Source organism: Paracoccus haematequi, assembly GCF_900631945.1.
Classification (GTDB): Bacteria; Pseudomonadota; Alphaproteobacteria; order Rhodobacterales; family Rhodobacteraceae; genus Paracoccus; species Paracoccus haematequi_A.
This window is the reverse complement of the sequence record NZ_UZWE01000040.1, coordinates 1-56,086: the sequence shown is the minus strand read 5'-3', so window position 1 is coordinate 56,086 and position 56,086 is coordinate 1. Positions and strand designations below refer to the sequence as shown.

Genomic DNA, 56,086 nt, shown 5'->3' with positions numbered 1-56,086 from the left:
CCTCGGCGCGCGCGGCGCTTGCGGCCTCGGGCGCCGAGGCGGTGATGATCGGGCGCGGCGCGCAGGGCGCGCCCTGGCGGCTGGCGCGGATCGCCCACGACCTGACCGGCAGCCCTGCGCCGCAGGTGCCGCAGGGCGATGCCCTGGCCGACGCGGTGGCCGAGCATTACCAGGACATGCTGGATTTCTATGGCACCGACCTGGGCCTGCGAGTCGCGCGCAAGCATCTGGGCTGGTATGCCGATGCGACCGGGGCGCCGCTGCGCGACCAGATGCTGCGCGCGGACAGCCCGGCGGCGGCGCTGGCCCTGATCCGCCAGGCCTTTTCCGACGCGCCGGTGGCCGCATGACGCGGGGCAGCCCGACCGGATTTGCGCAGGCGCGCCCCGGTCCGGGCTGGGACGCCCTGCCGTTGCCCGCCCTGGTTCTGGACGACCAGGGCCGGGTCGCCGCCATGAACGACGCGGCCGAGTTCTGGCTGAACATGTCGCGCAATTCCACCATCGGGCGGGTTCTGGACAGCGACGACATGCGGACCCGGCTGCGCATTCAGCCGTCCCTGTCGCCGCTGGTCGCCCGCGTGATGCGCAGCGACGAGGCGCTGTATCAGCCCAATGTCTGCTTCGAGATCGGCGACCGCGCGGGCGGCCACCAGGAACGCCGCGCCGCCGTCCATGCCGGTTCCGCCGCCGATATCGGCGGGGCGGTGTCCCTGCTGCTGGTGCCGCTGGACGAGGCCGGGCTGCAATCGCAAAGCCGCGCCGTGCGCACCGCAGCCCGCAGCGCCATCGGCATGGCCGAAATGCTGGCGCACGAGATCAAGAACCCCCTCGCGGGCATTCGGGGCGCGGCGCAGCTGATCGGCATGAACGCCCCGCCCGAGGACCGCGAGATGGCCGAGATGATCGTCAGCGAATCGAAGCGCATCGTGTCCTTGCTGGAACAGGTGGAACGCTTCGGCGACACCTCGGCCCCGAACCTGCGGGCGATCAATGTCCATGACGTGCTGGAAAAGGTGCGCCGGTCCGCCGCCGTGGGATTCGCCCGCAAGATCGGCATCGTGGCGGAATACGACCCATCCTTGCCCGATGCCCTGGCCGATGCCGACCAGTTGACCCAGGTCTGCCTGAACTTGGTCAAGAACGCGGCCGAGGCGCTGAAGGACACCGACCAGCCCGTGATCCGCCTGCGCAGCTTCTATGACCACAGCCTGCGCCTGCCCCCGGACGAGACCGACCCGACCGGACGCCCGCTGCCCCTTCAGATCGAGATCGAGGATAACGGCCCCGGCCTGCCCCCCGCCATCGCCGATCAGGTGTTCGAGCCCTTCGTGTCGGGCCGGGAAAACGGCACCGGGCTGGGGCTGGCGCTTGTCAGCAAGATCATCACCGACCACGGGGCGCTGATCCGGGTGGATTCGCGCCCCGGCCGCACCGTTTTCCGCATCTCATTGCCCAAGGCATAAGGACCGACGCCATGGACGGAACCGTTCTGATCGCCGACGACGACCGCACCATCCGCATCGTGCTGACCCAGGCGCTGACCCGCGCGGGCTGCCGGGTCCATGCCACGGGCAGCCTGGCGCAGCTGTCGAAATGGGTCGAGGAAGGGCGCGGCGATCTGGTCATCACCGACGTGATGATGCCCGACGGCAACGGCATCGACCGCATCCCGGCGATCCGGGACGCGCGACCCGACCTGCCGGTGATCGTGATCTCGGCCCAGAACACCATCGTCACCGCCATCCGCGCGACCGAGGCCGAGGCCTTCGAATACCTGCCCAAGCCCTTCGACCTGCCCGACCTGATGGCCAAGGCGAACCAGGCGCTGTCGCGCCGCCCGCGCAAGTCGGACCCGCTGCCCGATGCCGCCGCCCCGCGCCCCGCCGCCGATCCGGCAATGCCGCTGATCGGCCATGCCCCGGCGATGCAGTCGCTGTTCCGCATGGTGGCGCGGATCCTCAATGCCGATCTGCCGGTGCTGATCGCGGGCGAACCCGGCGTCGGCAAGACCACGATCGCGCGGTCCTTCCACGACCTGTCCGACCGCCGCGACCAGGGGCTGGCGATCCTGACATCCGCCGATGCGGGCGACGAGGCGATCTCGCGGGCCGCCGACAAGGCGCGGGGCGGCACGATCCTGATCGAAAACCCGGCGGGCTTCGACGCCGCCGCGCAGGCCCGCCTGATCGGGCTGATCGAATCGCTGGAAAGCGGCCCGGACCGCGCCCTGGCGCCGCGCATCGTCGCGACCACCGGGCCGGATCCCCAGGCGGACGTGGCGGCGGGGCGACTGCGGTCGGATCTGTATTACCGGTTGGCCGGGGTGACGGTCACGGTGCCGCCGCTGCGGGCGCGGGTCGATGACATCCTGCCGCTGGCCGCTCATCTGCTGGCCCGTGCGGTGACCCAGGGCCTGCCCGACCGCGCCCTGGGCGACGACGCGGCCGCCCTGCTGCGCGTCCATGCCTTTCCCGGCAACGTGCGCGAGCTGGAAAACATGATGCGCCGCCTGGCCCTGACCGCCAGCGGCCCCACCATCACCGCCGCCGAGATGCGCGAGGCCCTGACCCAGCAGGGCGCCAGCCGCGCGGCGCCCCTGACGGTCGTGCCGGTACCCGCTCCGTCGTCGGCGGCGGCCGAGGGCGCCGGTCCCGCGCCTTATCAACTGGGCGGCGGCAACGGCCCGCTGTCGGATTCGGTCGAGGCGCATCTGCAACGCTATTTCGACCTGCATGGCGACAGCCTGCCGCCGCCCGGCCTCTATGACCGCATCCTGCGAGAGATCGAGCGCCCGCTGTTGCAGGTCGCCCTGGACGCCACCGGCGGCAACCAGCTGAGATGCGCCGATCTGCTGGGCATAAACCGCAATACCCTGCGCAAGAAGCTGACCGAGCTGAATATCGAGGTGACACGGCGCCGCAAACTGATGTAAAACCGCCACAGGGGCAGCGCCATCCGTATCGGCGCTGCAACAGAAAGCCGCGTCAGACGGCAGGCGGGAGCAATGGCAGGTGCCGCATCAGGGCTGAGCTGGGACAGGCTCGCACGGGTTACGTTGCCGCGTCATTGGCGCGGCGCCATGGCGTTCGGCATGCTGGCCCTCGGGCTGCTGCTGGCGGGCGCCACGATGACGGTGCTGGGGCCGCTGGCCCAGGGCGCCGAAAGCCGGATGCTGCGGCTGATCCTGCTGCTGGATCTGGCCTATCTGATCGTTCTTATCGGGATCATCGTGCTGCGCATGGCGCGGCTGATCACCGCGCGGCGCAAGACCGCCGCCGGATCGCGGCTGCACGCGCGGCTGGTGCTGATCTTTGCGGGGCTGGCCCTGGTTCCCACGGTGCTGGTCGCGCTGTTCGCGGGGTTTCTGGTCAATATCGGGCTTGAAGGCTGGTTCTCGGGCCGGGTGCAGCAGGTGGTCACCACATCCCAGGCCGCCGCCGAAGCCTATCAAGAGGAACACCGCCGCGATCTGATCCAGGACGCCACCGCCCTGGCCGGCGTGCTGACCCAGGCGGGCCGCGCCAATCCGATGATCGAGGACGCCGAGATGCGGCAGCTTCTGGTCCAGGGTCAGGCGCTGATCCAGCGGGGCCTGCGCGAGGCCTATATCATCAACGGCGCAGGCGAAATCCGCGCGCGGGGCGAACGGTCCTATCTGTTCTGGTACGAGGCCCCCGACAGCGGCGACCTGGACCGTGCCCAATCCGACGGCGTGGTCCTGATCGAGGATTGGGAGAACAACGAATTCCGCGCCCTGGTGGCCCTGCCGCCGCTGGCCGACCGTTACCTGTATGTGACACGCGACGTGGACGGCGCGCTGCTGGGGCTGGTGGATGACACCCGCGCGACGGTCGGCAGCTATCGCCAGCTTGAACAGACCCGCAGCCAGGTGCTGTTCGAATTTTCGCTGGTCTACCTGGCCTTCGCGCTGCTGCTGGTCGCGGCCGCGGTGCTGCTGGGCCTGTGGTTCGCGTCTCGCCTGTCGCGGCCCATCGGCCTGCTGGCCCAGGCCAGCGAACGGGTGGGGCATGGCGACCTGGACGTGCAGGTGCCCGAACCCGATACGGGGGACGAGATCCAGACCCTGGGCCAGTCCTTCAACCGCATGACCCGGCAGCTGAAGGCGCAGCGGGCCGAACTGGTGGACAGCTATCGCGTCAGCGACGAACAGCGGCGGCTGTTCGACAACGTGCTGTCCTCGGTCACATCGGGGGTGATCGGGCTGGACGCGGCCGGGGAAATCGATTTCGTGAACCGATCCGCCAGCCGGTTGCTGGGGCTGGACCCGAAACGCGACATCGACGCGCTGCTGTCCGAGGCCGTGCCGGAATTCGCGCCGCTGTTCGACCGCCTGTCGGCCTCGGTCGCGGAAACCGTGCAGGACGAGGTGCGCCTGATGCGCGAAGGCCGCGTCGAAAGCCTGCTGGTGCGCATGGCGGTCCGTCGCGGCACGGACGGCGATCTGGAGGGCTATGTGGTGGCCTTCGACGACGTGACCGAGCTTGTGACCGCGCAGCGCATGGCCGCCTGGGGGGACGTGGCCCGCCGCGTCGCGCACGAGATCAAGAACCCGCTGACGCCGATCCAGCTGTCCGCCGAACGCCTGCGCCGCAAGTTCGGCAGGCTGGCGTCGCCCGAGGACAAGGCGTCGCTGGATCAGTATACCGACGTGATCATCCGCCAGACCGGCGACCTGCGCCGGATCGTGGACGAATTCAGCCGCTTCGCCCGGATGCCCGAACCCGACCGGGCCGAGATCGACCTGGCCGGGCTGCTGCGAGAGGTCGCGCTGCTGCAACAGGACGCGCTGAAAGGCGCGCTTGCAACCGACATTCCCGACCAGCCGGTGATCGTCGATTGCGACGCGGGAATGCTGCGCCAAGCCTTCACGAACCTGGTGAAGAATGCCGGAGAAGCTGTCGAGGAAAAATCGGAGAACCCACCCGAAGGTTGGGCGCCCCGGATAACGGTCGACATGCGGGCCGACCACGACGCGGTGACGATCCGCATCGCCGACAACGGCCCCGGCCTGCCCGCAGATCGTTCGCGGCTGTTCGAACCCTATGTCACCCTGAAGGCGGGGGGGACCGGACTGGGCCTGCCCATCGTCAAGAAGATCGTCGAGGAACATGGCGGCAGCCTGTCGCTCTCCGACCGGCCCGATGGCCAGGGGGCGGTCGCCGAAATCCGCCTGCCGCGGGAACGCCATCCCGTGCGCGGCGCGCAACGCAAGATAAAAGCAAAAGAAGACGAGGCAGCACCGATATGAGCGATATCCTGATCGTTGACGACGAACGCGACATCCGCGAACTGGTGGCGGACATCCTGAAGGACGAGGGGTTCGAGACCCGCGTCGCCGCGAACTCGGACGAGGCGATCGCCGCCCTGAACGATCGCCAGCCCGCGCTGATGGTGCTGGACATCTGGCTGAAGGACAGCCGCATGGACGGCATCGACATCCTGAAGCAGGTCAAGCGCAACAACCCCGACGTGCCGGTCATCATCATCTCGGGGCATGGCAACATTGAAATCGCGGTCGCGGCGATCAAGCAGGGCGCCTATGACTTCATCGAAAAGCCCTTCAACATCGACCAGCTGATGGTGGTGGTGAACCGGGCGATGGAGACCAGCCGCCTGCGGCGCGAGAACAGCAGCCTGCGGCGCGGCGGCGACCGGGCGGCGGAAATGCTGGGTCAGTCCGTCGCCTTCAAGCGGCTGCGCGACGCCCTGGACAAGGTCGCCAAGTCGAACGGCCGGGTGATGCTGGCGGGCGAGCCGGGCACGGGCAAGGAAATGGCCGCCCGCTATATCCACGCCCACAGCCCGCGCGCCTCGGCCCCCTTCGTCACCGTTCCCTGCGCCACCATCGAACCGGAACGGATGGAGGAGGTTCTGTTCGGCCGCGAGACAGCCGAGCGCGGCATTGAACCCGGCCTGCTGGAACAGGCCCATGGCGGTGTCATCTATTTCGACGAAGTGGGCGATATGCCCATGGGAACGCAGCCGAAAATCCTGCGCGTGTTGACCGAACAGCAGTTCGTGCGGGCAGGGGGGGCGGACCGGGTGCGGGTCGATCTGCGGGTGATCTCGTCCACCAATCGCGATCTGCCGGCGGAAATCGCGGCGGGCCGGTTCCGGCAGGAACTGTACGACCGGCTGAACGTGGTGCCGGTGGCCGTGCCCTCGCTGGTGGAACGGCGCGACGACATCGGCCTGCTGGCGCGCCATTTCATCGACCATTTCCACCGCAGCCAGGGTCTGACCCCGCGCGACCTCCCCGAGGAAACCGTGGCTGCCCTGCAATCCATGCGCTGGCCGGGCAATATCCGCCAGTTGCGCAACGTCATCGAACGCGTGCTGATCCTGGCCGAGGAAAGCGGCCCGATCCAGCCCGCCGAACTGGAACCCCAGGGCGCCACGCCCGACAACAGCGACGCCCTGGCCCTGGGTCCGCAGATCACCGCCATGGCCCTGCGCGAGGCGCGAGAGATGTTCGAACGCGAATACCTGGTGGCCCAGATCAACCGCTTCGGCGGCAATATCAGCCGCACCGCGCAATTCGTGGGAATGGAGCGCAGCGCGTTGCATCGCAAGCTGAAATCGCTGGGAGTGGTCGGCGGAATGCGGGCCGAGGACGAATTGCTGATGGGCAAGTAGCACGGTTGCGCCATGCGCGGCGGCGCCGTAGGCAGGGGGCGGCTCGGGCGGCAGGGGGACGGCCATGAAGATCATCATCTGCGGCGCGGGGCAGGTCGGCTGGCAGATCGCCCGCCATCTGTCGGGCGAACGCAACGACGTGACCGTGATCGACAACAATGCCGAACTGATCCGCCGCGCCACCGACGCCCTGGACGTGCAGGGCGTCACCGGCTTTGCCAGCCATCCCGACGTGCTTGACAGCGCGGGCGCCCGCGACGCCGACCTGATCATCGCCGCCACCCATTCGGACGAGGTGAACATGGTCACCTGCCAGGTCGCCCATTCGATCTTCCAGGTGCCGCGCAAGATCGCCCGGTTGCGCAGCAGCGCCTATCTCGATGCGATCTATTCGGATCTCTACAGCACCTCTCACCTGCCCATCGACGTGGTGATCAGCCCCGAACGCGAGGTCGCGAACGCCGCTCTGCAACGGCTGTCCGCGCCGTCCACCTTCGACGTGGAAACCTTCATGGGCGGCAAGGTGCAGCTTCTGGGCATCCTGCTGGAGGAGGACTGCCCCGCGCTGAACACCCCCCTGCGCCAGCTGAGCGACCTGTTTTCCAGCCTGCGCGCCATCGTCGCCGGGGTCCGCCGCCAGGGGCGGCTGTTCGCGCCGGAACCGGGCGACCAGCTGTTCGCCCATGACCAGATCTATGTTTTCAGCCACCGCGAGGATGTGGGCCGCACGTTGGAGATCTTCGGCAAGCCGCCGTTGAAGCAGGAACGCGTGGCGATCATCGGCGCGGGCAATGTGGGCCTTGCCGTGGCCCAGGCGCTTGAGGCGCGGCCCGACCGGATCCGCGCCAAGCTGATCGAACGCGACCGCAGCCGCGCGGAATTCGCCGCCGACCGGCTGGAACGGACCATCGTGCTGAACGGCGACGGGCTGTCCGCCGAACTGCTGGAGGAAGCGGCCGTCCCCACCGCAGACGCGGTGCTGGCGGTGACGGACGACGACAAGACCAACATCCTGGCCTCGGTCCGGGCCAAGCAGGCGGGGGCAAAGCTGGCCATCGCGCTGATCAACGACCCGACCATGGTGCCGCTGATGGAGGTGCTGGACATCGACGCCTATATCAACCCGCGCGCCACCACCGTGTCCACCATCCTGCGCCATATCCGCCATGGCCGGGTCCGCGACATCTATTCCATCGGCGACGCCGAGGCCGAGGTGATCGAGGCGCAGGCCCTGTCGACCTCGCCCATATCGGGCCGCGCGATCCGCGACATCGAATTTCCCGAGGGCGTGCTGATCGGCGCGGTGCAAAAGGGCGACCGCATCGTCAAGCCCGCCCCCGACACCCGGATCGAGGAGGGCGACGTGATCCTGATGTTCGCCCTGACCAAGGACGTGCCAGAGGTCGAGCGCCTGTTGCAGGTCTCGATCGACTTTTTCTGACGCGCCATGGCCGTGCTGCTGCGCCTGCCGCTGTTCGTCCTGCTGGCCGCGATGACCGGGCTGGCGATGATGCTGCCCGCAGCCTATGCCTCGGTCCACAACAACGACGCACTGGCGCGCGACTTCTTCTATTCGGGGCTGCTGGTGCTGGTCGTGGCGGGGCTGATCGGGCTGGCGACCGCCGCCAATCCGCGCCGGACGCGCCCGCGCGACACGCTGCTGACCATGCTGGCCGTCTATGCCGGGATGCCGCTGATCATGGCGCTGCCTTTTTCCGAGGCGATGCCCGATACCGGCCTGTTCAACGCCTGGTGGGAAATGACCTCGGCGCTGACGACCACCGGGGCATCGCTCTATTCGGCCGACCTGCTGCCGATGCCGCTGCATCTGTGGCGGGCGATGGCGGGCTGGATGGGCGGGTTCTTCATCCTGGCCGCCGCCACCGCGATCCTGGCGCCCCTGCATATCGGCGGGTTCGAGATCATGGCCCAGCCCTATGGCCGCCGCGAATATCTGGAACGCCTGCCCCGATCCGCCGATCCGCTGGACCGCAACCCGCATCTGTCTGCGCCCGGCTTCCAGACGGTGCTGACCCATCCCCATTACCGGCTGATGCGGTCCGCAATAGCGGTCTTTCCGGTCTATGCGGGGCTGACGCTGGCCCTGTGGCTGATCCTGCTGGTGCTGGGCGATCCGGGCCTGATCGCATTGTGCCGGGCGATGGGAACGCTGTCGACCAGCGGCATTTCCCCGGTCCTCGGCCCGCCCGGAGTCAGTTCGGGACTGCCGGGCGAGATGGCGGTGTTCCTGTTCCTGATCCCCGCCTTGTCGCGCCGCTTCTGGCCCGGCGGCGGCGCCCTGCGCGCCACCGACCGGCTGGTCGACGATCCCGAACTGAAGATGGCGGCGGGTTTCGTGGCCCTGGTCGCGCTGTCGCTGTTCGCCCGGCATTTCCTGGGGGCCATCGACAGCGCCCGCGCGCCCGACGGATCGCCGGAAATCCTGCACGACCTGCGCAGCGGGCTTGCCGCCTTCTGGGGCGGGCTGTTCAACAGCCTCAGCTATCTGACGACGACCGGCTGGACCTCGATCGACTGGCAGGGCGCGCGGGCCTGGTCAGGACTGACCTCGCCCGGCCTGATCCTGGCGGGGCTGGCGATGATGGGCGGTGGCGTCGCCACCACGGCGGGCGGGGTCAAGCTGCTGCGGGTCTATGCCCTGGCGCGGCACGGGCAGCGGGAAATGGAACGGATCGTGCATCCGAACTCGATTGCCGGCGGTGGCCAGATCGCCCGGCGGCTGCGGCGCGAGGGGGCCTATCTGGCCTTCATCTTCTTCATGCTGTTCGCGACCTCGATCGCGGTCTGCGTGGCCCTGGTGTCGATCCAGCGGATCGAGATCGAGACGGCGACGATCCTGTCCATCGCCGCGCTGACCAATACCGGCCCCCTGGCCGCCGCGATCCCCCTGACCCCCGCTTTCGAGGCCACGGCGGGCATCGCATCCGCCCCCTGGGAGGGCTGGTCGGGCCTGCCGCCCTTCACCAAGGCGGTGCTGGCAGGGGCGATGATCGTCGGGCGCATGGAAACCCTGGCGGTCCTGGCGCTGTTTTCGCCGCAATTCTGGCGCCGTTAGGCCGTAACGGTCCGGCAGCCCGACACGCTTGCAAGGGCCGCATCAACCGCATAGATGTGAAATTCGACCGGGACAGTAAAAAACGGAAACAAGAATGGCTGGCGACAAGCAGAACTTGCAGGACGCATTTCTCAACCATGTCCGCAAGGCGAAGGTGCCCGTCACGATCTTCCTGATCAACGGCGTCAAGTTGCAGGGCGTCATTACATGGTTCGATAATTTCTGCGTTCTGCTGCGCCGCGACGGCCAGTCCCAGCTGGTTTACAAGCACGCCATCAGCACGATCATGCCGGGCCAGCCCATTTCGCTGTACGAAGGCGAGGACTGATTGGCCGAACCCACCCCGACCGAGGCTCGGCCGACCCGCGCCTATGTCATCCATCCCGACCTGGCCGCCCGCACCCAGCGGCGCGAACCCGAACATGCCCTGGCCGAGGCGGTGGCGCTGGCCCATGCCCTGCCGGGCATCGAGATCGTCGGAGACGAGGTCGCGCGCCTGCGCAAGCCCGATCCGGGCCGGTTGTTCGGCAAGGGCAAGCTGGCCGAGATCGGCGAGCGCCTGGACGCGGCCGAGGTCGATCTGGTGTTGATCGACGGCCCGGTCAGCCCCGTGCAGCAGCGCAACCTGGAAAAGGACTGGGGCGTCAAGCTGCTGGACCGGACCGGGCTGATCCTGGAAATCTTCGCAGACCGCGCGCGGACCCGCGAAGGCGTGTTGCAGGTGGAACTGGCCGCGCTCTCCTATCAGCGCACGCGCCTGGTGCGCGCCTGGACCCACCTGGAACGCCAGCGGGGCGGGCTTGGCTTTGTCGGCGGTCCCGGCGAGACGCAGATCGAGGCCGACCGCCGCGCCATCGACGAACAGATGACCCGGCTGCGCCGGCAGCTTGAGCGGGTCGTGAAGACCCGCACCCTGCACCGCGCCGCGCGGGCCAAGGTGCCCTATCCCATCGTGGCGCTTGTGGGCTACACCAACGCCGGAAAATCCACGCTGTTCAACCGCCTGACCGGCGCCGAGGTTCTGGCCAAGGACATGCTGTTCGCCACGCTGGATCCGACCATGCGCGCCATCCGCCTGCCCGGCGCAGGGGGCGGGCAGGGGCGCAAGATCATCCTGTCCGATACCGTGGGCTTCATCAGCGACCTGCCGACCGAACTGGTCGCCGCCTTCCGCGCCACCTTGGAGGAGGTGCTGGAGGCCGATCTGATCCTGCATGTCCGCGACATCAGCCACCCCGAAACCGAGGAACAGGCCGCCGACGTGGCCGAGATTCTGGAGTCCCTGGGTGTCGATGAGGATGTCGCGCTGATCGAGGTCTGGAACAAGATCGACGCCCTGTCCGCCGATACGCGCGCGGCCCTGCGCCGTACGGATGAGCGCACCCAAGGCATCCAGGCAGTCAGCGCGCTGACCGGCGAGGGGTTGGACGACCTGACCTCGGCCATCGACGCGCATCTGTCCGAGGTTCTGGACGAACCGAAGACGACCGACACGGTGACGCTGCCCTTTTCTGACGGCCGCCGCCGCGCTTGGCTTCACGAGGCTGGCGTGGTTCAGCGCGAGGAATCGGCTGAGGACGGCTTGACGCTGCATCTGTTGTGGACCGAACGCCAGAAGGCGGGCTTCGAGGCGCTGTAGCGCGTCATCGCGCCGCCCAGTCCACCGGCTGCCGCCCCTGCTGTTCAAGCCACGTATTGATCCGTGAAAACGGCTTGCTGCCAAAGAACCCCCGCCGCGCGGACAGGGGCGAGGGATGCGCCGTTGCGATCACCAGATCCTGCGGTCGGGGCAGGCCCGCCACGGCCTTCTGCGCATGGGCGCCCCACAGCAGGAAGGCCAGCGGGCCGTGCCTTTGCGCCTCGGCCACGGCGCCGCGGGCCAGCCGGTCCCATCCCCATTTGGCGTGGCGTCCGGCATCGCCCGGCGGCACCGACAGCGAGGTGTTCAGCAGCAGCACTCCCTGCCGCGCCCAACCCGACAGGTCGCCCGTGGCGGGGGCCGCGCCGATGTCGTCGCGCAGTTCGGCGAAGATATTTTTCAGCGACCGGGGCAGGGCAATGTCGGGCGCGACCGAGAAGGCCAGCCCGTTCGCATGACCGGGCGTGGGATAGGGATCCTGGCCCAGGATCACCACGCGCACCCGTTCGGGTGGAGTCGCATCAAGCGCGGCAAAGACCAGGGCGGGGCCGGGCAGCCAGTCGTCCAGCCCTTCCAGCCGGTCGCGGATCCTGGGCCAGTCCTGTTGGAAAAAGGGCAGGTGGTCCCAGGCCTTGGGGGGCCTCATGCCTCGGGCGCCCCGGTGACCTGGGCCAGCCGGTCCAGCCGCGCCTTGGCCGCGCCGCTGTCGATGGCTTCCGCCGCCATCGCGGCCCCCTCGCGCAGGTCGCGGACTTTTTCCGCGATCAGCAGCGCAGCGGCCGCGTTCAGCAGCACCGCATCGCGATAGGCGCCGCGTTCGCCGCCCAGCAGGGCGCGGAAGGCGGCGGCGTTTTCGTGGGGTTCGCCGCCGATGATCGCCTCGAACGGGTGGCGGGGCAGGCCCGCATCCTCGGGCGTGACGGTGAATTCGCTGATCTCGCCGTCCTTCAGCGCCGCGACATGGGTGTCGCCGGCGATGCTGATCTCGTCCGTGCCGTCCGCGCCATGGACCAGCCAAGCGGCGTCGCTGCCCAGATCGCGCAGAACCTCGGCCATGGGGCGGATCCAACGCGCGCTGAACGTCCCCGTCAACTGTCGCCGGACCGAGGCCGGATTTGTCAACGGTCCCAGCAGGTTGAACACGGTTCTTGTGCCCAGTTCCGCGCGCGGCGGGCCGACATGGCGCATCGCCGGATGGTGCATCGGCGCCATCATGAAGCAGATGCCCGCGTCGCGGATCGCCGATTGCGCGACCGCAGGCCCGCCCATCACGTTGATGCCCATCTGCGTCAGGGCGTCCGCCGCGCCCGATTTCGACGACAGGTTGCGGTTGCCGTGCTTGGCGACCGGCACGCCCGCGCCCGCCACCACGAAGGCCGTCGCGGTCGAGATGTTCAGCGTGCCCTTGCCGTCGCCGCCGGTGCCCACGATGTCAATGGCGCCTTCGGGGGCGTGGACGCGGTTCATGCGCTTGCGCATGGCACGGGCGGCGGCGGCGATTTCGTCGACCGTCTCGCCCCGCACGCGCAGGGCCATCAGCAGCCCGCCGATCTGGGCAGGCGTCGCCGCGCCGTCGAACAGGGCGGAAAAGGCGGCCTCGGCCTCGTCGGCGGTCAGGGGGCGGGTGGCGGCGATGCCGATCAGCGGGCGGATGTCGGTGGGGGTCATGCCGCCGCCTTTCGCGGCGCGCAGCGGGCCAGGAAGGTGCGGATCATGTCGTGCCCGTGTTCGGACGCGATGGATTCGGGATGGAACTGCACGCCCTCGATGGGCAGGGCCTCGTGGATCAGGCCCATGATGGTCCCGTCGTCCGAGGTGGCGGTGACGCGCAGGCAGTTGGGCAGGCTGTCTGGCTCGACCGTCAGCGAATGATACCGGGTGGCCGTCACCGGGGACGGCAGGCCCGCGAACACCCCCGTGCCGTCATGGCTGATCGCGTCGGTCTTGCCGTGCATGATGCGGTTCGCGCGCACGACCTTGCCGCCGAACGCCTCTCCGATGGCCTGGTGGCCCAGGCAGACGCCCAGCAGCGGGATCGCGCGGTCGGCGGCCGCCCGGATCAGGTCCAGGCAGATGCCCGCCTGCGCCGGATCGCAGGGACCGGGAGAGATCACGATTCCGTCAGGTTCCATCACCAGGGCATCGTCCACCGTCAGGGCGTCGTTGCGGCGCACCACGACCTCGGCCCCGGCCTCGGCCAGGTAATGCACGAGGTTCCAGGTGAAGCTGTCGTAATTGTCGATCAGAAGGATCATGATGGGCGCCCTGATATGGTGGCGGTTTCCCCGCCTGAACGGGTCCGCTATAGATGGTCCAAAGCGCGCCGGGGGGTCAAGACCGGCGGGACAAGAAGGGGCATATGGCACGCGGTTTCTGGACAGGTTTGTTGCATGGCGGCGCGGTCAGCGTCGCCGCCGTGGCCGCGCTGTCGCTGGCCGCGCCTCTGCCGGTTCCTACGCCTGACGCCGTGCCGCAGGATGAACCCGCCACGGCGGCGGAACCCGCGCCAGCGGCCGGTCCCGAACCGGCCCCCGCCGCCGTGGAACCGCAGCCCGCCGATGCGCCGGTTGCGGAGTCGGTTGGCCTGCCGGTCGGGTCGGAATTCGGGCGGGGCGGCGATCTGGCGCCCAGCCTGCCCGCGCCGCTGGCCCAGGACCGCCCCAGCCAGGCCGAGGCGCCTGCCGTCGTGGCGCCGACCTCGGAACCCGCGCCGGTGGCGGTGACGGTCGCCGATCCGCGCCCGCAGCCTGCCGGCGAACGGGACGGGCCGGTGCAGACCGCGCCCGCTGAGGGCGAGGATGCGCCGCAGGTGGACCGCCCCGCCGTGATGGCCCAGCCCGCCGCGCCAGCCGCCCCGGATCGGGCGGTGGCGGATGCGCCGGACGCCGCGCCCGCGATGCCCGTCGATCTTCCGGCCGCACATCCCGCGCCGGGCCTGCGGGCCCCGGCGCTCGACCTGTCGCTGCCGCCCGACCTGTCCGACCTGCAAGGCCTGTCGCGTGACTGATGCCGCCCCGCTGAACCCGGCTTTGGCCGCGACCTTCGCGCCCCCGGTGATGGAGGCGCGGCGCTGGCTGGCGGGCGCGACCTTTCCGCCCGACCGCCCGCTGATCAATGTCAGCCAGGCCGCCCCCGTCGATCCGCCGCCCTTGGCGCTGCGTCAGGCCATGGCCGATGCCGCGCTGAATCGGCCCGAGGCGCATCTCTATGGTCCGGTCCTGGGCAATCCCGACCTGCGCGCGGCGGTCGCGGCGGATTTTTCCCGCAGCTATGGCGGCGCGGTGGACCCCGCGCAGGTGGCGATCACGCAAGGCTGCAACCAGGCCTTTTGTGCGGCCATCGCCACGCTGGCGCAGGCGGGGGATCAGGTGATCCTGCCGACGCCCTGGTATTTCAACCACAAGATGTGGCTGGACATGCAGGGCATCGCCGCGCTGCCCTTGGCCTGCGGCGGCGACCTGCTGCCCGATCCCGAACGGGCGGCGGAGATGATCGGGCCGCGCTGTCGGGCCATCGTGCTGGTGACGCCGAACAACCCCTCGGGCGCGGAATATCCCGCCGAACTGGTGGCGCGGTTCTTCGATCTGGCCCGGCGGCACGGGCTGGCGCTGATCCTGGACGAGACCTATCGCGATTTCGACAGCCGCGGCGGGCTGCCGCACGACCTGCTGACGCGGCCCGGCTGGGACCGGACAGTGATCCAGCTTTACAGCTTTTCTAAGGCCTATCGCCTGACGGGACATCGGGTCGGCGCGCTGATCACAGCGCCCGGCCGGATGGCGCAGGTCGAGAAATTCCTGGACACGGTGGCGATCTCGACCTCGCAACTGGGCCAGATCGGTGCGCTGTGGGGGATGAAGCATCTGCGCGACTGGCTGGCCGGCGAGCGGGCCGAGATCCTGGCGCGGCGGGATGCGACCGTCGCGGCGATCCGCGCGCTGCCGGGCTGGCGGGTCAAAAGCGCCGGGGCCTATTTCGCCTGGGTGGAACATCCGCTGGCCGAATCCTCGGCCGATCTGGCGCGACGCATGGTGGCCGATATCGGCGTTCTGGCTCTGCCGGGCACGATGTTCGTGCCGCCAGACGATCCCGCCGGGCCACGCCATCTGCGTATCGCCTTTGCCAATATCGGCGCGGACGGCATCGCCACCCTGGCTGAACGGCTGCGGGGCCTGTCCGGCTGACAGGCTTGTCGCGGACCCCCGCGCGCCCTAAAGAAACCCGACACGATCACGAAGGAAGGCCGGGCCATGAAAAACCTGCGGACACACGGGAAGTCCACCATCGTCTGGGTGCTGATGGGCCTGATGGTTCTGGGCCTGGGCGGTTTCGGCGTGACCAGCTTTTCCGGCGGATCGACGGCCATCGGGTCGGTCGGGGACACGACCATCACCGCCGACGACTATGCCCGCGCGCTGCGTCAGCAGATGAACGCCTATCAGCAGCAGACCGGCCAGCCGCTGTCCATGGCCCAGGCCCAGGCCATGGGCCTGCCCCAGGCGGTGCAGTCCCAGTTGATCACCGCCGCTGCGCTTGAGGAACAGGCCCGCAAGATCGGCGTGTCGGTGGGCGACGAAAAGGTCCGCCAGACCATCCTGGAGGCCCCTGCCTTCCGCGGTCCCACCGGCAGCTTCGACCGCGCCGGCTATGCCGAAATCCTGCGCCGCGAGAACCTGTCCGAGGCCGAATTCGAACGCGAGGTCCGCACGGACGAGGCGCGGCTGCTGATCCAGCGGGCCGTGGCGGGCGGCGTCGATGCCCCCCCGGCCGCCGTGGACACCACCGCGAAATGGATCCTGGAACGCCGGGACGTGGCGTGGCGCGAACTGACCGCCGACCTGCTGCCCGCCCCCATCACCGAGCCGGACGAGGCGACGTTGAAAGCCTGGCACAGCGCCAATGCCGACCGCTTCACCGCGCCTGAGATGCGCAAGATCACCTATGTCTGGCTGACGCCCGAGATGCTGGCCCCGACCGTGCAGCTGGACGAGGCCGCGCTGCGCGCCGCCTATGACGCGAATATCGACGAATACCAGAAACCCGAACGCCGCCTGGTCAGCCGCCTGGTGTTCCCCTCGGCCCAGGATGCCGAGGCCGCCAAGGCCCAGATCGACGCCGGCACCGCCCCTTTCGAGGCCTTCGTGCTGCAACGCGGCCTGCAACCCGAGGACGCCGAACTGGGCGAGGTGTCCCAGGCCGACCTGGGCGCGGCGGGCGAGGCGGTCTTTGCCCCCGATCAGCCGGGCGTCGTCGGGCCGATCCAGACCGACCTTGGCCCGGCGCTGTTCGCCGTCCACGCCATTCTCGAGCCGGTGAGCATCCCCTTCGAGGACGCGCAGCAGGATCTGCGCGCCGAGGCTGCGGTGGACCGGGCCGCCCGCACCATCGAGGACCGGACCGCCGAATACGAGGATCTGCTGGCGGGCGGCGCCTCGCTGGAGCAGGTGGCCAAGGAGACCGAGCTTGAGTTGGGCACGATCGACTGGTCGGCCGGCGCCGCGCCCGAGGAAGGCAGCATCGCGGGCTATCAGGCGTTCCGCGACCGTGCGGCCCAGATCTCGGAAGCCGATTTCCCCGAACTGGCCAGCCTGGACGATGGCGGCGTCTTCGCCCTGCGGCTGGACCAGGTGGTTCCGCCCACCCTGCGCCCCTTCGAGGAGGTCCGCGCCGAGGTCGAGGCCGACTGGCGCCAGGCGGAAACCCATCGCCAGCTTCTGGCCCTGGCCGAGGAGCAGCGCCTGTCCCCCGCTGCGCCCGAAGGCCAGCCCGCGCCGGAATGGACCGCTGCCCCCGACATCACCCGCGACGGCTGGATCGAGGGGATCCCGGCCGAGGCCGTGGCGCGCGCCTTCGCCATCGCCGAGCCCGGCGACATCGAGATCGTGGATGCCGAGAACCGCGTGATCCTGCTGCGTCTTGACGCCATCGACGAGGCCGACCTGACGGGCGAGGACGCGCAGCGCATCACCGATGCCGTCAGCAGCCGCCTGAGCCAGTCGCTGCAAGCCGACATCTTCGATTACTATGCCCGCGCGGTGCAGCGCGAGGCGGGGATCAAGCTGGACCAGTCCGCGATCAACGCCATCAACGCGCAGGTCCAGTGATGGAACTGACCCCCGATTTCGCCGCCTTCGAATCGGCGTGGAAGGCCGGGCAGAACCAGCTTGTCACCGTCCGGCTGGCGGCTGATCTGGACACGCCCGTCAGCCTGATGCTGAAGCTGACGGATGCCGCGCCGATGTCCTTCATGCTGGAATCGGTCACCGGAGGCGAAGTCCGGGGCCGCTATCAGATCATCGGCATGAAGCCCGACCTGATCTGGGATTGCCGCGACGGCCGCGCGCGGATCAACCGGCAGGCGCGGTTCTCGGACGACTTCGTGGCCGATGACCGACCGGCCCTGGACAGCCTGCGCGCCCTGATCGCCGAAAGCCGGATCGAGCGGATGCCCGACGGCATCCCTCCGATGGCGGCGGGGCTGTTCGGATACCTGGGCTATGACATGATCCGGCTGGTCGAACGCCTGCCCGACGTGAACCCCGATCCGCTGGACCTGCCCGACGCGATGCTGATGCGGCCCTCGGTCGTGGCGGTCCTGGACGGCGTGAAAGGCGAGGTGACGCTGTGCGCCCCGGCCTGGCACGACGGATCCGACAACGCCCGCGCCGCCTATGCCCAGGCCGCCGAACGGGTCATGGACGCGCTGCGGTCGCTGGACCGCCAGCCGACCGAACCCCGCGCGCTTGGCCACGACGCCCGAATCGGAGAGCCGGTGTCGAACTTTTCCAAGGCGGATTATCTGGCGGCGGTGGAAAAGGCCAAGGATTACATCCGGGCCGGGGATATCTTCCAGGTCGTGCCGTCGCAGCGCTGGCGGATGGAGTTCCCGCTGCCGCCCTTTGCGCTGTATCGCAGTCTGCGCCGCACCAACCCGTCGCCCTTCATGTTCTTCCTGAACCTGGGCGGTTTCCAGATCGTCGGCGCGTCGCCGGAAATCCTGGTGCGGCTGCGCGACGGCGAGGTGACGATCCGCCCCATCGCAGGCACCCGCCCGCGCGGCGCGGACGAGGCGCAGGACCGCGCGCTCGAGGCCGACCTGTTGAGCGACCAGAAGGAACTGGCCGAACACCTGATGCTGCTGGATCTGGGCCGCAACGACGTGGGCCGCGTGGCCCGGCCCGGCACGGTCAGGCCGACCGAGCAGTTCGTGATCGAACGCTACAGCCACGTCATGCACATCGTCAGCAACGTGGTGGGAGAGTTGCGCGAGGGCGAGGATGCGCTGTCCGCGCTGCTGGCGGGACTGCCTGCGGGCACCGTGTCGGGCGCGCCGAAGGTCCGCGCGATGCAGATCATCGACGAACTGGAACCCGAAAAGCGCGGCGTCTATGGCGGCGCGGTCGGCTATTTCGCCGCCAATGGCGAGATGGACATGTGCATCGCGCTGCGCACCGGCGTGCTGAAGGACGGTGCGCTGTATATCCAGGCGGGCGGCGGGGTGGTCTATGACAGCGACCCGGAATCCGAATTCCTGGAAACGGTGAACAAGAGCCGCGCCCTGCAACGCGCGGCCGAGGGCGCTGCGCGCTTCGTTCGCGGAAACTGAAACGGTCCCCGGCATGGCGGGGACCGTGCATATCGTGGTCCAGCGGAAGAGACGCCGGATCAGTTGGCCGGGGCGGGTGCTGTGCCGTCGGCAGCAGGTTCTGCGGGCGGGGTCGCGGGCGTCTCGACCGTATCCGCCGGGGCCGGGGCGCCGGTCGCGGCCGGATCGGACGTCATTGCGGGATCGGTGACGGCGGGATCCGTGGTCATGGTCCTGGCCGAATCAGGGGTTGCGGCGGGATCCGTCGCCATCGTGCCTGCGGGGGGAACCGCAGCGGGATCCGTCGTGGCGCCTGGAGCGGCCATGGCGTCGGGCGCGGCTTCCTGTTCACGGAAGACGTATTCCGGCGCGGCTTCGGCCTCTTCCTTGGTCAGGTCGCTGGTGATCTCTTGCGCGTCATAATTGATCGTCAACTGATCCCACGGCACCGCGATCTGCTTTTCGCCAATGCCCAGGAAGCCCCCGACGCCGATCACGGCGGCTTTCACGGTGCCCGCGTCGCCATCCACGATCACGTCGTTGATGTCGCCGATGGCCGTGCCGTCGGGTGCGTTCACGGTCGCATCGGTGATCCAGTCGATGCGCAATTCGTTGGCGGCCTGCTGCTGTTCGACCTTGCCGCTGGCGGCGACCGCGGCCGCGTCGGCGGCATCAGCGGCGGCTTCGGCATTGTCTGCCGCGGGAACCTCGGCCGCCGGTGCGGTGTCGGCGCCCATGGTCGTGGTGTCCGTGGTCATCGTATCCGTCGTGGCGGCATCGGTCGCGGGATCGGCGGGGGCAGGCGTCGTCGCGGTGTCCTGTGCAAGGGCCTGGCCCATCATGAAAGGCAGGGCGAGGGCAGTGCTGAGCATCAACTTGCGCATGTCTTTTCCTCCTGAATATGGCGCATGACGTGCATGGCGCGATTGAGGAGACAATGCCCGATCACCCTGCTGGTTCCGAAGGCAGTTCCGAAAAACCGCCCTGGGCGGGCTTCAGTCCTCGCCGCGATAGGGCTGGACGTATTGCAGCGCCATGTCCCAGGGAAAGAAGATCCAGGTGTCCTGGCTGACCTCGGTCACATAGGTCTGGACCATCGGCTTGCCCTTCGGCTTGGCATAGACGGTGCCGAAATGCGCCTTGGGATACATGGCCCGGATCAGTTCCAGGGTGCGGCCGGAATCGACCAGATCGTCGATGACCAGGATGCCGTCGCCGTCGCCCATCAGGGCGGGGTCGGGGGTGTTCAGAACCTCAAGCTGGCCCTGGCCCGCCTCGGCCGCGACGCCCTTGTAGGACCGGATGGAAATCGTGTCGATCACCCGGATGTCCAGCTCGCGCGCGACGATCATCGCCGGCACCAGCCCGCCGCGCGTGACGGCCACCACCGCGCGCCAGTCGGTGCCGTCCAGCCTCCAGGCCAGGGCGCGGGCATCGCGGTGCAGTTGGTCCCAGCTGACGTGGAAACCCTTTTCATGGGGCAGGCGGTCGATCATGGCGGCTCCTTTCAATGACGCAGGATCAGCGACAGGCCCAGCAGCCCCAGGGCCAGCCCGGCGATGCGGTCGATCCAGAATTTCGCCGCATAATACCTGCGCCGCAGCCAAGGCAAGGCCATCAGCGACGCAAGCGCGGTATAAAATGCCAGTTCCACCGAAACCGCCGTCGCATAGATCGCCAGCTTGTCGCCCGCCGACAGCAGCGCCGGAAAGATCGACAGCAGCACCGCCGAATAGAACAGCGCGGGCTTGGGGTTCGACAGGTTCAGCATCATTCCGCCCAGAAACCCCATGCCCCGGCTGCTTTCCGCAGGGTCGGGCAAGGGGTCGGGGGCGTGGCGCCACATCTTGAAGGCGATCCAGAGCAGATAGGCCCCGCCCAGGATCTTCAGCGCGACATAGGTCCAGGGCAGGGCGCGAAACACCACCGTCAGGCCCAGCAGCGCGAAGATGCACCAGACCGACGCCCCAAGCGCCAGCCCCCAGCCGTAAGGCAGCGCGCGCCTGCGCCCCAGGGCGAAGGCCGCCTGGCTGACCGCGATGACGCCGGGGCCGGGCGACAGGATCGCCACGCCCAGGGTTCCCACGAACAGGGCAAGCTGGTCGGGGGTGATCGCCATTCCGGTCCGGTCAGTCCTTCTTGACGGTCGAGATGTCGGGCGCGTCCACCGCCTTCATCCCCACCACATGATAGCCCGCGTCGACATGGTGGGTTTCCCCCGTCACGCCCGCGCCTAGAGGGGACAGCAGGTACAGCGCGGAATTGCCCACGTCCTCGGTCGTGACGTTGCGGCGCAGCGGAGAGTTCAGTTCGTTCCACTTCATGATATAGCGGAAATCGCCGATGCCGCTGGCGGCCAAGGTCTTGATCGGCCCGGCGCTGATCGCGTTGACGCGGATGCCGTCCTTGCCCAGATCCTCGGCCAGGTAACGGACGCTGGCTTCCAGCGCGGCCTTGGCGACGCCCATCACGTTGTAATGCGGCATCACCCGTTCCGCGCCGTAATAGGTCAGCGTCAGCAGGCTGCCGCCGTCGGGCATCATGGCCGACGCATGGCGCGCGACCGCCGTGAAGGAATAGACGGAAATGTCCATCGTCATCAGGAAATTGTCGCGGGTCGTGTCGGCATAGCGGCCGCGAAGCTGGTCCTTGTCGGAAAAGCCGATGGCATGGACCACGAAATCCAGGCTGCCCCAGTCCTGACGCAGCGTCGTGAACAGCGCGTCGATGGACGCCTCGTCGCTGACATCGCAGGGCAGGACCAGGGTCGAACCCAGTTGCGCCGCCAGCGGATCGACGCGTTTCTTCAGCGCATCGCCCTGATAGGAAAAGGCAAGCTCGGCCCCCGCATCGGCCACGGCGCGGGCAATCCCCCAGGCGATGGACTTGTCATTCGCCAAACCCATGATCAGGCCGCGCTTTCCAGCCATCAGCCCTTGCTTCTGCTCGCTTGACATGTGCTGCCTCTCGCGCTTTCAACCCTATGTGAAAGGTGCTTAGGCCAAAGGGTTGCAAGCATCAAGCGCAAGGAACCATCATGGCTGACAGGGACGGACTATTCGCGGGCGACGACCCGTTCGACATCGCCAGGCGCTGGCTGGCCGAGGCGCAGGCGACCGAGCCGAACGACCCAAACGCCATCGCGCTGGCGACGGTGGACGCCGAGGGGATGCCCGACGTGCGCATGGTGCTGCTGAAGGACATCGAGGGGCAGGGGACGGATGGCGGCTTCGTCTTCTATACGAATTACGACAGCGCCAAGGGCCGGCAGATCGCGGCCACCGGCAAGGCCGCTTTCGTGATGCACTGGAAATCCCTGCGCCGCCAGATCCGGGTGCGCGGCCATGTGACCCACGTCGAGGGCGAACAGGCCGATGCCTATTACAACAGCCGCGCGCTGCAAAGCCGGATCGGGGCCTGGGCGTCGCGCCAGTCGCAGCCTTTGGAAAGCCGCGCCGCGCTGATGGCCGAAGCCGCCCGGCAGGGCCTGCGTCACGGCACCCGCCCGTCCCGGCCGCCCTTCTGGGGCGGCTTCAGGATCGCCCCCGCGCAGATCGAGTTCTGGGCTGATGGCGCTTTCCGGTTGCATGACCGGTTCCGCTGGGACAAAGAGGATTCGGGGGCCTGGTTTGTCAGGCGGCTTTCACCCTAGGGCTTGACGAAAAGGTCTTGGTGGCTGACCATGGTGGATGGGCGCGATACTTGCGCCTTATCTGCCGTGAACGTCGCCGCTTTGACGTTACAGGAATTGAACGGTATATTGGTTGAATTCGAGGCAGGATAAGACGCGCTGAGCGCATGGTGGAATGATGACGGATGAGAAGGGACTGAAGCTTGTGTCGGGGCTGGTCAAGTGGTTTGACCCGTCCAAGGGCTATGGCTTCATCCTGAACGAGGAAGGCGGCGCGGATATCCTGCTGCACGCCAACGTTCTCAGGAATTTCGGACGCAGTTCGGTCGCCGACCAGTCGCGAGTCACGGTCTGGATGCAGCCCACGCAGCGCGGGCTTCAAGCGACAGAGGTGGTGTCGATCGAACCGCCGATTTCGGACGGGACAGCGCCCATCGCGGATCTGGACAACGGCGTCATCGAGCATCTTGAGGCGCTGCCGCTGCGTCCGGCCCGCGTGAAGTGGTTCGACAAGGCCAAGGGCTTCGGCTTTGCCAATATCTTCGGCCATCCCGACGACGTGTTCCTGCATGTCGAAGTCTTGCGCCATTCCGGTTTCGCCGATCTTGCCATCGGCGAGGCGATCGGGATCCGGGTCGTGGAAGGCCCGCGCGGGCTGATGGCGGCGCAGGTGACCAGCTGGGACAGGGGCACCGAACAGGGCGCAAGCTCTCTGGCCGATGAAAACCTGGGCGACCAGGTGCAGGACATCAAGGATTTCATGGCGCATGTCGCCGAATAGGGCCGCGCTTGCGGCCCTTGTGCTGTCGGCGGCCTTTGCGGCGCCCGTGGCCGCGGAAATTGCTTGCGCCCCGGATCGGGCGGTCTTCCAGACCGACAGCGGCCCTGTCGCCTTTCAGGTGGAACTGGCTGATGACGAGGCAGAGCGCGCCCAGGGTCTGATGTTCCGCAGGGCGCTGCCGCAGGGCACGGGGATGCTGTTCATCTATGACACGCCGCGCCCGGTCAGCTTCTGGATGCGCAACACCTATATCCCGCTGGATCTGCTGTTCCTGGACGAACGGGGCGTGATCCGCCACATCCACCGCAACGCCCGGCCCCTGGACGAGACGCCGATTCCCGGCGCGGCCCCCGGCGATCCCGCCCCCTCTCGGCAGATGATCCTGGAAATCGGCGGGGGCGAGGCCGCGCGCCTGGGCCTGGCGGTCGGACAGGCCATGGCCCATCCCCGGCTGCATCAGGATTTGGCGGAACTGCCCTGCCGCTAGGTCTTTTCCCGGCCGATGCGATAGGCTAAGCGTAAGTCGTCGGGGCGTAGCGCAGCCTGGTAGCGCGACGGTTTTGGGTACCGTAGGCCGGAAGTTCGAATCTTCTCGCCCCGACCACTGCTTACCCGTTACTCAAGACTTCCGTTTTACTCTGCCGCCTTCGCCATCGGGTTGTTCGCATGGGTCGTCCAGTTGGCATAGGGCTGGACCGGGCGGCCGGTGCGCAGGTCGATTTCTCCCAGGGCCAGTTCGCGCATGTCGATGCAGTTTTCGACCGGGCATACGTCGAGGCAGAGGTTGCAGGCGACGCATTCCTCCTCGATCACCTCGAAGACGCGGCCGGGCTTCATGGCAATGGCCTGGTGGCTGGTGTCCTCGCAGGCGGCGAAGCAGCGGCCGCATTTGATGCAGAGATCCTGGTCGATGCGGGCCTTGGTGACATAGTTCAGGTTCAGCTGGTTCCAGTCGGTGACGTTCGGAACCGCCCGGCCGATCAGATCCGACATCGCCATGTCGTGGCTGTCCAGATAGTCGCGCAGTCCCGAGATCATTTCCTGCACGACCTTGAAGCCATAGGTCATCGCCGCCGTGCAGACCTGCACCGTGCCCGCGCCAAGCGCCATGAATTCCGCCGCGTCGCGCCAGGTCGTCACGCCGCCGATGCCGCTGATCGGCAGGCCATGGGTGGCAGGGTTGCGCGCGATTTCCGCCACCATGTTCAGGGCGATGGGCTTGACGGCGGGGCCGCAATAGCCGCCATGCGCCCCCTTGCCGTCGATGGTGGGCTGCGGTGCGAACAGGTCCAGATCGACGCTGGTGATGGAATTGATCGTGTTGATCAGGCTGACCGCATCTGCGCCGCCGCGCCTTGCCGCCTCGGCGGGTTTGCGCACGTCGGTGATGTTGGGCGTCAGCTTCACGATGCAGGGCATCCGGCTGTATTGCTTGACCCACCGCGTCACCATCTCGATGTATTCCGGCACCTGGCCCACGGCGCTGCCCATGCCGCGTTCGGACATGCCGTGCGGGCAGCCGAAGTTCAGCTCCACGCCGTCGGCGCCGGTATCCTCGATCCGGGCCAGGATGTCGCGCCAGCTTTCCTCGTCGCAGGGGACCATCAGCGAAATCACCAGGGCGCGGTCGGGATAGTCGCGCTTGACCTGCTTGATCTCGCGCAGGTTCACCTCCAGCGGGCGGTCGGTGATCAGCTCGATATTGTTGATGCCCAGGACGCGGCGGTCGGGGCCGTGGATCACGCCATAGCGGGGGCCGTTCACGTTGACGACGGGCGGGCCTTCGCTGCCCAGGGTCTTCCAGACGACGCCGCCCCAGCCGGCCTGGAAGGCACGTCGGACGTTGTATTCCTTGTCGGTGGGCGGCGCCGAGGCCAGCCAGAACGGGTTGGGGGACTTGATCCCGATGAAATTCGAACGCAGGTCGGCCATGATGATGCTCCTCAGCCGGGGATCTCGACCGGGCGGCCGGTCAGGTGGGCGTCGATATCCTCGGCCGCGTCGCGGCCTTGGGCGACGGCGGTGACGGTCAGGTCGTCGCCTCCCGCCGCGCAGTCGCCGCCCGCCCAGACGCCGGGGATGCTGGTGCGGCCGGGTCCGGCCACGCCGATCTTGCCGCCGTTCAGCGCCAGTTCCTGGGGCACGCCGTCAAGCCGCTGGCCGATAGCGCGGAACAGCTGGTCGGCCTTCAGGCGGAAGCGGTCGTCAGACAGGTGCAGCCCGCCGTCGGGATCGACGGCGGTATAGGCGAACTCGACCTCGACAACGGCGCCGTTGCCGTGAACCTTGACGGGCGCCGCGTTGCAGATGATGCGGACGCCGGTGCGGGTCGCATGATCCTGTTCGTGGCGGCTGGCGCCCATCTGCGACCGATCGCGGCGATAGACGATGGTGACGTTTTCCGCCCCCAGCAGTTTCGCCTGCACGGCGGCATCCACCGCCGTCATGCCGCCGCCGATCACCACCACGTCGCGGCCCACCGGCAGGGCGGTCAGGTCGGATGCCTGGCGCAGATCGCGGATGAAGGACACCGCGTCCAGCACGTTGCGGCGTTCCTCGCCCTCGGCCCGCAGGGCGTTGACGCCGCCCAGGCCCATGCCCAGGAACACCGCGTCGAAATCCGCCCGCAGCGCCTCCAGCGTGATGTCGCGGCCAAGCTGGCCTTGGCGCAGGGTGATCCCACCGATGCCCAGGATCCAGTCCACCTCGGCCTGGGCGAAGCCGTCCACCGCCTTGTAGCTGGCGATGCCGTATTCGTTCAGCCCGCCGGGCTTGGGCCGCGCCTCGAAGATGGTCACGTCATGGCCCTTGGCGGCCAGCCGATGCGCGCAGGCCAGACCCGCAGGCCCGGCGCCGACCACCGCGACGCGCTTGCCGGTGGGGGCGGCGCGGCGGAAGGGATGGCCCGGCTGCGCCATCAGCCCATCCGTGGCGTATCGTTGCAGGGCGCCGATCTCGACCGGATCGCCTTCGGCCTCCATGCGGACGCAGGCGCCTTCGCACAGATTCTCGGTCGGGCAGACGCGGGCGCACATGCCGCCCAGGATATTGGCGTGAAAGATCGTCATCGCCGCCGCGTCAGGCGTGCCGGTGGCGATCTGGCGGATGAACAGCGGAATGTCGATGCTGGTGGGGCAGGCCGTCACGCAGGGCGCGTCGTGGCAGAAGTAACAGCGGTCGGCGGCGACGCGGGCCTCGTGATCATCCAGCGGAGGGGCGACATCGACGAAATTCGCCGCCAGTTCATGGGGTGTCAGGCGGCCGGGAACGACGCCCGGCGCCAATCTTGCTTGGGACATTTGCGTCTCCTGGCTCACCTGTTGGCAGGAATCAGGCTGGCACAGGTCCGTTTTTTTATCAAATGGTAAAACCTGGGGCGCGGCGGCCTGCGGGTTTTTCAGGCAGGCAGGTCCAGAACCGCCGCCAGCCCGCCCAGGGACGACCGCTCCAGCCGCAGGCTGCCGCCGTGCAGCGCCGCCAGATCCGCGACGATGGCAAGCCCCAGGCCCGATCCCGAGGCGCCGTGTTCGTCCAGCCGCCCGCCCCGGATCAGCGCGCGCGGCGCGTCGGTATCCGCCATGCCTGGGCCGTCGTCCTGGATCCTGACGGTCAGGCGGTCGGCCTGGGTCACGGTGATCGACAGGCGCGTCCGGCCCCATTTGACGGCGTTGTCGCACAGGTTGCCGATCATCTCCTCCAGATCCTGACGTTCTCCGGCGAAGGCGGCCTGGGGGGCGCAGTCGATGTCGGCGGTGATGCCCTTGTCGCGCATGGGCCATCGCAAGACCATCAGGATGTCGTCGATCACCGGGCGCACCGGGGTCCGCTGGCCCAGCACGCGCGGCCCCGCCGACCGGGCGCGGCGCAGGTGCCAGCCGATCAGCCGGTCCATGCGGGCGATCAGCGCCTGGCCCCGGTGATCGCCCGGCAGTTCGTTGGCCAGCGCCGCAAGCGGGGTCTTGAGCGAATGGGCCAGGTTTCCCAGATGCTGCCGCGACCGGGCCAGCAGGTCGGCATTCTGGTCAAGCGCGGCGTTGATTTCCACGGTCAGAGGGCGCAGTTCGCTGACATCCGGCAGGGCCAGCCGGTCCTTGCCGCCCGCGCGCACCTGGGCAAGGTCGCGGCGCAGCCGGTCCAGACTGGCCAGGCCCGCGGTCACCTGCACGACGCTGGCCACCGCCACGACGATGCCCAGGACGGCAAGCGCGATCCCCAGCGGGCGGCTGATCTGGTGCAGGCTGTCGTCGATCTGCGCGCGCGGCGCGGTGACGGTCACGGCCACCGGCGTGTCGCTGTCGGGCAGCGTCACCTGGCGGCGCAGCACCCGCAGGGCCGCGCCATCGGCGCCCATCCCCGCCCCGCCCACGATGTTCCCGGACGGACCGCGCAGCAGGCCGTCCAGCAGCGAACCGGACCGCGCCACGACCGCATCGCCCGATTCGACCTGCCAGTACCAGCCGCTGAAGGGCAGGTCGAAGCGCGGATCGGCGGGGGGGTCGTCCAGCTCGATCCGGCCGTCGTCGCCGATCTCGACCGAGGCGATCAGCCCGTCCGCCGCCGCCGCCAGTTCCGCGTCGAAGCGGTCGGTGACGAAATCTTCGAGCAGCGAGGAGATGAACAGGAACGCCGCCAGCAGCGCCGCGCCCAGCCAGACGGCGGCCAGCAGCAGAAGCCGCCCCCGGATCGACCGCATCATCCGGCGGCCCGCAGCAGATACCCCTCGCCCCGGCGGGTCTCGATCACGCCGTCGCCGACCTTGCGGCGCAGGCGGCCGATCACGACCTCGATCGACTTGAAGTCGCGGTCGGCCTCGGCGTCATAGAGGTGGTCGGACAGTTCGGTGCGGGACACGACGCGGTTCTGGTGGTGGATCAGATAGGCCAGGATCCGCTGTTCGAATGCCGTCAGCTTCAGCGCGATGCCGTCGCGGGTGATGACGCCCAGTTGACTGTCGAGCGCCAGCGGACCGGCATTGATCACCGGGCGGGCATGGCCCGCGGCGCGACGGATCAGGGTCTGGCAGCGCAGCACGACCTCGTCCAGCCGGAAGGGCTTGACGGCATAGTCGTCGGCCCCGGCGCGGAACCCGGCCACCTTGTCGGTCCAGTCGCCGCGCGCGGTCAGGATCAGCACCGGCATGGCGATGCCGTCGTTGCGCCAGCGGGTCAGCACCTCGATCCCCGGCAGTCCGGGCAGGCCCAGATCCAGGATCGCCACGTCATAGGATTCCGTCGCTCCCAGATATTCGCCCTGCGCGCCGTCCGCCGCGCAATCGGTGACGAAGCCCGCATCCGCCATGGCGGCGGCAAGCTGGGCGGACAGAACCGGGTCATCTTCCACGATCAGGGCGCGCATCGCCGGTCCTTCACTGTTGCGCCGCTTGGCGCGCGGCAAGCTGGCCCCGCCCCGACACGGACAGAAATCGTCCGGTGCGCGCGTCGATGCGGATGTCCAGCAGGTTCTGCTGCGGCGTGACCAGCCTGAACTGATAGACCAGTTCCGCGCCCAGGTCGCGTTCGGCGGGATGGGGCGCCCGCGTGTCGGCCGCCAGCAGCCGCCCGGCATAGCGTTCCGAAACCGAGGCCGCGACCTGATGCAGGGGCAGGGGCCGGAACTGGTCGATCACCTGGGGCGCGACATCCTGGGCCTGCGCGGGGGCGCAGGCCAGAAGGATCAGGGCAAGGGTGCGGATCAGCGTCATGCTGCCAGAATAACCCAAGAAACCGAAATGGAAACCAAACGGGCCATTGGCGATTCGTTCGGTGACGGGTTGATAGAAGGTGATTCGTCAGGGGCGGCTTGGCCCCGCAGAAGTTGGAAAGGAAACGATATGGCTCTCCGCACATTCACCACCTCGGCCGCGATGCTGGCGCTGATCGCCGGGATCGGCACGGGCGCTTTGGCGCAGACCGCCCCTGCTGCGGGCGACCTGCCCGCGCCGCTGTCGCAACTGAACCTGCGCAATCTCGACATCGAGACCAAGCGCGACGGCATGCGCGAGGTCGAGGGGCGCACCGCCGATGGCATCGATATCGAAGCCAGGATCGACATGGCCGGGAACCTGGTCGAAGTCGAGGCCGACGACGGCATCCTGCCGCAATCGCTGGTCGACGCCCTGGTGCCCGCCGATCTGCGCGGCCATCAGGTCATGGGCCTGTTCGGATCCGTCACCGAGGTCAAGCAGCGTCCCGATCATGTCGAGATCAAGGGCCGCCAGTCCACCGGGACCGAGATCGAGGCCAAGTTCGACCGCCAGAACACCCTGGTCGGGATCGAGGTCGATGATGCGGCGATCCCCGCCGATCTGGTCGGCACGCTGCTGCCCCAAGCGGTGCGCGACAACGAGGTGATCGGCCAGTTCGACCGGATCGAGGAGATCGTCAACCGCGACGGCCGCGTGATGGTCAAGGGCGAGGATGCGGGCGGCCGGGACATGCGCGCCGAATTCGACGCGGACGGCCGCGTGCTGCGCTTTGGCCGCGAGGATGGCCGGCGCGGCGATCGCGGCGCCGAGCGGCGCCATGCCGATCACGGCCCAGGCCATGACCGTGGTCCCGGCCACGACGACCGCGGCCCGCGCCCCGGCCCCGATCGCATGGGCGACGGCCCGCATGGCGACGGACCGCGAGGGCCTGCCCCGGTCCCGGCCGATTTCGATTCGGTCGCGGTCAACCAGCGGCTGACCCAGGCAGGATACAGCGGCTTCGGTTTCCTGCGCGCCGAAGGTCCGCGCCTGCTGCTGGAGGCGACCAATCCGCAGGGCGAGGCAGTGACGCTGGAACTGGACCGGCAGGGCGAGGTGGTGCGGGAAACCGCGCGCTGATCGCGCCGCGACACGGACGGGGGGGCGGGAAGCCGCCCCCTGCTTCATGCGATATAGCGGTCCTTGCGGTGGTTCACCGCGATGGTCAGGTTCAGGACGACGGCGCCCAGAAAGCTCCACCCCACGGTGACGGGATCGCGCAGGGTCAGGGCCACCAGGAACAGCGCCGCGTCGAAGATCATCTGCACCCAGCCCGCCCGAAAGCCTGTGGCGTCCTGGATATACAGTCCGACGATGCCGATGCCGCCCAGCGACGACCCGTGGCGGAACAGCGCGATCAGGCCCACGCCGGTCAGGCAGCCGACCAGCAGCGCGCCCACGGCGGGGTGAGTGTCGCCGAAATGCAGATAGCGCGGCAGGATCACCGCCAGCACCGACAGGATCGCCACGGCGGCAAAGCTTTTCGCGACGAAGACCGGGCCGAAGCGGCGCCAGCCCAGCCAATAGAAGGGCAGGTTAATGATGAAGAACACCGGCCCGAAGGCCCAGCCGGTCGCGTAGCTGATCAGGATCGCCAGACCCGCCGTCTGCCCGGTGACAAAGCCCAGATGCGTCAGCAGCACCACGCTGACGGCGGCCATGAAGCTGCCGAAGGCGATGCCCTGGGCGTCGTCGATCAGGCTGTGTCCGGGGGGCGGCAGGCTCATGCCAGGTGCTATGCCGTGCCGCCCTGCCGCTGGCAAGAAAGAAGGGGGGCGCCGCCCCCCTTTCGGGTATTTGGACAAAGAAGAAGCCTAGTCGAAGGCGCGGTCGGTGATGATGTGGTTGAACGCGCCCTCGGGGGCTTTCGAGATCACGGGGTCCGAGCCTTCGGCCATCAGCGTGTCCACGGTGCGCTGATAATCGGCCTCGTCCAGAACGCCGGTGCTGCCTGCGGTCAGCTTGCCGATCTCTTGCACCATGCGGACCTGATGATCCAGCGTCTGGGCGCCGGTCTCGTCGTTGTCCAGGACGATCTGGGCGGCTTCTTCCGGGTGTTCCTCGGCGTATTTCCAGCCCTTCATGCTGGCGCGCACGAATTTCACCAGGTCGGTGACCTTGGCCTTGTCTTCCAGCGTGCTTTCCAGGACATAAAGGCCGTCCTCCAACGTGGCGACGCCCTGGTCCTCGTATTTGAAGGTCACCAGATCCTCGGGCGCGATGCCCGCGTCCAGCACCTGCCCGTATTCGTTATAGGTCATGGTGCTGATGCAGGCCGCCTGCTTTTGCAGCAACGGATCGACGTTGAAGCCCTGTTTCAGGACCGTCACCCCGTCCGGCCCGCCTTCGGTGGACAGGCCGAGCTGGCTCATCCAGGACAGGAACGGATATTCGTTGCCCGAAAACCAGACGCCCAGGGTCTTGCCCTTGAAATCGGTCTTGGGATCGGTGATGCCGCTTTCCTTCAGGCAGGTCAGCATCATCCCCGAGGACTTGAAGGGCTGGGCGATATTGACCAGCGGCAGGCCCTTTTCGCGGGCGGCCAGGGCTGCGGGCATCCATTCGACGATCACGTCCGCCCCGCCCCCGGCCAGCACCTGCGTCGGCGCGATGTCAGGGCCGCCCGGCAGGATCGTCACGTCTAGGCCCTCCTCCTCATAGAACCCCTTGTCCTTGGCGACGTAATAGCCCGCGAACTGGCCCTGCGTGACCCATTTCAATTGCAGGGTCAGGTCCTGCGCCTGGGCCGCGCCGCCTGCCGCGATCAGCGCGGCGCCCAGCATCCATGTCTTCATCTTCCCTCTCCTGTCTGGGGCGTCAGCCCCGCTGATGGCGCTGCGACGGGTGCCAGAACGTCACCTTCTTTTCGATCAGCGCGACGATGCCATAGAACAGCGATCCCGCGATCGCCGCCACAAGGATTTCCGCCCAGACCAGCGGCAGATCCAGCCGCCCCACGGCGGTCGAGATGCGAAAGCCCATGCCGCGCGTCGGGCTGCCGAAGAATTCCGCGACGATGGCGCCGATCAGGGCCAGGGTGGTGGTGATCTTCAACCCGTTGAACAGGAAGGGCATGGCGGCGGGCAGGCGCAGCCTCCACAGGCTGGCGGCATAGGGCGCCGCCCAGGTCGCCATCAGGTCGCGCTGCATGGGTTCGGTGGCGGCCAGGCCCGCGACCATGTTCACCAGGATCGGGAAGAACACCATGACCACGACCACGGCGGCCTTGGATTGCCAGTCGAAGCCGAACCACATCACCAGGATCGGCGCGATGCCGACGATGGGCAGGGCCGCCACGAAATTGCCGATGGGCAGCAGTCCGCGTTGCAGAAAGGGACTGCGGTCGATGGCGATGGCCGTGGCGATGGCGGCAAGCGCCCCGATCAGCCAGCCGGTCAGCGCGCCCTTGAGGATGGTCTGAACGAAATCAGTCCAAAGGATTGCTGTATTCTGCATGAAGCTGGCGCCGATCTGGCTGGGCGCGGGCAGGATCACCGGCGGGATCGCATAGATCCGCACTGCCATCTCCCACAGGATCAGCACCGTGGCGCCGAAGATCAGGGCCACGGCCAGCCGGGTCGCGCGGGAGCCGAAGCGGGCCAGCCAGGTGTTCAGCGCCATGGCGCCCAGCCAGACGGCGATGATCGGCAGCGCGGTCATCGCGCCAACCCCATGCGGCGCAGCGTCAGCCGTTCTGCCGCGCCGATCAGCGCGACAAGCGCGGCGGCCAGGATGGCGGCGGCGAACAGCGCCGACCAGATCTGCACCGTCTGCCCGTAATAGCTGCCCGACAGCAGCCGCGCGCCAAGACCGGCGGTGGCGCCCGCCGGCAGTTCGCCCACGATGGTGCCGACCAATGCGGCAGCAATGGCGACCTTGAGGCTGGCGAACAGGTAGGGCAGCGAACTGGGCAGCCGCAGCCGCCAGAACACCTGCGCGCGAGAGGCGCTCCAGCTGCGCATCAGGTCAAGCTGCATCCCGTCGGGGGTGCGCAGGCCTTTGACCATGCCGACCAGCACCGGAAAGAAGGACAGCCAGGCCGCGATGATCGCCTTGGGCAGCAGCCCGGTCACGCCTGCGCTGGCGAAGACCACGATCACCATGGGCGCGATGGCCAGGATCGGCACCGTCTGGCTGGCCACCGCCCAGGGCATCACCGACTGGTCCATGGCGCGGTTGTGGACGATCCCCACGGCGAGAAGGATCCCCGCCGCGGTGCCGATGGCGAAGCCCGCCAGCGTCGCCGACAGCGTGATCCAGCCATGCCAGACCAGGCTGCGCTTCGAGGTGATCTTCTGGCCCGCGATCCCGTCCCACAGCCCCGCCGCGACCTGATGCGGCGCGGGCAGGACCGGGCGGTCCAGGGTCAGCGTCTGGCGGACCAGATCGCCGGTGGTCAGGACGGTTTCGGCGCGGGCCGCCTGGTCGCGGACCCAGGGGGCGTTCATCCAGACGGCGGCCCCATACCAGATCGCGACGATGGCCAAAAGCACGGTCAGGATGGGCAGCAAGCGGTTCATCGCCGGGCCAACCTCCACACCCATCCCGACAAGCCGAAACCGCCGAATGCGATGGGAAGAAACGTCGTCGCCACGGTGCGGGCATCGCTGCATTGATTGCCTTCCGGGCAGACATGCTGCATGTCCCCAAGCGCGGCCAATCCAATCCCGAGAGGAAAAAGCGAAAGTATTGCGGAAAGCGCTGCGACCCATCCAGATCTGCGTCGCAGGTGCCTTGCCTCAGTCATAGCCATGCCCCTCGCGCAGCCCCTCGCGGACCTGATGGGCCAGGGCGATGAACTCGGGTGTGTCGCGGATCTCCAGCGGGCGGTCGCGGGGCAGGGGGCTGTCGATCACCCGCGTGATCCGCCCCGGACGTGGCGACATCACGACGATCCGGGTGGACAGATACACCGCCTCGGGGATCGAGTGGGTGACGAAGCCGATGGTCTTGCCGGTCTTCTTCCACAGGTCCAGCAATGCCTCGTTCAGGCGGTCGCGGACGATTTCGTCAAGCGCGCCGAAGGGTTCGTCCATCAGCAGGATGTCGGCGTCGAAGGCGAGCGCGCGCGCGATGGAGGCGCGCTGCTGCATCCCCCCCGACAGCTGCCAGGGATACTTGCCGCCGAAGCCGGCCAGATCCACCAGATCCAGCACCCGCCGGGTCCGCTGCGCGCGGTCGGCGCGGCCGAAGCCCATGATCTCCAGCGGCAGGCTGATGTTCCCGGCAATCGTCCGCCAGGGATAAAGCCCCGGCGCCTGGAAGACATAGCCATAGGCCCGCCTGCGCCGCGCCTGGTCCGGCGTCATTCCCGCGACCTCCAGCGTTCCCGCCGTGGGGGTTTCCAGCGCGGCGATGGCCCGCAGGAAGGTGGTCTTGCCGCAGCCCGATGGTCCGATGAAACTGACGAAATCGCCCTGGTCGATGGTCAGGCTCACGTCCTTCAGCGCATGGACCGGGCCGTCGGCGGTCTGAAAGGTCAGGGAAACGTCGCGGGCCTGGATGGCGGTCAAGTCACACCCCGCTTGCCGGAATGCCCGACCGTTCCACCGGACGCGGGGCGGTCAGTTCCTTCCAGGCCGACAGCGCCCGGTTCACGGTGCCGCGCGATTCCCGAGCGACGAATTCCCCGTGGCCCTCTCGCGAATCCAGCGTGCCGCCGTCCACCGCGACATGCCCGCGCGTCAGGACGTGGCGCGGCAGGCCCTTCACGCGCTGGCCTTCGAAAACGTTGTAGTCGATGGCCGATTGCTGGCTGCTCGCGGTGATGGTCTTCTCGGCTTCAGGATCCCAGATCACCAGATCGGCATCGCTGCCCACCAGAACCGCGCCCTTCCGCGGATACATCCCCAGGATCTTGGCGATGTTGGTCGAGGTGACGGCCACGAATTCATTGGGCGTCAGCCGCCCGGTCGCCACGCCATGGGTCCACAGCATCGGCATCCGATCCTCAAGCCCCCCGGTGCCGTTGGGGATCCTGGTGAAATCGCCGATGCCGGTGCGCTTCTGCGCCGTGGTGAAGGCGCAATGATCCGTCGCCACCACCGACAGCGACCCTGATTGCAACCCCGCCCACAGACTGTCCTGATGTATCTTGTTGCGGAAGGGGGGCGACATGACGCGCCGCGCCGCATGATCCCAGTCGGCATTGAAATACTCGCTCTCGTCCAGCGTCAGGTGCTGGATCAGCGGCTCTCCCCAGACGCGCTTGCCTGCCGCGCGGGCGCGGCGGATCGCCTCGTGGCTGTCCTCGCAGGACACATGCACCACATACAGCGGCACCCCCGCAATGTCGGCCACCATGATGGCGCGGTTGGTGGCCTCGCCCTCGACCTGCGGAGGACGAGAGAAGGCGTGCGCCTCGGGTCCGGTATTGCCCTCGGCCAGCAGCCGCGCGGACAGTTCGGCCACCACGTCGCCGTTCTCGGCATGGACCATCGCGATTCCGCCCAGATCGCCCACCCGGCGGAAGCTGGCGAACAACTCGTCGTCGTTCACCATCAGCGCGCCCTTGTAGGCCATGAAATGCTTGAAGCTGGTGATACCGCGATCGACGACCGCCTGCATCTCGTCAAAGACCTGCTCGCCCCACCAGGTCACCGCCATGTGGAAGCTGTAGTCGCAATGCGCCCGGCCCGACTTGTTGTCCCACATCTGCAGCGCGTCCAGCAGCCCCTGACCGGGCGAGGGCAAGGCGAAATCCACCACCATCGTCGTGCCGCCCGCCAGCGCCGCGCGGGTGCCGCTGTCGAAATCATCGGCGGAATAGGTGCCCATGAAGGGCATCTCCAGATGCGTATGCGGGTCGATCCCGCCCGGCATGACCAGGCAGCCCGACGCATCCAGCACCCGATCACCTGTCAGCCCCTGTCCGATCGCGGCGATCTTGCCGTCCTTCACCAGCACGTCCGCCTTGTAGCTCAGGTCGGCGGTGACGACCGTTCCGCCCCGAATAACCGTCCCCATCGCCGTCCCTTTCATCTTCGTCCAAATATCCCGCGGGGGTCCGGGGGCGCGAAGCCCCCGGCTTCGATCTCAGCGCGCCACCTCTGCCGCGTCCAGGACCGCGTGCAGCAGCACATCCGCGCCTGCCTTGGCCCATTCCGGGCTGATCTCCTCGGCCTCGTTGTGCGACAGCCCGTCCACACAGGGGCACATGATCATCACCGTCGGTGCGACCCGGTTGATCCAGCAGGCGTCGTGCCCCGCCCCCGAAACGATGTCGCGGTGGCTGTAACCCAGCCGCTCCGCCGCCGCCCGCACCAGCCTGACCAGACCCGGATCGAATTCCACCGGATCGAAATGCCCGACCGGCTCGATCTCGATCCCCAGGCCCAGTTCATGGGCAATATCAGCAGCCTCGGCCTCGATCCTCGACCGCATCGAGGTCAGCTTGCCCAGGTCGGGCGATCGGATGTCGATGGTGAAGACCGCGCGGCCGGGGATCACGTTGCGGCTGTTAGGCCAGACATTCGCCTGGCCCACCGCCCCCACGGCGTCGGGCTGATGATCCATGGCGATGCGATGCACCGCCTCGATGATCCGCGCCATGCCAAGGCCCGCATTCACCCGCATGGACATCGGGGTCGATCCGGTATGCGCGTCCTTGCCGGTCAGCGTGACCTGCAACCACCATAGCCCCTGACCATGGGTGACGACGCCGATCTGCTTGCCCTCGGCCTCCAGGATCGGGCCTTGCTCGATATGGTATTCGAACATCGCATGGATCCTGCGGTCGCCGGGAACCTCCTTGCCGCGCCAGCCGATCCGGTCCAACTCGTCGCCAAAGCGCCTGCCCTCGGCATCCTCGCGGCTGTTGGCGTAATCCTCGTCATGGACGCCCGCAAAGACGCCCGAGGCCAGCATGGCGGGGGCAAAGCGCGTGCCCTCCTCATTCGTCCAGTTCACCACGACGATGGGCCGGCGGGTCACGATGCCCATGTCGCGGATCGAACGGATCGCCTCCAGACCGGCCAGCACGCCCAGAACGCCGTCGAATTTGCCGCCCGTCGGCTGGGTATCCAGGTGGCTGCCGATATAGACGGGATCCAGATCGGGCTCGGCCCCCTCGTGGCGCATGAACATGTTGCCCATCCGGTCCAGGCCCATGGTCATGCCCGCATCCTCGCACCAGCGGCGGAACAGGGCGCGGCCCTCGGCATCGGCGTCGGTCAGGGTCTGGCGGTTGTTGCCGCCCGCCACGCCCGGCCCGACCCGGGCCATCTGCATCAGGCTGTCCCACAAGCGTTGGCCGTCGACCTTCATGTTGGCAGCCGGAACCAGCCCGCTGGCGTCGGTCATCTGTCGTCCTTCCTGTCTGGCCGCCCCGTTCTGTCGCGGGACCGGCTTGATGGGGCGTGGGCGCCGACGCGCCCCTTCGGCCCTTCCTTTGTTGACCAAATGGTCAGGATCACGCTAGCACGGGGCAGGGTTCAGTCAAGCGTCCCGAAAGGCGCAACCCCGGCTGCTGCCCAAAAATGCATCAGCGGTGAAAGGCCCCGGAATGGCAGACCAGTTGCAGCCGCCCCTGACCCGCATCCAGCAGAAGAACCGCGACCGGATCCTGAAGGGCGCCTTGTCGGTGTTCTCGACCAGCGGCTTTCGCGGCGCCACCATCGACCAGATCGCCGAGGCGGCAGGCCTGTCCAAGCCGAATGTCCTTTATTACTTCGCATCCAAGGACGACATTCACAAATCCCTGCTGACCACGCTTCTGGACATGTGGCTGGCGCCGATGATCCGCATCAACCCCGAGGGCGAGCCGTTGGAGGAGGTGATGGCCTATGTCCGCGCCAAGCTGGAGATGTCGCGCCGTTTTCCCCGCGAAAGCCGGCTGTTCGCCTATGAAATCCTGCAAGGCGCCCCCCACCTGACCGAGATCCTGGGCGGCGGCCTGCGCGACATCGTGGACCGCGCGGCGACGATCCTGCAAGGCTGGATGGATCAGGGGCGGCTTTCGCCTGTCGATCCGCATCACCTGATCTTCTCGATCTGGGCGCTGACCCAGCATTACGCGGATTTCGATGTGCAGGTGCGCGCCGTGCTTGGCCCCGGCCACGATCCATTTGTCGAGGCCGGACCATTCCTGGACAACCTCTACCGCACCATGCTGCACGTCTAGCCGGAAGCCTGTGTCAGCATCGCGGCGGCGGGCTGGATCAGCGCCAGGTTTTTGCGCGCGGTGCCGATGAAGTCGTCGACCGCCCCGATGGCCCAGTCCTTGGTGGCGGCATTGGTGGCGGCGACGATGGCGGCGGCCAGAATCTCGATCTGCGCGGGATTCGACTGGGGGCAGCGGCGGTGCAGAAGGTCGCGCATCTGCGCGCGCCGCGACAGAATGGTCGAATTGCGCAGCGCAGCCAGCTTGGGATCGGTCGTCGCCAAGACCAGGATGTGCGCCAGCAATTCCCGTTCGTCCAGGAAACGCTCCAGATGGGCGGTGATCAGCCGGTCCAGATCCTCGATCAGGGTGCCGCGCCCGGCCACGAACTGCTCGGAGGCCTCGGCCGGATAGTCGGGGGGCGGGCCCATCATGGCCGCCTCTTTATAGGGGTAATAGTTGAAGAAGGTCCGGGTGCTGATCCCGGCTTCCCTGGCGATCGCCTCGGTCGTGACGTTCGCAAGCCCGTCCCGCATGGCCAACTGGATCGCTGTCGCCTGGATCTTCTTGGCCGTTCTGTAGCGACGCGTCATATGCGGCATCATGCGACTTCCAATTGCGTTTATTGTAATGAAATGGTGTCAGAAGCGCGTCACCGCCGTCAAGGCGCGTGCCATGGGGCGGCCAGGCACGAAAAAACGCCGCGCGCAAAGGGCGAGCGGCGCTGCAAGAGCGGATCGGGCAAAGGCGCGTCAGGCGCCCCAGTTGCGGACGGGGCCGCAGTCCATGTGGACGAAGTTCGACCGGGAATACTTGCCGACGCCGCCGGCGCGGCAGGACAGCGCGGCATTGTACATCTGCCCGACCGAGCGCGATTTCAGCCGCAGGTCGGCAGCCTTGCCCACCATGTGCAGCGAATTGCGCGCAACCCCGCCGGAACTGCGGCGCAGCATCGCGTTGGTGCGGGGCGAACGATAGCCCGACAGCATCATGTACGGTTCGTTGGTTTGCAGCAGCCGGTGCGAGGCCGCGGCCACATCGACGGTGCGCGGGTCGATGCCGATCACTTCGCCCGTGCGCCAGTCGCGCATGAAGATGTTGATCTCGTTCAGCGCCTCTCGGATGTATTTTCCGTCGACCCAATAGACGGTGTCGAGGCTTTCGCCCGTGCGGCCCGAATACATGCGGACGCGGCGCATGTCGCCCGCGCCGCGCAGCAACCCGAAGGCGTTGCCCATCACGGGTGCTGCCGCCACGGTTGTAGCCGCGAACACACCCAGAATGCCGCGACGTGAAAGAAGGTCGAATGTCATGTCAGATCGCCTGTCCCGCTTCGTCTTTTTTCCGCCACATGTCCTGCGACGGCGCCAAGGTTATCCTCGGTTGACTAACAATATGTCAAAAGCCCGTGCGCTCAGAAACAGATTCCTGTCTTCTGTCGCACATTTTCAGGATATTGGGCGAATTCCTGCCGACGCGCGGCGACTGTGGCGGCACGGTCGCGACGCTGTGGCATGGCTGCAACCATCGGCCGGCGCCACCCGAGGACGGCCTTCATTTGCTGGCGAAAGCCGGGGCGAAATGCAAGAATCCTTGGGAATAGGGCAAAGGGATGTCGATGCGCGGCTGGGCGGTGATTGCGGCTACTCTGTTGATCTGCACCGGACAATCTGCGGTTGCACAACCGCAGGCGGGGCTGGCGCCTGCGGTGGGTGTTGCCGTTGCACCACGCCTGGATTTCAGCGCGCGGGACATGGAACTGGCCCAGGCTGCGGCGGCGGTGCCGGAACTGGCGTCGTTTTACGGATCGCACGGGCTGCGGCCGATCTTTCTGGGCGAAAGGGCGGGCGAATTGCGCGCCGCCCTGGTGCAGGCGACTGCCACGGCGCCGCAGCACGGCATCCCGGCAGGCCGATACCGCAGCGATTCGCTGGCCGCCGATGCCGCAGACGTGAGGGCCGAGATCGCGCAGGCGCGGGTGCTGGTCCGCTATATGCGCGACATGACCGGCGGCATGATCCGTCCTGGCTCGGTCGACCCCCTGATCAAGCGAGAGGTCAGGCGCCCGCCCATCGACCGGCTGATCCGCGATTTCATCCAGTCCCCGGATCCGGCGCGCTTCCTGCTGGACTTGCAGCCGCGCCACCCGGCCTATCTGGCGCTGCAACGTGGCTTGGGTGGCGACCAGGGGCTGGCCGTGCCCGCCCATCTGCCCCGCGCGCCTGTGGGCCTGTGGCGTCCGGGAATGCGCGATCCGGGGATCCTTCCCCTCCGCGCCCGGTTGCAATCCATCGGCTTCGACGCGCCCGCGACCGATCCGCAGCTTTATGACGCTCCGCTGGCCGATGCGGTCGCGCGGTTCCAGGCGGCGGCGGGCCTGCCGCCGGACGGCGTGGCGGGGCCGAAGACCATCGGCCATCTGAACGGCGACGTGCCGCAGGACGCCCGCAACCGCGCCATCGTCGTCGCCCTGGAACGGATGCGCTGGATGGGGTCCGAGGATCTGGACACCCGCCATGTCTGGGTGAACATCCCCGAATATACCGCCCGCATCATCGACGGCGGGGCCGAGGTGTTCCGCACCCGCGTCGTTGTGGGCAGCGCCGACCATGACCGGCAGACGCCCGAATTCTCGGATCAGATAGAATATGTGGTGGTCAATCCCCGCTGGAACGTGCCCCGGTCGATCACGGTCAAGGAATACCTGCCGAAATTGCAGGCCAACCGGAACGCCGTCTCGCATCTGGACGTGGTGGACGGCAACGGCAACGTGATCGCCCGCGACCGGATCGACTTCCGTCGTTATACGGCGGCGAATTTTCCCTATCGGATGCGGCAGAAACCCAGCGACGACAATGCCCTGGGGCTGGTCAAGTTCATCTTTCCGAACCCCTGGAACATCTATCTGCACGACACGCCGACCAAGCACCTGTTCGGAAACGCGATGCGTGCCCATTCCCACGGCTGCATCCGCATCGGCGATCCGTTCGACCTGGCCTATGCGCTGCTGTCCAGGCAGACCGACGATCCGCAGGCGATGTTCCATCGGTCCCTGGATCGCGGAAACGAGGCCTGGTTGAAGCTGACCCCGCCCGTTCCGGTGCATCTGGTCTATTTCACCGCCTTCCCCGACCAGGACGGCACCATCCGCCGGTTCGAGGATGTCTATGGCCGCGACGCCCCCTTGTGGGACGCGATCCAGAAGGCCGGGCTGGATTCATAGGCCCGAAAAGTCTAAGCCCCTTTCCGACAAGGGGGCGAACATGGCGATCACCATCGGGCAACTGGCGCAGGCACTGGACGCAACGGGCTGGGGCGACCTGGATCTGCCGGTGACGGGCGCGGCCGAACCGCAGGCCACGGGTCCGGTCGGACCCGAGGGCGGCGTGATCGCCATGGCGATGTCGCCGAAATACGCGGCGTCCCTGCAACCCGGCAGCATCGCCATCCTGGCCGAGGGCATGGATCCCGAGGCCCTGGGCCTCAAGGCGGCGATCTTCGCGCCGCGCCCGCGCCTGCTGATGGCGGGGCTGACGCGGGCCTTCGATCCCGGTCCCGACATCGCCCCCGGCATCCATCCCACCGCAGTGATCGACCAAAGCGCGCAGATCGGGGTCGGCGCCGCCATCGGTCCCTTCGCGGTCATCGGTCCCGATGTGCGGATCGGGTCGGGCGCGCGGATCGGGCCGCATGTGTCGATCGGTCGCGGATCGCGTCTGGGGGACGATGCGCTGATCCACGCGGGCGTGCGCATCGCCCATGGCGTCACCGCGGGCCACCGGCTGATCGTGCAGTCGAACGCCGCGATTGGCGGCGACGGCTTTTCCTTCGTCACCCCCGAGGAATCGGGCATCGAGGAAATCCGCCGCACCCTGGGCACGCGCAAGGGGATCAAGGAACAGCATTGGACGCGGATCCACTCGCTGGGCGGGGTCGAGATCGGCGACGATGTGGAAATCGGCGCCAACGCGACCATCGACCGGGGGACGATCCGCGCCACCCGCGTCGGCAACGGCACCAAGATCGACAACCTGGTGATGCTGGGCCACAACGTCTCGGTGGGTGACGACTGCCTGCTGTGTTCGCAGGTGGGCATCGCCGGATCGGCGCGGATCGGCAACCGCGTGGTGCTGGCGGGAAAGGTCGGCGTCAACGACAACATCGAGGTGGGCGACGACGTGATCGCGGGCGGCGCCAGCAGGATCTTCACCCGCGTTCCGGCGGGCCGCGTGGTGCTGGGCAACCCGGCGGTCAAGATGGAGACCCAGATGGAAATCCAGAAGGCCGTCCGGCGCCTGCCGCGATTCGCCGAACAACTGGCGCGGCTTCAGGAAACTGTTACACGATTGTTGGAAAAGGGCTGAGCAGGAGGCTTCATGACCGACCGGATCCAAGACCGCATCAAGGCCATCATCGCCGAACAGGCCATGCTGGAACCCGACCAGATCACCGACGAATCCACCCCCCAGGATCTGGGCATCGACAGCCTGGGGCTGGTGGAATCGATCTTCGCGATCGAGGAGGAATTCGACATCTCGATCCCCTTCAACGCCAATGAGCCGGACAAGTCGGATTTCGACATCTCGACCATGGGCACGATCATCGCCGCCGTCGAACGGCTGGTGGCGCAGAAGGCCGCATGAGTCCGAAGAAGAGGGGCAAGAAGGCGCCGGAGCGGCCGGACGGGCTGCGGCGGGTCGTCATCACCGGGGCGGGCACGATCAACGCGCTTGGCCATGACGTGACGACGACGCTGGCCGCATTCCGGGACGGGCGCTGCGGCATCGGCCCGCTTGATTTCCGCGACGTGGACCGGCTGTCGATCCAGATCGGCGCCCAGGTCCATCCCTGGCGCGCCGAGGATTACTTCAACCGCCAGCAAATCCTGCTCTACGACAAGTTCACCCAGTTCGCGCTGCTGGCCGCCAAGCAGGCGGTGGCCCAGGCGGGGCTGGATTTCCAGGGCGCGCTTGGGCTGCGGTCGGGCGTGGTGCTGGGCACGGCGGGCGGCGGGCTGAACACCTGGGACGAGAATTACCGCACCGTCTATGAGGAGGGGAAGAACCGCGTCCACCCCTTCGTGGTGCCGAAGCTGATGAACAACGCCGCCGCCAGCCATGTCAGCATGGAATACGGCTTGCGCGGCCCCGCCTTTACCGTGGCGACCGCCTGCGCCAGTTCCAACCACGCGATGGGCCTGGCCTTCCAGATGATCCGGTCGGGCGCGGCGCAGGTGATGCTGACCGGCGGGTCCGAGGCGATGCTGTGCTTTGGCGGCGTCAAGGCCTGGGAAGGGCTGCGCGTCATGTCCAAGGACGCCTGCCGCCCGTTTTCCGCCAACCGCAACGGCATGGTCCAGGGCGAGGGCGCGGGCGTCTTCGTCTTCGAGGATTACGACAACGCCCGCGCGCGCGGCGCCGACATCCTGGCCGAGGTGGTGGGCTTCGCCATGTCCTCGGACGCGCAGGACATCGTGATGCCTTCGGCCCAGGGGGCGGAACGCGCGATCACCGGCGCCTTGCAGGACGCCGGTCTGAACCCCGAGGATGTGGGCTATATCAACGCTCACGGCACCGGGACGGCGGCCAATGACAAGACCGAATGCGCGGCGGTGGCCCATGCCTTCGGCCATCACGCAGACCGGCTGATGATGTCGTCCACCAAGGCGATGCACGGCCATATCATCGGCGGCACGGGCGCGGTCGAACTGCTGGCCTGCATCATGGCGCTGCGCGACGGTGTGATCGCGCCGACCATCGGTTATCAGGAAGCCGATCCTGAATGCGCCCTGGACGTGGTTCCGAACGAGGCGCGGGATGCCCGCGTCGATGCGGTCCTGTCCAACGCCTTCGCCTTTGGCGGGCTGAACGCCGTGATCGCGCTGCGCCGGGTCTAGCAAGGAAAAACCGCGCCCGGATGGGGCGCGGTTCGCGATCTTCGGATCAGTTGGCCGGGGCTTCGGCGGCAGGCGGCGTGTCCGCTGCCGGGGCGGTGGCCGGGGCCGGCTGATCGGCATAGGCGGCCAAGGCGTCGAAGGCCGCGGTGAAGCCTGCCAGCGACAGCGTCAGCCGGACCGGGTTTTCGCGGTCGCCGCCGAACGGCAGCAGCGTCACCGTCGCGTTCGCGCCACGCTTCAGGGCGTCAAGCTCAGCCGCGGTGAAGCCCATGCGGGACACGCAGCCCACGGGGGCGCAGAAATTGAAGGGATAGCCGCGCGGCTCGGCCGTGCCCACCGCGAAACCCAGCCCTTGGATCAGGTCGGTTTCCAGCGGGGCGATCAGGGTCGCGCCTGCCGCGACCTCGCCGTTGCGCAGGGGGATCAGGGTCATCTCGGCGACCGAGTTGCCTTCGCCATCCTTGAGCAGCTGATACAGCTCGCACGGATCCTTGCCCTGTTCTGCCTTGATGCAGCGGGTCGTCCAATCCTGGTGGGTTTCCTTCGCGTAATATTGCCCGACCTGCGGCCCGGCATCGGCATCGGCGGCCGGGGCTGCGGCCGGGGAGTCGGACGCCGGGGCATCGGTCGTCGCCGCGTCGGCGGCGGGCTCCGGAGCCTCGGCCGCAGGGGCCTCGGATGCTGCCGGTGCGTCTGCTGCCGGGGTCTCGGCGGCAGGGGTCTCTGCGGCAGGGGCCGGGGTGGCGGCGGGGGCGGTGCTGTCCTGCGCGAAGGCCGGGGCCGCGATCAGGGCAAGCGCGGCCAGAACTGCCTGCGAGGGTTTGATTGGCATGGTTGTTTCGTCCCTTTGCTCAATGCGTTCGGCGGGACTAGCATGTCCGCTTGCGTTTGTCAGGCCGCATCGGAAAAACCCACATTCACCATGGCTTGACCCGGATCGCGCCCGGTGGCGGCATTCCTGTCATCCGGGTGACACAGGGCGCTGTCATGAGGGTGGGGGCGAAATTCAAAGGGTCGTGGCGCGAACCACGACCCTGACGCCTGACGGCGAACCTCTCCCTGCCGGACTGGCCGGTCATCATTGATCTGCACGCTAGTCGCGGCGCCGTGATCCGTCAACTGTCCAGTTGTCAGGCGCCGATCACAAAAAAAGCCGCGCCCGAAGGCGCGGCAGTTCAACAGGGAGGAAGGTTCGCGCATCGACGACCGTGATGCCGAACGATTCCCATACTGGCATGAAGGACTTAAGATTGTATTGTCGCGGCGAACGGCGCTTCGGCGCGGCGCGCAACAGGCGGGGGACAGGTATGGCGGGTGTGGTGGACGACCAGGCGAATACGGTATTCGTGGGCGGCGGCGGTCCCGGCCATGCCAGTGCGCAGTCCCTGCTGCTGAAATACGCCAACCGCCACGGCCTGATCGCGGGCGCGACCGGCACCGGCAAGACCGTGACCCTGCAAACGCTGGCCGAAAGCCTGTCTCTGGCAGGGGTTCCGGTGTTTCTGTCCGACGTAAAGGGCGATCTGGCGGGCCTGTCGCGACCGGGTGCCGCAGATGGGCCGTTGCACGGGCCGTTTTCGGAACGCGCCGCGCAGATCGGTCTGGACCTGGACTATCAGGCCTTTCCCGTCACCTTCTGGGATGTCTGGGGCCAGGCTGGCCATCCGGTCCGCACCACGCCCGCAGATATGGGCCCGCTGCTGCTGTCGCGCCTGATGGGCCTGACCGATGCGCAGGAAGGGGTGATGAACATCGCCTTTCGCGTGGCCGATGAACAGGGGCTGGCGCTGCTGGATCTGAAGGACTTGCAGGCGATGCTGGTCTGGGTGGGCCAGAACGCCGCAGACCTGTCCCTGAAATACGGCAATGTCAGCCCGGCCAGCGTCGGGGCGATCCAGCGGGCGCTGCTGGTGCTGGAAAACCAGGGCGGCGACCGGCTGTTCGGTGAACCGGCGCTGGAGCTGTCCGACATCATCCGGCAGGATGCGTCGGGCAAGGGGATGATCAACATCCTGGCCGCCGACCGGCTGATGCAGTCGCCGCGTCTGTATGCGACCTTTCTGCTGTGGCTGCTGTCCGAACTGTTCGAGCAGCTGCCCGAGGTCGGCGACCCCGACCGCCCCCGCATCGCGTTTTTCTTCGACGAGGCGCATCTGCTGTTCGACGACGCGCCCAAGGCGCTGATCGACAAGGTGGAACAGGTCGCGCGCCTGATCCGGTCCAAGGGCGTCAGCGTCTGGTTCATCAGCCAGAACCCGGCCGACATTCCCGACGCGGTGCTGGGCCAACTGGGCAACCGCATCCAGCACGCGTTGCGGGCCTTTACCGCCAAGGACCAGAAGGCGCTGCGGATGGCGGCCGAAAACTATCGCGCCAATCCCGATTTCGACACCGCCCAGGCGATCCAGCAGGTCGGCACGGGCGAGGCGGTCACATCGCTTCTGGAAGCCAAGGGCGTGCCGGGCATCGCGCAGCGCACGCTGATCCGTCCGCCCTTCAGCCGGATCGGCCCTGTCAACGACGCCGAACGGGCGCAGGTGATGGACGCCTCGCCCATGGCGCTGAAATACGGGCAGGCCCTGGACCGCGAATCCGCGCACGAGATCCTGGCGCGACGCGCGGCCGAGGCTGCGAAGGCCAGCGAGACCGACGCCCTGTTCGACATGACCCGCAGCGAATACCGCAACGCCAGGCGGTATCAGCCGCGCGCGGAGGCGGGCGAACAGGGCGAGGGCGGGCGTCCGGCGCGGGGCCGGGCATCCCGCAGCGATTCGATCGTGGAAACCTTCGGCAAAAGCCTGGCGCGGCAGCTTGGCACCAAGTCGGGCCAGGCCATCGTCAGGGGTGTGCTGGGATCGCTGTTCCGGGGGCGCTGATCGCGGCGCCAATCTGCGCCAGCATCGCCGCGCCGATTCGCGCGCCGGTCCTGACCGGGATCGGCGCGCTCGCCACCGCCGCGCGCATTTCGGCCAGGATGGCGATCATCAGCAGGATGTGACGGTGCATGTCGTAATCCGCCGCGCGTTGCAGCCGGGCATCGTTCAGCAGCGCCTCCTCGGCGCGCAGGCGGGGCAGGGCGGCGCCGAGGGCCGGGGTGTGATCCAGGCGCAGCAGGCGCTTCAGGTCGCGGTCCCGGCGCCAGCCCGACTGCCCCTCGCGCGCGGCCCGGATCAGGATGCGCGGCCGGCGCAGCGGCTCGGCCGCGATGTGGGGACGGAAGGCGATCACGTTCGGCATGTAGCTCATTTTGAACTGTCCCATTCAGGTTGGTGGGACCACCTTCACACAACCTTAACGGGTGTTGCTTCCCCGTTTGTCGCACCGTGCGCTGAGGCAACGTATCTTTAGGGTTTGTTAGCGAATGTTGCGGCTAGCTGCTGATATCAGCCGTTCATTAACCACGTTTAACGCAACCCAAGGTAGTTAGTTCGCCTCTGCTGCCGAGGATGACAAGGGACCAGACATGACGCTTTTGACCGGTGATTTCGCCATCGACCGCCTTCCCGCGGAGCACCGTTCCCTGACCCAGGCCCTGGGCAAGCCTGCCGACGATCTGCCAGACGACGCCCGCCTGTATCTTCGCCATGTCGAAGAAGGCCAGTCGATCCGCGCCCTGGCGCGGTCCGAAGGGTGTCACGCCTCGACCATCCTGCGCCGCATCCGCCGGTTCGAGGCGCGGCGCGACGACCCGCTGGTCGACGGCGCCCTGACCGAGGTCGCGGATCGCCCCCGGCAACTGGACGAACGCCAGGTTCTGCGCGTCCTGCGCCGGTTGGCCGAACCGGGCGCCGTTCTGGTGACGGCCGAGGGCATGGACAAGGCCATCGTCAGCCGCGACGACATCAGGACCGCCGTCCTGGACCGTTGGGTAGCCGAGGTGATGGCGCTTCGCGGCTGGGTCGTGCCGTCGGCCACGCCGGGCAGGGTCCAGCGTTACGCCATCGCCCCGGCCGGGCGCGATGCCCTGCGCGGGATGCTGCGGTCCCCCCGGCAGCGCAAGGCGGTGCCCGGTCCCGGCGATTTCACCGACGCCAGCCCGGTCGCCCATGACAACGGCCCCGGCATGGCCGAGGCCTCCGCCGGCTTCGATCATGCCGACCGCCACCGGGTCTGGGAAAAGCGCGTCATCGAAGACCCCGAGGACGGCCGCCGCCGCCGCACCCGCGTCAACATCGCCGAAAGCCCGCTGCTGCTGCTGGCCCGGCGCCGCGACGGCGCGGGCAAGCCCTTCCTGTCGCCCGGTCTGGTCGCGGCAGGCGAACGGCTGCGCGAGGATTTTGAACTGGCCCAGATGGGTCCGCGCGTCACCCAGAACTGGACGGGGTTCATGACCTCGGGCATCGATGTCAGCCGCAGCGGGGGCGGCTATCGGGGCGGGTCCGAATCCGCGCGGGACCGGGTGGCCATGGCGCTGCGCGACCTTGGCCCCGGCATGGGCGATATCGTGCTGCGCGTCTGCTGCTTCCTGGAGGGGATCGAACTTACCGAACGCCGCCTGGGCTGGTCGGCCCGGTCGGGCAAGATCGTGCTGCGTCTGGCCCTTATGCGCCTGGAGCGCCATTATCAGGAGACCTACGGCAGCGGCTCCCGCCTGATCGGCTAGGGTAATCGTGAAAAAAGGGGCGCCAGGCACCCCTTTTTCCAAACCGAAACTCGTCAATCTTCACGAAACAGTCACTCGTTATGCAAGGCCGTCATTCCGCGGCGACTGCCTTGGCGGCCTTTTCTGCCCGTGCGGCGCGGATACCCGCGCCATAGGCCGGGCTGATGCAGTCGAAATGGACCAGCGCGCGTTCGATCACATCCTCGTCCGCGCCTTCCATGGCAGCGGCGATGTTCTTGTACAGCCGCCCGCGTTCCTCATCGTTCAGCACCCGGTCATGCAGCGCGCGGGGCTGTTCGTAATCGTCGATCAACTGGCGATGCGGCTGGCGCGCGGCCACGCCGGACAGGCGCAGCGGCGGTTCGGCAAAGGACGGATCCTCGACCGCGCCGCCCCGGCTGTTCGGCTCGTAATAGGCGTCCGTGCTGCCCGTCACCTGCCCGAAGAAATTCATCTGCCCGTCCTTGTGATAGTGATGGACTGGGCATTTCGGCGCGTTCACCGGCAGGTGTTCGTAATGCGTCCCCAGCCGATAGCGATGCGCGTCGGCATAGCTGAAGACGCGGGCCTGCAACATCTTGTCGGGGCTATAGCCGATGCCGCGCACCTTGTTCGACGGGCTGAAGGCCGCCTGTTCGATCTGCGCGAAATAGTTGTCGGCGTTCCGGTTCAGCTCGAACTCGCCCACCTCGATCAGCGGATAGTCCGCGTGCGGCCAGACCTTGGTGAGGTCGAAGGGATCATAGGGGGTCTTTTCCGCATCAAGCTCGGGCATGATCTGGACATACATCGTCCAGCGGGGGAATTCGCCCCGCTCGATCTTGCCGAACAGCGCCTCTTGATAGCCTTCGCGGGTGTGGCCGATGATCTCGGCCGCCTGGCCGTTGGTATAGAAGCGGTGGCCCTGCCGGGTCTTGAAGTGGAACTTGACCCAGAAGCGTTCGCCGTCCTTGTTCCAGAAGGAGTAAGTGTGGCTGCCGAAACCGTCCATGAAGGTCGGATCCTGCGGCAGGCCCCGATCCGACATCAGGATCGTCACCTGGTGCAGCGATTCGGGCACCTGGCCCCAGAAATCCCACATCGCCGTCGGGCTGCGCAGGTTGGTGCGGGGATGGCGTTTCTGGGTGTGGATGAAGTCGGGGAACTTCAGCGGGTCGCGCACGAAGAACACGGGCGTGTTGTTGCCGACCAGATCCCAGTTGCCTTCATCGGTATAGAATTTCAGCGCGAACCCACGCACGTCGCGTTCATGATCCGCGGCGCCCATTTCTCCGGCCACGGTGGAAAACCGCGCCAGCATCGGGGTGGTCTTGCCGACCGCGCCGAAGATCGAGGCGCAGCTATACTGCGTGATGTCCTGCGTCACGGTGAAGGTGCCGAAGGCGCCCCAGCCCTTGGCGTGCACTACACGTTCGGGGATCCGTTCGCGGTTCTGATGCGCCAGCTTTTCCAGAAGCTGATAGTCCTGCATCAGCACCGGGCCGCGATCGCCCGCGGTCTCGCTGTGCTGGTTCGAGGCGATTGGCGCGCCCGCCGTCGTGGTCATCCGGGGGGGGCGGGGGGTGTCCTGGCTCATGTCCCAACTCCTTGATGTGGCTTGCTTGTGTCTGACATGGCCAGAAGATAATTAGAAATCGGATAATTCGATTGAGGCGATAAGGTATTCTGATGAACATCACCCTGCGCCAGCTGCGCTATTTCCTGGCCCTGGCGCGAGAAGCCCATTTCACCCGCGCCGCCGAGGCGATGCATGTCACCCAACCCGCCCTGTCGATGCAGATCCGCGCGCTGGAGGAGGAGGTCGGCAGCCCCCTTGTCGAACGCACGCCGTCGGGCGTGGTGCTGACTCCGCAGGGGCGCGCCCTGGAAAGCCATGCCCGTCAGGTCATGGCGGCAATGGCCGGGCTGGAACAGGCGATGCGCCAGCCGGGGCAGGGCGGGCGGCTGATGCTGGGCATGATCCCGACCGTCGCGCCCTATCTGCTGCCGCAGGCTTTGCCGATCCTGCGCGCCCGCGACCTCAGCCGCGACCTGCATCTGAGAGAGGCGCAGACCGACCGGCTGGTCGAGGAACTGGCCCAAGGCCGGCTGGACGTGGCGGTGGTGGCGACCCCGCCCGAATCCGACGACCTGCTGGCCGTGCCGCTGTTCACCGACCATTTCCTGCTGGCCGGCAGCCAGGACCGCATCGCCCGCCTGGGCCGGTCGCGACCCGAGCCGCGCGACCTGGATCCCGGCCAGTTGCTGCTGCTGGACGAAGGGCATTGCCTGGGCGACCAAGCGCTTGAGGTCTGCGGTCTGCACCGCCGCAGCGCCCGGCTGGATCTGGGCGCGGCGTCGCTGTCCACCCTGTGCAGGCTGGCGGCGCAGGGCATGGGCCTGACATTCCTGCCGCAACTTGCCGTCCGTCAGGAATGCGCGGCCGCGCCCGGCCTGGCGGTCGTGCCCTTTCCCGATCCGCAGCCGTGCCGCGAAATCCTGCTGCTGCGCCGCGCCTCGACCCCGGCGGGGGGGTGGTTCGACGAACTGGCGGGCGTGCTGACCGAGACGGGCGAGAGGGTGATGGCAGAAGGGTGCTAAGCGCCGCCGTAAAAAAGGCCGCCCTTTCGGACGGCCTTCAAGGAGTCACGCCTCTTGGGCGACTTTCGCGGTCTGCAACCACTCCAGCACCGATTCCGGCGAGGTGGCGCCATAGGGATCTTCGGGGCAGTCGTCGCAGCGGCCGGGTTCCTCGAACCAGGCTTCGATCACCCCGTCGTTGACGACGGCGGCATAGCGCCAGGACCGCGCGCCGAAGCCCAGGTTGTCCTTGCGCACCAGCATCCCGACCTTGTCGGTGAATTCTCCCGATCCGTCCGGGATGACGGTCACGTTCTTCAGATTCTGCGCCTTGGCCCACTGGTTCATGACGAAGCTGTCGTTGACCGACAGGCAATAGATCGCGTCGATGCCCAGGGCCTGCATCTGCCCGAAGGCCTTTTCGAAGCCCGGCAGCTGATAGGTCGAGCAGGTCGGCGTGAAGGCGCCCGGCAGCGAGAACAGCACCACGCGCTTGCCCGCGAAATAGTCGTCGGTCGTCATGTCCTGCCAGCGGAACGGGTTCGGACCACCGACGGATTCGTCGCGCACGCGGGTGCGGAAGGTCACGAGGGGCAGCTTGTCTCCGGCTTTCATGTTCAGCTCCTGTCATCTTGGGCGCGGGGTCGGTCCGGCGCCCTGCTTCCTCCCCCTGTCCGGCAAACTATCGCCGCAGCGCGGCAAAGGCAACGCCGCATGGCAGCATCATTGGAACCGAATCCGTCCTTTCAGCCTTGCTAAGCGACGCCATCTCATCAGGAATCTGCCATGCAGGACATTGCCGCCCTTATCCAGCAGCCCGAAGCCTGGATCGCGCTTGCGACCCTTATGGTGATGGAGATCGTGCTGGGCATCGACAACCTGCTGTTCATCTCGATCCTGTCGAACAAGCTGCCCGAGGGGCAGCGCGAACGCGCCCGCAAGATCGGCATCGGGCTGGCCCTGATCCTGCGTCTGGCTCTGCTGGCGACGGTCGCCTGGATCGTGCAGCTGACTCAGCCGGTCGCCACCATTCTGGGCAACGAGTTTTCGTGGAAGGACATCATCCTGATCGCCGGGGGCCTGTTCCTGGTCTGGAAGGCGACCAAGGAAATTCACCACCACGTCGATCCCTCGGACCACGAGGACACGATGGTCGGCGCCGCAAGCGTCACCTTCGGCGGCGTCATCGCGCAGATTCTGATGCTGGATCTGGTGTTTTCGATCGACAGCATCATCACCGCCGTCGGCATGACGCCGCATGTCGAGATCATGGTGGTGGCCGTCGTGACCGCCGTCGCCGTGATGCTGCTGGCCGCCAATCCGCTGGCGACCTTCATCGGCCAGAACCCCACCATCGTGATCCTGGCGCTGTCCTTCCTGCTGCTGATCGGCACGACGCTGATCGCCGAGGGCTTCGGGGTCGACGTGCCCAAAGGCTATATCTATGCCGCGATGGCGTTCTCGGCCCTGGTCGAGGGGCTGAACATGTGGGCACGAAACGCGCGGCTGCGCAGGGAAAACGCGGCGCGTTGAGACGCGTCGGGATGGAAGCCGCAAAAGATGGGGCCGCGAAAGCGGCCCTTGTCATGTGGAAGGGAAAGGCTGGTACCCGAGGTCGGACTCGAACCGACATGCCTTGCGGCGGCGGATTTTGAATCCGGTGAATGCCAGTTTTAACAACCCCGCAAGAGTCTGCGTAGCCAATAAACCCATTGCAATTGCTGGTGTTCTGAGCCCTTTTAATCCGCTGTAAGCCAGAGAGAAGCCGAACTCCCTTGTCTACATTCTGGCTACACGACAGCGGGGAAGCGGAAAATGGACCTGACGAAGAAAGCGATTGATGCCTTGCCGTACCCTGGTACCGGACAGGCTTTCTACTGGTTTGACAGCCCCAAGGGCTTTGGGCTGCGCGTCACACCCACAGCGAAAACCTTCATCTATGAGGGCCGGGTACGTGGCACGAACGCCAAGCGGCGGGTCAGCCTAGGTGCGGTTGACCGGTACTCGGACCTGAAGAAAGCCCGCGCAGATGCAACCAAGGTATCTGGCAAGATGAATGACGGCATCGATCCGAGTGCCGAGAAGGTCCGCCAGAAGGCTGAAGCGATTACACTGCAAGAGGCGATGACGCGCTACATCGACGCGCCGAAGAAAAAGGGTGCGGGCTACGGATCCGGCATCAAGACGAAGAAAGCCCGAACGAAGCGCGACATTGAAACCGTGATGAACCGGCACTTTTCCGACTGGATGAAAAAGCCCGCAGCCGGGATCACTGGCGAAATGGTGGCAAAGCGCCAACGTGAGATTGCCGAAACTGCACCAACGCAAGCGAACCTTGCGATGCGCTACCTGCGCGCGACGCTGAACCATGTGAACCCGCGAAATGCGCCGATCTTCAGTGTGAATCCTGTTGAGAAGTTGCGAGAGGATGGCCTTTGGGCTGACACGAAGCGCAAGACGGGACGGATCAAGCGCGACAGTTTGCCCGAATGGGTTCAGGCAGTCGAAACGGGCTTGGTTGGTTTGAAGTACGAACATGAACATCGGGACGCACTTCTGTTCTTGTTATTGACCGGCGCGCGCTTGGCTGAAGTATTTGGCAATGAGAAGGATGGCTATCCACCCTTGCGTTGGCGCGATGTGGATTTCAACGCTCGGACCATTACGTTTCGAGATACCAAGAACCGTACCGATCATGAACTGCCGATGGGTGAACGGTTGACCGAGATCCTGAACGCACGGAAAGAAGTTGCGGGCAAGGAATTCGTATTCAGCCGGTCGAACGGTGAGATTGTGACGGACGATCTACGCAGCGCATTCGCCCGTATCGAAAAGGTAACCGGCATCCGGGCAACGGCGCATGACTTGCGCAGAACGTTCGCCAGCGTAGCCGAAAGCCAGGACATATCGATTTTTAAGCTGAAACGGCTGTTGAACCATATTAGCGGCGACAAGAACGATGTGACGGTTGGCTACGTTGGCGATATTTCAACGGACGATCTGCGAGAACCCATGCAGCGAATTGAAGACTTCATGCTGCGTCCCGTTGTGGCGGAACAAGCAGCGTGAATGCGTCCTATGACAGTGCGTTCGGTGATGCCGTGCGGAGGGCTGCAACCGGCTTGCGCACCGCAGCGGGTATTGACCCCGAGATAGCCGCCGCACCCTTGGCGGCTATCCTTCGCAGCGGCCGTGCGCTTGACCTGGACGGGCTGGAACTGTTGGCGCGGCTGGTGACAGGCAATCTGCGCAAGGTGCGCCAGCCGGTCGGGGAAACTATCATGGCCCATGCGGTACGCCGCGCAGGGACCGCATGGCGGCACGGCAAGCGGGATGACCCCGCTATCACCGGCGCGGCACTCGCAGCGGCCCTACGCGGGGATCCTGCGCGCCTTGGACCGGGGGAACGCGCCTTGCTGGCCGATCTGGTGACAGGCGAGTGGCGGCGGGGCGAGAACCGGCCAAGCAAAGGGGCAGGGAACAGGCATGTTGCGGCGGTCGTTGAGGCGTTTCGAAATAGAGTTTCAATCGGAACAGCCCGAAAAGTAGCATTGGCAGATACTGCTAACCAATTCTCATTAACTGAACGAACGGTTGAAACATATCTCGCCATGACCGCCGAACAAGAGCGGGCGTCGGATTTGTGATCCGCTGATCTAACTGCGGAAATCTTCGTTTAATCAAAGCCGAAAAAGGTATATGGCGAAGTAGCCTGCGTTGCTGTAGCCAGATTGTAGCCCAAACCAGAAATTCTGACCCCTTTTCTTCATTGCGAACCATCTAGCCAATTATCCTGCATAAGCCCTATGTGTCATTCAAGAGCCAAGCCTAGACACAAGGACATATCCCATGCAGCAAACCATTCCACTTCCCGCTTTGATGAAGCCTGAACAGGCGGCTGAATATCTAGGTGTTAGCCCGCAGAAGCTAGAACGAGATCGCTACTGCGAAAAGCGAATTCCATACGTAAAAATGGGACGGCATGTGCGCTATCGTGCAACCGATTTGATTGCATACGTGAACGGAAACGTTGTGAATGGTGATGGGTAATTAATAAGCCGCCCCGATCTAATTGGATCGGGGCGGCTTCGTTTTTTGGAATTCGATCCCCCGGCCAACCCCTTGGCCCAAGGTATCTATAAGATGGGGCGGTGCGAATAAAATAGCAAGGGGTATATTGACGGGGCGTGGGGATCGATCCTAATATGGGCATACCGTTTGTGCGTTTGAGAAAGCCGAGGCGGGCGCTACTTACCCTTTATTAAAGGGTCTGCCGCCCGGCGCTTCCCAAAAACATAGCGGTCGCGGGTTGAATAGGTGGATGCCGTTTGACGCAACCCGAACTGTGCGGGTGGATGCCCTAGAACAGCATCGCGAGAGGTTAGCGCCTCTTTTCATCAAACCGCACAATTGGAATCTTCCAAATGGACAATGGTACTAAAGCGCCCACTTTGGGCGAACAGCCGAATTGCGACTTCCAACAAGCACAGGCGTGGTATGATACCCTTGGCGGTGGCGTCTTCAATTGGCGTTTCATCCACGACAAAGACAAGGCAACACCAGCGATCAAGCGTCGGGGAACGCTTGCCGATATTTTCCAAGAAGCGAACCATTGGAACGCGGCGGGATACGGCATCTTTGCGACCGTCAACGAAATGGACGGCACGGGATACGATGCGAACGGCCGGCCGATCCAAGGGCAATCAGGCGACACGCTAGGGTCTGTGGGGATTCATCGTGAGTTGATAACGGCGGCAGCGAGGTAGATCATTGCTTCAAAGCTCCGGTCGGTCTTGCAAGCACGCATGGCGATG

General features: G+C 67.0%; 55 protein-coding genes and 1 tRNA gene (1 of these 56 cut by a window edge). 31 read left to right on the top strand and 25 right to left on the bottom strand.

The annotated features are described in order from the left end of the window. The 9 genes from dusB to hflX form a co-directional block, all read left to right on the top strand. Positions 1-350: the final stretch of a tRNA dihydrouridine synthase DusB gene (gene dusB, locus PARHAE_RS14675; protein WP_126155328.1), read on the top strand. The gene continues 649 nt to the left of window position 1, outside the view; only the last 350 of its 999 coding nucleotides appear in the window; the start codon falls outside the window, past its left edge; its stop codon occupies positions 348-350. Beyond that, on the top strand, positions 347-1,465 hold the full coding sequence (locus tag PARHAE_RS14670; protein WP_126155327.1) for a two-component system sensor histidine kinase NtrB: 1,119 nt from the start codon (positions 347-349) through the stop codon (positions 1,463-1,465). Before dusB ends, PARHAE_RS14670 begins: the two co-directional genes overlap by 4 nt. An 11-nt stretch (positions 1,466-1,476) precedes the next feature. Next, complete coding sequence (locus tag PARHAE_RS14665) at positions 1,477-2,934, top strand: response regulator (RefSeq protein ID WP_126155326.1); 1,458 nt, start codon at positions 1,477-1,479, stop codon at positions 2,932-2,934. Positions 2,935-3,006: 72 nt separating this feature from the next. After that, positions 3,007-5,271 carry a sensor histidine kinase NtrY-like gene (locus PARHAE_RS14660; RefSeq protein WP_126155325.1) on the top strand — a complete coding sequence of 755 codons (2,265 nt, stop codon included), beginning with the start codon at positions 3,007-3,009 and terminating at the stop codon, positions 5,269-5,271. Further along, positions 5,268-6,659, top strand: coding sequence for a nitrogen assimilation response regulator NtrX (ntrX, locus tag PARHAE_RS14655; protein ID WP_126155324.1), 1,392 nt, complete (start codon positions 5,268-5,270; stop codon positions 6,657-6,659). Before PARHAE_RS14660 ends, ntrX begins: the two co-directional genes overlap by 4 nt. Positions 6,660-6,723: 64 nt before the next feature. Beyond that, on the top strand, positions 6,724-8,100 hold the full coding sequence (gene trkA / locus PARHAE_RS14650) for a Trk system potassium transporter TrkA (protein ID WP_126155323.1): 1,377 nt from the start codon (positions 6,724-6,726) through the stop codon (positions 8,098-8,100). Between the two features lie 6 nt (positions 8,101-8,106). Then, positions 8,107-9,735, top strand: a complete 1,629-nt coding sequence (locus PARHAE_RS14645) for a potassium transporter TrkG (protein ID WP_126155322.1) — start codon at positions 8,107-8,109, stop codon at positions 9,733-9,735. A gap of 94 nt (positions 9,736-9,829) precedes the next feature. Next, positions 9,830-10,063, top strand: a complete 234-nt coding sequence (hfq, locus tag PARHAE_RS14640; RefSeq protein WP_020949330.1) for an RNA chaperone Hfq — start codon at positions 9,830-9,832, stop codon at positions 10,061-10,063. Beyond that, a complete protein-coding gene (gene hflX / locus PARHAE_RS14635; protein ID WP_126155321.1) occupies positions 10,064-11,374 on the top strand; it encodes a GTPase HflX in 1,311 nt (436 codons plus the stop codon). Positions 11,375-11,378: 4 nt separating this feature from the next. Here the strand turns inward: hflX and PARHAE_RS14630 are convergent, their stop codons facing one another. The 3 genes from PARHAE_RS14630 to PARHAE_RS14620 are packed head-to-tail and all read right to left on the bottom strand — an operon-like array spanning position 11,379 to position 13,629. Further along, on the bottom strand, positions 11,379-12,020 hold the full coding sequence (locus PARHAE_RS14630; protein WP_126155320.1) for a uracil-DNA glycosylase: 642 nt from the start codon (positions 12,018-12,020) through the stop codon (positions 11,379-11,381). After that, complete coding sequence (trpD, locus tag PARHAE_RS14625) at positions 12,017-13,042, bottom strand: anthranilate phosphoribosyltransferase (RefSeq protein WP_126155319.1); 1,026 nt, start codon at positions 13,040-13,042, stop codon at positions 12,017-12,019. The genes PARHAE_RS14630 and trpD overlap by 4 nt, the downstream gene beginning before the upstream one ends. Further along, a complete protein-coding gene (locus tag PARHAE_RS14620) occupies positions 13,039-13,629 on the bottom strand; it encodes an anthranilate synthase component II (protein ID WP_126155318.1) in 591 nt (196 codons plus the stop codon). Before PARHAE_RS14620 ends, trpD begins: the two co-directional genes overlap by 4 nt. Before the next feature lie 104 nt (positions 13,630-13,733). On the opposite strand from PARHAE_RS14620, the gene PARHAE_RS21730 reads away from it, so the two are divergent. The 4 genes from PARHAE_RS21730 to trpE all read left to right on the top strand — a co-directional run bounded on the left by PARHAE_RS21730 (position 13,734) and on the right by trpE (position 18,980). After that, a complete protein-coding gene (locus PARHAE_RS21730; protein WP_241232830.1) occupies positions 13,734-14,381 on the top strand; it encodes a hypothetical protein in 648 nt (215 codons plus the stop codon). Beyond that, complete coding sequence (locus PARHAE_RS14615; RefSeq protein ID WP_277600682.1) at positions 14,374-15,558, top strand: aminotransferase; 1,185 nt, start codon at positions 14,374-14,376, stop codon at positions 15,556-15,558. The genes PARHAE_RS21730 and PARHAE_RS14615 overlap by 8 nt, the downstream gene beginning before the upstream one ends. A gap of 66 nt (positions 15,559-15,624) precedes the next feature. After that, on the top strand, positions 15,625-17,478 hold the full coding sequence (locus PARHAE_RS14610; protein ID WP_241232829.1) for a peptidylprolyl isomerase: 1,854 nt from the start codon (positions 15,625-15,627) through the stop codon (positions 17,476-17,478). Next, entirely contained in the window at positions 17,478-18,980 is a 1,503-nt protein-coding gene (trpE, locus tag PARHAE_RS14605) for an anthranilate synthase component I (protein WP_126155316.1), read from the top strand. Before PARHAE_RS14610 ends, trpE begins: the two co-directional genes overlap by 1 nt. Positions 18,981-19,039: 59 nt before the next feature. On the opposite strand, the gene PARHAE_RS14600 is transcribed toward trpE, so the two are convergent. The 4 genes from PARHAE_RS14600 to fabI form a co-directional block, all read right to left on the bottom strand. Further along, positions 19,040-19,843 carry a PRC-barrel domain-containing protein gene (locus PARHAE_RS14600; protein WP_206436969.1) on the bottom strand — a complete coding sequence of 268 codons (804 nt, stop codon included), beginning with the start codon at positions 19,841-19,843 and terminating at the stop codon, positions 19,040-19,042. Between the two features lie 111 nt (positions 19,844-19,954). Continuing rightward, positions 19,955-20,455 carry a xanthine phosphoribosyltransferase gene (gpt, locus tag PARHAE_RS14595; protein WP_126155315.1) on the bottom strand — a complete coding sequence of 167 codons (501 nt, stop codon included), beginning with the start codon at positions 20,453-20,455 and terminating at the stop codon, positions 19,955-19,957. A gap of 11 nt (positions 20,456-20,466) precedes the next feature. Further along, a complete protein-coding gene (locus tag PARHAE_RS14590; protein ID WP_241232828.1) occupies positions 20,467-21,078 on the bottom strand; it encodes a LysE family translocator in 612 nt (203 codons plus the stop codon). 10 nt (positions 21,079-21,088) lie between these two features. Further along, on the bottom strand, positions 21,089-21,916 hold the full coding sequence (fabI, locus tag PARHAE_RS14585; protein WP_126155314.1) for an enoyl-ACP reductase FabI: 828 nt from the start codon (positions 21,914-21,916) through the stop codon (positions 21,089-21,091). A gap of 80 nt (positions 21,917-21,996) precedes the next feature. Here fabI and pdxH point away from each other — a divergent pair, with 80 nt between their 5' ends. The 4 genes from pdxH (at position 21,997) to PARHAE_RS14565 (ending at position 23,975) form a co-directional block, all read left to right on the top strand. Then, positions 21,997-22,611 (top strand): pyridoxamine 5'-phosphate oxidase, encoded by a 615-nt coding sequence (gene pdxH, locus PARHAE_RS14580; protein WP_126155313.1) that lies wholly within the window; start codon positions 21,997-21,999, stop codon positions 22,609-22,611. Between the two features lie 154 nt (positions 22,612-22,765). Next, positions 22,766-23,371 (top strand): cold-shock protein, encoded by a 606-nt coding sequence (locus PARHAE_RS14575; protein WP_126155312.1) that lies wholly within the window; start codon positions 22,766-22,768, stop codon positions 23,369-23,371. After that, on the top strand, positions 23,358-23,858 hold the full coding sequence (locus tag PARHAE_RS14570; RefSeq protein WP_126155311.1) for a DUF192 domain-containing protein: 501 nt from the start codon (positions 23,358-23,360) through the stop codon (positions 23,856-23,858). Before PARHAE_RS14575 ends, PARHAE_RS14570 begins: the two co-directional genes overlap by 14 nt. 40 nt (positions 23,859-23,898) lie before the next feature. Next, a tRNA-Pro gene (locus PARHAE_RS14565) sits at positions 23,899-23,975 on the top strand. Between the two features lie 29 nt (positions 23,976-24,004). Here the strand turns inward: PARHAE_RS14565 and preA are convergent. The 5 genes from preA to PARHAE_RS14540 form a co-directional block, all read right to left on the bottom strand. Then, complete coding sequence (gene preA, locus PARHAE_RS14560; protein WP_126155310.1) at positions 24,005-25,303, bottom strand: NAD-dependent dihydropyrimidine dehydrogenase subunit PreA; 1,299 nt, start codon at positions 25,301-25,303, stop codon at positions 24,005-24,007. An 11-nt stretch (positions 25,304-25,314) separates the two neighbouring features. Next, the gene (locus tag PARHAE_RS14555; protein ID WP_126155309.1) at positions 25,315-26,670 is read right to left on the bottom strand and encodes an NAD(P)-dependent oxidoreductase; all 1,356 of its coding nucleotides are present in this window, start codon (positions 26,668-26,670) and stop codon (positions 25,315-25,317) included. Positions 26,671-26,768: 98 nt separating this feature from the next. Beyond that, a complete protein-coding gene (locus tag PARHAE_RS14550; RefSeq protein ID WP_126155308.1) occupies positions 26,769-28,067 on the bottom strand; it encodes a sensor histidine kinase in 1,299 nt (432 codons plus the stop codon). Beyond that, on the bottom strand, positions 28,064-28,726 hold the full coding sequence (locus PARHAE_RS14545; protein WP_126155307.1) for a response regulator transcription factor: 663 nt from the start codon (positions 28,724-28,726) through the stop codon (positions 28,064-28,066). Before PARHAE_RS14545 ends, PARHAE_RS14550 begins: the two co-directional genes overlap by 4 nt. A 10-nt stretch (positions 28,727-28,736) precedes the next feature. Next, positions 28,737-29,072, bottom strand: coding sequence for a PepSY domain-containing protein (locus PARHAE_RS14540; RefSeq protein WP_126155306.1), 336 nt, complete (start codon positions 29,070-29,072; stop codon positions 28,737-28,739). Positions 29,073-29,201: 129 nt separating this feature from the next. On the opposite strand from PARHAE_RS14540, the gene PARHAE_RS14535 reads away from it, so the two are divergent. Further along, positions 29,202-30,194, top strand: coding sequence for a hypothetical protein (locus PARHAE_RS14535; protein WP_126155305.1), 993 nt, complete (start codon positions 29,202-29,204; stop codon positions 30,192-30,194). 44 nt (positions 30,195-30,238) lie between these two features. Here the strand turns inward: PARHAE_RS14535 and PARHAE_RS14530 are convergent, their stop codons facing one another. The 7 genes from PARHAE_RS14530 to PARHAE_RS14500 form a co-directional block, all read right to left on the bottom strand. Next, a complete protein-coding gene (locus PARHAE_RS14530) occupies positions 30,239-30,841 on the bottom strand; it encodes a YitT family protein (protein WP_126155304.1) in 603 nt (200 codons plus the stop codon). Between the two features lie 87 nt (positions 30,842-30,928). Then, positions 30,929-31,909 (bottom strand): ABC transporter substrate-binding protein, encoded by a 981-nt coding sequence (locus PARHAE_RS14525; RefSeq protein WP_126155303.1) that lies wholly within the window; start codon positions 31,907-31,909, stop codon positions 30,929-30,931. A 22-nt stretch (positions 31,910-31,931) separates the two neighbouring features. Continuing rightward, on the bottom strand, positions 31,932-32,735 hold the full coding sequence (locus PARHAE_RS14520; protein ID WP_420899412.1) for an ABC transporter permease: 804 nt from the start codon (positions 32,733-32,735) through the stop codon (positions 31,932-31,934). Positions 32,736-32,770: 35 nt separating this feature from the next. After that, positions 32,771-33,634 carry an ABC transporter permease gene (locus tag PARHAE_RS14515; RefSeq protein ID WP_126155301.1) on the bottom strand — a complete coding sequence of 288 codons (864 nt, stop codon included), beginning with the start codon at positions 33,632-33,634 and terminating at the stop codon, positions 32,771-32,773. Positions 33,635-33,853: 219 nt separating this feature from the next. Continuing rightward, on the bottom strand, positions 33,854-34,627 hold the full coding sequence (locus PARHAE_RS14510) for an ABC transporter ATP-binding protein (RefSeq protein ID WP_126155300.1): 774 nt from the start codon (positions 34,625-34,627) through the stop codon (positions 33,854-33,856). A 1-nt stretch (position 34,628) separates the two neighbouring features. Continuing rightward, on the bottom strand, positions 34,629-36,080 hold the full coding sequence (hydA, locus tag PARHAE_RS14505) for a dihydropyrimidinase (protein WP_126155299.1): 1,452 nt from the start codon (positions 36,078-36,080) through the stop codon (positions 34,629-34,631). 69 nt (positions 36,081-36,149) lie between these two features. Continuing rightward, on the bottom strand, positions 36,150-37,415 hold the full coding sequence (locus tag PARHAE_RS14500) for a Zn-dependent hydrolase (protein WP_126155298.1): 1,266 nt from the start codon (positions 37,413-37,415) through the stop codon (positions 36,150-36,152). Between the two features lie 202 nt (positions 37,416-37,617). Here PARHAE_RS14500 and PARHAE_RS14495 point away from each other — a divergent pair, with 202 nt between their 5' ends. Continuing rightward, positions 37,618-38,235, top strand: coding sequence for a TetR family transcriptional regulator C-terminal domain-containing protein (locus PARHAE_RS14495; protein WP_126155297.1), 618 nt, complete (start codon positions 37,618-37,620; stop codon positions 38,233-38,235). Here the strand turns inward: PARHAE_RS14495 and PARHAE_RS14490 are convergent. After that, positions 38,232-38,807, bottom strand: coding sequence for a TetR/AcrR family transcriptional regulator (locus PARHAE_RS14490; protein WP_164555265.1), 576 nt, complete (start codon positions 38,805-38,807; stop codon positions 38,232-38,234). The genes PARHAE_RS14495 and PARHAE_RS14490 overlap by 4 nt on opposite strands. A gap of 159 nt (positions 38,808-38,966) precedes the next feature. Further along, positions 38,967-39,527, bottom strand: a complete 561-nt coding sequence (mepK, locus tag PARHAE_RS14485) for a peptidoglycan L,D-endopeptidase MepK (protein ID WP_126155295.1) — start codon at positions 39,525-39,527, stop codon at positions 38,967-38,969. Between the two features lie 299 nt (positions 39,528-39,826). Here mepK and PARHAE_RS14480 point away from each other — a divergent pair, with 299 nt between their 5' ends. Genes PARHAE_RS14480 through PARHAE_RS14465 form a run of 4 tightly spaced genes read left to right on the top strand, consistent with a single transcriptional unit; the run spans position 39,827 to position 44,110 of the window. Next, entirely contained in the window at positions 39,827-41,437 is a 1,611-nt protein-coding gene (locus tag PARHAE_RS14480) for a L,D-transpeptidase family protein (RefSeq protein ID WP_126155294.1), read from the top strand. A 40-nt stretch (positions 41,438-41,477) separates the two neighbouring features. Then, the gene (locus PARHAE_RS14475; RefSeq protein ID WP_126155293.1) at positions 41,478-42,578 is read left to right on the top strand and encodes a UDP-3-O-(3-hydroxymyristoyl)glucosamine N-acyltransferase; all 1,101 of its coding nucleotides are present in this window, start codon (positions 41,478-41,480) and stop codon (positions 42,576-42,578) included. Positions 42,579-42,590: 12 nt separating this feature from the next. After that, on the top strand, positions 42,591-42,857 hold the full coding sequence (locus tag PARHAE_RS14470; RefSeq protein ID WP_126155292.1) for an acyl carrier protein: 267 nt from the start codon (positions 42,591-42,593) through the stop codon (positions 42,855-42,857). Between the two features lie 44 nt (positions 42,858-42,901). Beyond that, a complete protein-coding gene (locus PARHAE_RS14465) occupies positions 42,902-44,110 on the top strand; it encodes a beta-ketoacyl-[acyl-carrier-protein] synthase family protein (RefSeq protein WP_126155333.1) in 1,209 nt (402 codons plus the stop codon). 46 nt (positions 44,111-44,156) lie between these two features. Here PARHAE_RS14465 and PARHAE_RS14460 read toward each other — a convergent pair whose 3' ends face one another. Continuing rightward, on the bottom strand, positions 44,157-44,942 hold the full coding sequence (locus PARHAE_RS14460) for an invasion associated locus B family protein (protein WP_126155291.1): 786 nt from the start codon (positions 44,940-44,942) through the stop codon (positions 44,157-44,159). A 475-nt stretch (positions 44,943-45,417) separates the two neighbouring features. Between PARHAE_RS14460 and PARHAE_RS14455 the strand changes: the two genes are divergently transcribed. After that, a complete protein-coding gene (locus tag PARHAE_RS14455; RefSeq protein ID WP_126155332.1) occupies positions 45,418-46,986 on the top strand; it encodes a helicase HerA-like domain-containing protein in 1,569 nt (522 codons plus the stop codon). On the opposite strand, the gene PARHAE_RS14450 is transcribed toward PARHAE_RS14455, so the two are convergent. Further along, positions 46,949-47,356 carry a DUF6477 family protein gene (locus tag PARHAE_RS14450; protein WP_206436968.1) on the bottom strand — a complete coding sequence of 136 codons (408 nt, stop codon included), beginning with the start codon at positions 47,354-47,356 and terminating at the stop codon, positions 46,949-46,951. The genes PARHAE_RS14455 and PARHAE_RS14450 overlap by 38 nt on opposite strands. A gap of 217 nt (positions 47,357-47,573) precedes the next feature. Here PARHAE_RS14450 and PARHAE_RS14445 point away from each other — a divergent pair, with 217 nt between their 5' ends. Beyond that, complete coding sequence (locus PARHAE_RS14445; RefSeq protein WP_241232827.1) at positions 47,574-48,713, top strand: DUF6456 domain-containing protein; 1,140 nt, start codon at positions 47,574-47,576, stop codon at positions 48,711-48,713. A 91-nt stretch (positions 48,714-48,804) separates the two neighbouring features. Here PARHAE_RS14445 and PARHAE_RS14440 read toward each other — a convergent pair whose 3' ends face one another. Beyond that, positions 48,805-50,289, bottom strand: a complete 1,485-nt coding sequence (locus tag PARHAE_RS14440) for a catalase (RefSeq protein WP_126155290.1) — start codon at positions 50,287-50,289, stop codon at positions 48,805-48,807. 92 nt (positions 50,290-50,381) lie between these two features. Here PARHAE_RS14440 and PARHAE_RS14435 point away from each other — a divergent pair, with 92 nt between their 5' ends. Then, positions 50,382-51,293: a hydrogen peroxide-inducible genes activator gene (locus tag PARHAE_RS14435; RefSeq protein WP_126155289.1), complete on the top strand. Its 912-nt coding sequence runs from the start codon at positions 50,382-50,384 to the stop codon at positions 51,291-51,293. Between the two features lie 45 nt (positions 51,294-51,338). Here the strand turns inward: PARHAE_RS14435 and PARHAE_RS14430 are convergent, their stop codons facing one another. Then, a complete protein-coding gene (locus PARHAE_RS14430; protein WP_126155288.1) occupies positions 51,339-51,887 on the bottom strand; it encodes a peroxiredoxin in 549 nt (182 codons plus the stop codon). 171 nt (positions 51,888-52,058) lie between these two features. On the opposite strand from PARHAE_RS14430, the gene PARHAE_RS14425 reads away from it, so the two are divergent. From PARHAE_RS14425 to PARHAE_RS14405, 5 genes are all read left to right on the top strand, one after another. Beyond that, entirely contained in the window at positions 52,059-52,805 is a 747-nt protein-coding gene (locus PARHAE_RS14425; protein WP_126155287.1) for a TerC family protein, read from the top strand. 282 nt (positions 52,806-53,087) lie between these two features. Beyond that, a complete protein-coding gene (locus tag PARHAE_RS14420; protein ID WP_126155286.1) occupies positions 53,088-54,341 on the top strand; it encodes a tyrosine-type recombinase/integrase in 1,254 nt (417 codons plus the stop codon). After that, complete coding sequence (locus tag PARHAE_RS14415) at positions 54,338-54,919, top strand: hypothetical protein (RefSeq protein WP_126155285.1); 582 nt, start codon at positions 54,338-54,340, stop codon at positions 54,917-54,919. Before PARHAE_RS14420 ends, PARHAE_RS14415 begins: the two co-directional genes overlap by 4 nt. Positions 54,920-55,121: 202 nt before the next feature. After that, the gene (locus PARHAE_RS14410; RefSeq protein ID WP_241232826.1) at positions 55,122-55,322 is read left to right on the top strand and encodes a helix-turn-helix domain-containing protein; all 201 of its coding nucleotides are present in this window, start codon (positions 55,122-55,124) and stop codon (positions 55,320-55,322) included. A gap of 374 nt (positions 55,323-55,696) precedes the next feature. Beyond that, positions 55,697-56,038 (top strand): hypothetical protein, encoded by a 342-nt coding sequence (locus PARHAE_RS14405; RefSeq protein ID WP_126155284.1) that lies wholly within the window; start codon positions 55,697-55,699, stop codon positions 56,036-56,038. The last annotated feature ends 48 nt before the right edge of the window (positions 56,039-56,086 follow it).

Coding starts and splice junctions, on each gene's coding strand:
- trpE (WP_126155316.1), top strand. CDS start 17,478: ATGGAACTGACCCCCGATTTCGCCGCCTTCGAATCGGCGTGGAAGGCC.
- PARHAE_RS14440 (WP_126155290.1), bottom strand. CDS start 50,289: ATGAGCCAGGACACCCCCCGCCCCCCCCGGATGACCACGACGGCGGGC.
- pdxH (WP_126155313.1), top strand. CDS start 21,997: ATGGCTGACAGGGACGGACTATTCGCGGGCGACGACCCGTTCGACATC.
- mepK (WP_126155295.1), bottom strand. CDS start 39,527: ATGACATTCGACCTTCTTTCACGTCGCGGCATTCTGGGTGTGTTCGCG.
- PARHAE_RS14590 (WP_241232828.1), bottom strand. CDS start 21,078: ATGGCGATCACCCCCGACCAGCTTGCCCTGTTCGTGGGAACCCTGGGC.
- PARHAE_RS14545 (WP_126155307.1), bottom strand. CDS start 28,726: ATGCGCGCCCTGATCGTGGAAGATGACCCGGTTCTGTCCGCCCAGCTT.
- PARHAE_RS14515 (WP_126155301.1), bottom strand. CDS start 33,634: ATGAACCGCTTGCTGCCCATCCTGACCGTGCTTTTGGCCATCGTCGCG.
- PARHAE_RS14600 (WP_206436969.1), bottom strand. CDS start 19,843: ATGCGCAAGTTGATGCTCAGCACTGCCCTCGCCCTGCCTTTCATGATG.
- PARHAE_RS14670 (WP_126155327.1), top strand. CDS start 347: ATGACGCGGGGCAGCCCGACCGGATTTGCGCAGGCGCGCCCCGGTCCG.
- PARHAE_RS14540 (WP_126155306.1), bottom strand. CDS start 29,072: ATGACGCTGATCCGCACCCTTGCCCTGATCCTTCTGGCCTGCGCCCCC.
- PARHAE_RS14535 (WP_126155305.1), top strand. CDS start 29,202: ATGGCTCTCCGCACATTCACCACCTCGGCCGCGATGCTGGCGCTGATC.
- PARHAE_RS14660 (WP_126155325.1), top strand. CDS start 3,007: ATGGCAGGTGCCGCATCAGGGCTGAGCTGGGACAGGCTCGCACGGGTT.
- PARHAE_RS14480 (WP_126155294.1), top strand. CDS start 39,827: ATGTCGATGCGCGGCTGGGCGGTGATTGCGGCTACTCTGTTGATCTGC.
- PARHAE_RS14630 (WP_126155320.1), bottom strand. CDS start 12,020: ATGAGGCCCCCCAAGGCCTGGGACCACCTGCCCTTTTTCCAACAGGAC.
- PARHAE_RS14455 (WP_126155332.1), top strand. CDS start 45,418: ATGGCGGGTGTGGTGGACGACCAGGCGAATACGGTATTCGTGGGCGGC.
- PARHAE_RS14475 (WP_126155293.1), top strand. CDS start 41,478: ATGGCGATCACCATCGGGCAACTGGCGCAGGCACTGGACGCAACGGGC.
- PARHAE_RS14405 (WP_126155284.1), top strand. CDS start 55,697: ATGGACAATGGTACTAAAGCGCCCACTTTGGGCGAACAGCCGAATTGC.
- fabI (WP_126155314.1), bottom strand. CDS start 21,916: ATGTCAAGCGAGCAGAAGCAAGGGCTGATGGCTGGAAAGCGCGGCCTG.
- PARHAE_RS14530 (WP_126155304.1), bottom strand. CDS start 30,841: ATGAGCCTGCCGCCCCCCGGACACAGCCTGATCGACGACGCCCAGGGC.
- trkA (WP_126155323.1), top strand. CDS start 6,724: ATGAAGATCATCATCTGCGGCGCGGGGCAGGTCGGCTGGCAGATCGCC.
- hydA (WP_126155299.1), bottom strand. CDS start 36,080: ATGGGGACGGTTATTCGGGGCGGAACGGTCGTCACCGCCGACCTGAGC.
- PARHAE_RS14570 (WP_126155311.1), top strand. CDS start 23,358: ATGTCGCCGAATAGGGCCGCGCTTGCGGCCCTTGTGCTGTCGGCGGCC.
- PARHAE_RS14450 (WP_206436968.1), bottom strand. CDS start 47,356: ATGAGCTACATGCCGAACGTGATCGCCTTCCGTCCCCACATCGCGGCC.
- PARHAE_RS14525 (WP_126155303.1), bottom strand. CDS start 31,909: ATGAAGACATGGATGCTGGGCGCCGCGCTGATCGCGGCAGGCGGCGCG.
- hfq (WP_020949330.1), top strand. CDS start 9,830: ATGGCTGGCGACAAGCAGAACTTGCAGGACGCATTTCTCAACCATGTC.
- PARHAE_RS14425 (WP_126155287.1), top strand. CDS start 52,059: ATGCAGGACATTGCCGCCCTTATCCAGCAGCCCGAAGCCTGGATCGCG.
- PARHAE_RS14460 (WP_126155291.1), bottom strand. CDS start 44,942: ATGCCAATCAAACCCTCGCAGGCAGTTCTGGCCGCGCTTGCCCTGATC.
- PARHAE_RS14555 (WP_126155309.1), bottom strand. CDS start 26,670: ATGTCCCAAGCAAGATTGGCGCCGGGCGTCGTTCCCGGCCGCCTGACA.
- PARHAE_RS14495 (WP_126155297.1), top strand. CDS start 37,618: ATGGCAGACCAGTTGCAGCCGCCCCTGACCCGCATCCAGCAGAAGAAC.
- PARHAE_RS14665 (WP_126155326.1), top strand. CDS start 1,477: ATGGACGGAACCGTTCTGATCGCCGACGACGACCGCACCATCCGCATC.
- PARHAE_RS14500 (WP_126155298.1), bottom strand. CDS start 37,415: ATGACCGACGCCAGCGGGCTGGTTCCGGCTGCCAACATGAAGGTCGAC.
- PARHAE_RS14445 (WP_241232827.1), top strand. CDS start 47,574: ATGACGCTTTTGACCGGTGATTTCGCCATCGACCGCCTTCCCGCGGAG.
- PARHAE_RS14550 (WP_126155308.1), bottom strand. CDS start 28,067: ATGATGCGGTCGATCCGGGGGCGGCTTCTGCTGCTGGCCGCCGTCTGG.
- PARHAE_RS14575 (WP_126155312.1), top strand. CDS start 22,766: ATGATGACGGATGAGAAGGGACTGAAGCTTGTGTCGGGGCTGGTCAAG.
- preA (WP_126155310.1), bottom strand. CDS start 25,303: ATGGCCGACCTGCGTTCGAATTTCATCGGGATCAAGTCCCCCAACCCG.
- PARHAE_RS21730 (WP_241232830.1), top strand. CDS start 13,734: ATGGCACGCGGTTTCTGGACAGGTTTGTTGCATGGCGGCGCGGTCAGC.
- PARHAE_RS14610 (WP_241232829.1), top strand. CDS start 15,625: ATGAAAAACCTGCGGACACACGGGAAGTCCACCATCGTCTGGGTGCTG.
- PARHAE_RS14435 (WP_126155289.1), top strand. CDS start 50,382: ATGAACATCACCCTGCGCCAGCTGCGCTATTTCCTGGCCCTGGCGCGA.
- gpt (WP_126155315.1), bottom strand. CDS start 20,455: ATGATCGACCGCCTGCCCCATGAAAAGGGTTTCCACGTCAGCTGGGAC.
- PARHAE_RS14410 (WP_241232826.1), top strand. CDS start 55,122: ATGCAGCAAACCATTCCACTTCCCGCTTTGATGAAGCCTGAACAGGCG.
- PARHAE_RS14645 (WP_126155322.1), top strand. CDS start 8,107: ATGGCCGTGCTGCTGCGCCTGCCGCTGTTCGTCCTGCTGGCCGCGATG.
- PARHAE_RS14420 (WP_126155286.1), top strand. CDS start 53,088: ATGGACCTGACGAAGAAAGCGATTGATGCCTTGCCGTACCCTGGTACC.
- PARHAE_RS14620 (WP_126155318.1), bottom strand. CDS start 13,629: ATGATCCTTCTGATCGACAATTACGACAGCTTCACCTGGAACCTCGTG.
- trpD (WP_126155319.1), bottom strand. CDS start 13,042: ATGACCCCCACCGACATCCGCCCGCTGATCGGCATCGCCGCCACCCGC.
- PARHAE_RS14520 (WP_420899412.1), bottom strand. CDS start 32,735: ATGGCGCTGAACACCTGGCTGGCCCGCTTCGGCTCCCGCGCGACCCGG.
- ntrX (WP_126155324.1), top strand. CDS start 5,268: ATGAGCGATATCCTGATCGTTGACGACGAACGCGACATCCGCGAACTG.
- PARHAE_RS14430 (WP_126155288.1), bottom strand. CDS start 51,887: ATGAAAGCCGGAGACAAGCTGCCCCTCGTGACCTTCCGCACCCGCGTG.
- PARHAE_RS14470 (WP_126155292.1), top strand. CDS start 42,591: ATGACCGACCGGATCCAAGACCGCATCAAGGCCATCATCGCCGAACAG.
- PARHAE_RS14490 (WP_164555265.1), bottom strand. CDS start 38,807: ATGACGCGTCGCTACAGAACGGCCAAGAAGATCCAGGCGACAGCGATC.